Origin of the sequence: Bacillus sp. RK1064, assembly GCF_051488405.1 — a bacterium.
Taxonomy (GTDB): domain Bacteria; phylum Bacillota; class Bacilli; order Bacillales; family Bacillaceae; genus Bacillus.
This window is the reverse complement of the sequence record NZ_JBPSCZ010000001.1, coordinates 3330564-3388234: the sequence shown is the minus strand read 5'-3', so window position 1 is coordinate 3388234 and position 57671 is coordinate 3330564. Positions and strand designations below refer to the sequence as shown.

General features: G+C 41.8%; 54 protein-coding genes. 20 read left to right on the top strand and 34 right to left on the bottom strand.

Annotation, left to right across the window (positions count from 1 at the left end; all coding sequences use genetic code 11):
• Positions 1 to 33: 33 nt before the first annotated feature.
• The 6 genes from pyk to dnaE form a co-directional block, all read right to left on the bottom strand.
• The gene (gene pyk, locus ACSSTM_RS17420; RefSeq protein ID WP_034661851.1) at positions 34 to 1794 is read right to left on the bottom strand and encodes a pyruvate kinase; all 1761 of its coding nucleotides are present in this window, start codon (positions 1792 to 1794) and stop codon (positions 34 to 36) included.
• Between the two features lie 27 nt (positions 1795 to 1821).
• The gene (pfkA, locus tag ACSSTM_RS17415) at positions 1822 to 2781 is read right to left on the bottom strand and encodes a 6-phosphofructokinase (protein WP_012010865.1); all 960 of its coding nucleotides are present in this window, start codon (positions 2779 to 2781) and stop codon (positions 1822 to 1824) included.
• Positions 2782 to 3122: 341 nt separating this feature from the next.
• A complete protein-coding gene (gene accA / locus ACSSTM_RS17410) occupies positions 3123 to 4100 on the bottom strand; it encodes an acetyl-CoA carboxylase carboxyl transferase subunit alpha (protein ID WP_034661852.1) in 978 nt (325 codons plus the stop codon).
• Positions 4085 to 4960, bottom strand: coding sequence for an acetyl-CoA carboxylase, carboxyltransferase subunit beta (gene accD / locus ACSSTM_RS17405; RefSeq protein WP_034661853.1), 876 nt, complete (start codon positions 4958 to 4960; stop codon positions 4085 to 4087). The genes accA and accD overlap by 16 nt, the downstream gene beginning before the upstream one ends.
• 304 nt (positions 4961 to 5264) lie before the next feature.
• Entirely contained in the window at positions 5265 to 6497 is a 1233-nt protein-coding gene (locus tag ACSSTM_RS17400) for an NAD(P)-dependent malic enzyme (RefSeq protein WP_034661854.1), read from the bottom strand.
• Positions 6498 to 6638: 141 nt separating this feature from the next.
• Positions 6639 to 9974 carry a DNA polymerase III subunit alpha gene (dnaE, locus tag ACSSTM_RS17395; RefSeq protein ID WP_437404264.1) on the bottom strand — a complete coding sequence of 1112 codons (3336 nt, stop codon included), beginning with the start codon at positions 9972 to 9974 and terminating at the stop codon, positions 6639 to 6641.
• A 137-nt stretch (positions 9975 to 10111) separates the two neighbouring features.
• Between dnaE and ACSSTM_RS17390 the strand changes: the two genes are divergently transcribed.
• The 3 genes from ACSSTM_RS17390 to ACSSTM_RS17380 all read left to right on the top strand — a co-directional run bounded on the left by ACSSTM_RS17390 (position 10112) and on the right by ACSSTM_RS17380 (position 11248).
• Positions 10112 to 10453, top strand: a complete 342-nt coding sequence (locus ACSSTM_RS17390) for a YtrH family sporulation protein (protein WP_034661856.1) — start codon at positions 10112 to 10114, stop codon at positions 10451 to 10453.
• Positions 10450 to 10953 carry a sporulation membrane protein YtrI gene (gene ytrI / locus ACSSTM_RS17385; RefSeq protein WP_034661857.1) on the top strand — a complete coding sequence of 168 codons (504 nt, stop codon included), beginning with the start codon at positions 10450 to 10452 and terminating at the stop codon, positions 10951 to 10953. Before ACSSTM_RS17390 ends, ytrI begins: the two co-directional genes overlap by 4 nt.
• Positions 10954 to 11062: 109 nt before the next feature.
• Entirely contained in the window at positions 11063 to 11248 is a 186-nt protein-coding gene (locus ACSSTM_RS17380) for a hypothetical protein (protein WP_003216400.1), read from the top strand.
• Between the two features lie 51 nt (positions 11249 to 11299).
• On the opposite strand, the gene ACSSTM_RS17375 is transcribed toward ACSSTM_RS17380, so the two are convergent.
• Positions 11300 to 12241, bottom strand: coding sequence for a DHH family phosphoesterase (locus ACSSTM_RS17375; protein WP_034661858.1), 942 nt, complete (start codon positions 12239 to 12241; stop codon positions 11300 to 11302).
• 147 nt (positions 12242 to 12388) lie between these two features.
• Between ACSSTM_RS17375 and ACSSTM_RS17370 the strand changes: the two genes are divergently transcribed.
• Entirely contained in the window at positions 12389 to 12691 is a 303-nt protein-coding gene (locus ACSSTM_RS17370) for a YtpI family protein (protein WP_003216665.1), read from the top strand.
• A 67-nt stretch (positions 12692 to 12758) separates the two neighbouring features.
• On the opposite strand, the gene ACSSTM_RS17365 is transcribed toward ACSSTM_RS17370, so the two are convergent.
• From ACSSTM_RS17365 to sppA, 13 genes are all read right to left on the bottom strand, one after another.
• Positions 12759 to 14081, bottom strand: coding sequence for a CBS domain-containing protein (locus ACSSTM_RS17365; RefSeq protein WP_034661859.1), 1323 nt, complete (start codon positions 14079 to 14081; stop codon positions 12759 to 12761).
• Positions 14082 to 14226: 145 nt separating this feature from the next.
• On the bottom strand, positions 14227 to 14910 hold the full coding sequence (locus ACSSTM_RS17360) for a metal-dependent hydrolase (protein ID WP_106042636.1): 684 nt from the start codon (positions 14908 to 14910) through the stop codon (positions 14227 to 14229).
• Positions 14911 to 14976: 66 nt separating this feature from the next.
• Entirely contained in the window at positions 14977 to 15732 is a 756-nt protein-coding gene (locus ACSSTM_RS17355) for an SDR family oxidoreductase (protein ID WP_008343153.1), read from the bottom strand.
• A gap of 177 nt (positions 15733 to 15909) precedes the next feature.
• Entirely contained in the window at positions 15910 to 17283 is a 1374-nt protein-coding gene (gene argH, locus ACSSTM_RS17350; protein ID WP_437404263.1) for an argininosuccinate lyase, read from the bottom strand.
• Positions 17280 to 18491 carry an argininosuccinate synthase gene (locus tag ACSSTM_RS17345; RefSeq protein ID WP_437404262.1) on the bottom strand — a complete coding sequence of 404 codons (1212 nt, stop codon included), beginning with the start codon at positions 18489 to 18491 and terminating at the stop codon, positions 17280 to 17282. The genes argH and ACSSTM_RS17345 overlap by 4 nt, the downstream gene beginning before the upstream one ends.
• Before the next feature lie 173 nt (positions 18492 to 18664).
• Positions 18665 to 19180: a MogA/MoaB family molybdenum cofactor biosynthesis protein gene (locus ACSSTM_RS17340; RefSeq protein ID WP_034661870.1), complete on the bottom strand. Its 516-nt coding sequence runs from the start codon at positions 19178 to 19180 to the stop codon at positions 18665 to 18667.
• A 106-nt stretch (positions 19181 to 19286) separates the two neighbouring features.
• A complete protein-coding gene (locus ACSSTM_RS17335; RefSeq protein WP_034661872.1) occupies positions 19287 to 20471 on the bottom strand; it encodes an acetate kinase in 1185 nt (394 codons plus the stop codon).
• 229 nt (positions 20472 to 20700) lie between these two features.
• The gene (locus ACSSTM_RS17330) at positions 20701 to 21675 is read right to left on the bottom strand and encodes a class I SAM-dependent methyltransferase (protein ID WP_437404261.1); all 975 of its coding nucleotides are present in this window, start codon (positions 21673 to 21675) and stop codon (positions 20701 to 20703) included.
• A gap of 88 nt (positions 21676 to 21763) precedes the next feature.
• Positions 21764 to 22264, bottom strand: a complete 501-nt coding sequence (gene tpx, locus ACSSTM_RS17325) for a thiol peroxidase (RefSeq protein WP_034321005.1) — start codon at positions 22262 to 22264, stop codon at positions 21764 to 21766.
• A gap of 112 nt (positions 22265 to 22376) precedes the next feature.
• A complete protein-coding gene (gene ytfJ, locus ACSSTM_RS17320) occupies positions 22377 to 22829 on the bottom strand; it encodes a GerW family sporulation protein (protein WP_003216488.1) in 453 nt (150 codons plus the stop codon).
• Positions 22830 to 22843: 14 nt separating this feature from the next.
• Positions 22844 to 23533, bottom strand: coding sequence for a DUF2953 domain-containing protein (locus ACSSTM_RS17315; protein WP_223249898.1), 690 nt, complete (start codon positions 23531 to 23533; stop codon positions 22844 to 22846).
• A gap of 115 nt (positions 23534 to 23648) precedes the next feature.
• On the bottom strand, positions 23649 to 24170 hold the full coding sequence (locus tag ACSSTM_RS17310) for an RDD family protein (RefSeq protein ID WP_034661878.1): 522 nt from the start codon (positions 24168 to 24170) through the stop codon (positions 23649 to 23651).
• Positions 24171 to 24184: 14 nt separating this feature from the next.
• A complete protein-coding gene (gene sppA, locus ACSSTM_RS17305; protein ID WP_060596993.1) occupies positions 24185 to 25186 on the bottom strand; it encodes a signal peptide peptidase SppA in 1002 nt (333 codons plus the stop codon).
• A gap of 445 nt (positions 25187 to 25631) precedes the next feature.
• Here sppA and ACSSTM_RS17300 point away from each other — a divergent pair, with 445 nt between their 5' ends.
• The 10 genes from ACSSTM_RS17300 (at position 25632) to ACSSTM_RS17255 (ending at position 36784) form a co-directional block, all read left to right on the top strand.
• Positions 25632 to 26435, top strand: a complete 804-nt coding sequence (locus ACSSTM_RS17300) for an NAD kinase (RefSeq protein WP_003216672.1) — start codon at positions 25632 to 25634, stop codon at positions 26433 to 26435.
• 99 nt (positions 26436 to 26534) lie between these two features.
• Entirely contained in the window at positions 26535 to 27977 is a 1443-nt protein-coding gene (locus tag ACSSTM_RS17295; protein ID WP_034661884.1) for a DEAD/DEAH box helicase, read from the top strand.
• Between the two features lie 189 nt (positions 27978 to 28166).
• Positions 28167 to 29216 (top strand): fatty acid desaturase, encoded by a 1050-nt coding sequence (locus ACSSTM_RS17290; protein WP_034661887.1) that lies wholly within the window; start codon positions 28167 to 28169, stop codon positions 29214 to 29216.
• Between the two features lie 118 nt (positions 29217 to 29334).
• Positions 29335 to 30471 (top strand): sensor histidine kinase, encoded by a 1137-nt coding sequence (locus ACSSTM_RS17285; RefSeq protein WP_060762666.1) that lies wholly within the window; start codon positions 29335 to 29337, stop codon positions 30469 to 30471.
• The gene (locus tag ACSSTM_RS17280; protein WP_034661892.1) at positions 30468 to 31067 is read left to right on the top strand and encodes a response regulator transcription factor; all 600 of its coding nucleotides are present in this window, start codon (positions 30468 to 30470) and stop codon (positions 31065 to 31067) included. Before ACSSTM_RS17285 ends, ACSSTM_RS17280 begins: the two co-directional genes overlap by 4 nt.
• A gap of 197 nt (positions 31068 to 31264) precedes the next feature.
• Positions 31265 to 32185 (top strand): iron-hydroxamate ABC transporter substrate-binding protein, encoded by a 921-nt coding sequence (locus ACSSTM_RS17275; RefSeq protein WP_034661895.1) that lies wholly within the window; start codon positions 31265 to 31267, stop codon positions 32183 to 32185.
• A 110-nt stretch (positions 32186 to 32295) separates the two neighbouring features.
• On the top strand, positions 32296 to 32985 hold the full coding sequence (locus ACSSTM_RS17270) for a response regulator transcription factor (protein WP_148666395.1): 690 nt from the start codon (positions 32296 to 32298) through the stop codon (positions 32983 to 32985).
• Positions 32985 to 33989, top strand: coding sequence for a sensor histidine kinase (locus ACSSTM_RS17265; protein WP_095285573.1), 1005 nt, complete (start codon positions 32985 to 32987; stop codon positions 33987 to 33989). Before ACSSTM_RS17270 ends, ACSSTM_RS17265 begins: the two co-directional genes overlap by 1 nt.
• A gap of 106 nt (positions 33990 to 34095) precedes the next feature.
• Positions 34096 to 34857: an ABC transporter ATP-binding protein gene (locus ACSSTM_RS17260; RefSeq protein WP_012010889.1), complete on the top strand. Its 762-nt coding sequence runs from the start codon at positions 34096 to 34098 to the stop codon at positions 34855 to 34857.
• On the top strand, positions 34847 to 36784 hold the full coding sequence (locus ACSSTM_RS17255) for an ABC transporter permease (protein WP_034661903.1): 1938 nt from the start codon (positions 34847 to 34849) through the stop codon (positions 36782 to 36784). Before ACSSTM_RS17260 ends, ACSSTM_RS17255 begins: the two co-directional genes overlap by 11 nt.
• A 40-nt stretch (positions 36785 to 36824) precedes the next feature.
• Here the strand turns inward: ACSSTM_RS17255 and ACSSTM_RS17250 are convergent, their stop codons facing one another.
• Entirely contained in the window at positions 36825 to 38177 is a 1353-nt protein-coding gene (locus ACSSTM_RS17250) for an amidohydrolase family protein (protein WP_187704014.1), read from the bottom strand.
• Between the two features lie 104 nt (positions 38178 to 38281).
• Complete coding sequence (locus tag ACSSTM_RS17245) at positions 38282 to 38869, bottom strand: NAD(P)H-dependent oxidoreductase (protein ID WP_268495828.1); 588 nt, start codon at positions 38867 to 38869, stop codon at positions 38282 to 38284.
• A gap of 117 nt (positions 38870 to 38986) precedes the next feature.
• Here ACSSTM_RS17245 and ACSSTM_RS17240 point away from each other — a divergent pair, with 117 nt between their 5' ends.
• Positions 38987 to 39433 (top strand): MarR family winged helix-turn-helix transcriptional regulator, encoded by a 447-nt coding sequence (locus ACSSTM_RS17240; RefSeq protein ID WP_106036962.1) that lies wholly within the window; start codon positions 38987 to 38989, stop codon positions 39431 to 39433.
• A gap of 348 nt (positions 39434 to 39781) precedes the next feature.
• Here the strand turns inward: ACSSTM_RS17240 and ACSSTM_RS17235 are convergent, their stop codons facing one another.
• The 6 genes from ACSSTM_RS17235 to ACSSTM_RS17210 form a co-directional block, all read right to left on the bottom strand.
• Complete coding sequence (locus ACSSTM_RS17235; protein ID WP_106072881.1) at positions 39782 to 40411, bottom strand: hypothetical protein; 630 nt, start codon at positions 40409 to 40411, stop codon at positions 39782 to 39784.
• Between the two features lie 252 nt (positions 40412 to 40663).
• Entirely contained in the window at positions 40664 to 41278 is a 615-nt protein-coding gene (locus ACSSTM_RS17230) for a LysE/ArgO family amino acid transporter (protein WP_437404260.1), read from the bottom strand.
• Between the two features lie 131 nt (positions 41279 to 41409).
• Positions 41410 to 42990 (bottom strand): acyl-CoA synthetase MbcS, encoded by a 1581-nt coding sequence (gene mbcS / locus ACSSTM_RS17225; protein WP_034661915.1) that lies wholly within the window; start codon positions 42988 to 42990, stop codon positions 41410 to 41412.
• A gap of 225 nt (positions 42991 to 43215) precedes the next feature.
• Positions 43216 to 43428: an alpha/beta-type small acid-soluble spore protein gene (locus tag ACSSTM_RS17220; RefSeq protein ID WP_024424829.1), complete on the bottom strand. Its 213-nt coding sequence runs from the start codon at positions 43426 to 43428 to the stop codon at positions 43216 to 43218.
• An 89-nt stretch (positions 43429 to 43517) separates the two neighbouring features.
• The gene (gene thiI, locus ACSSTM_RS17215) at positions 43518 to 44723 is read right to left on the bottom strand and encodes a tRNA uracil 4-sulfurtransferase ThiI (RefSeq protein ID WP_066030552.1); all 1206 of its coding nucleotides are present in this window, start codon (positions 44721 to 44723) and stop codon (positions 43518 to 43520) included.
• Between the two features lie 4 nt (positions 44724 to 44727).
• Positions 44728 to 45870, bottom strand: coding sequence for a cysteine desulfurase family protein (locus ACSSTM_RS17210; protein ID WP_060597009.1), 1143 nt, complete (start codon positions 45868 to 45870; stop codon positions 44728 to 44730).
• Positions 45871 to 46070: 200 nt separating this feature from the next.
• Between ACSSTM_RS17210 and brnQ (ACSSTM_RS17205) the strand changes: the two genes are divergently transcribed.
• A complete protein-coding gene (gene brnQ, locus ACSSTM_RS17205; RefSeq protein WP_060597010.1) occupies positions 46071 to 47414 on the top strand; it encodes a branched-chain amino acid transport system II carrier protein in 1344 nt (447 codons plus the stop codon).
• A 210-nt stretch (positions 47415 to 47624) separates the two neighbouring features.
• Complete coding sequence (gene brnQ / locus ACSSTM_RS17200) at positions 47625 to 48968, top strand: branched-chain amino acid transport system II carrier protein (protein ID WP_106038067.1); 1344 nt, start codon at positions 47625 to 47627, stop codon at positions 48966 to 48968.
• Positions 48969 to 49008: 40 nt separating this feature from the next.
• Here brnQ (ACSSTM_RS17200) and ezrA read toward each other — a convergent pair whose 3' ends face one another.
• Complete coding sequence (ezrA, locus tag ACSSTM_RS17195) at positions 49009 to 50712, bottom strand: septation ring formation regulator EzrA (protein ID WP_034661928.1); 1704 nt, start codon at positions 50710 to 50712, stop codon at positions 49009 to 49011.
• A gap of 340 nt (positions 50713 to 51052) precedes the next feature.
• On the opposite strand from ezrA, the gene hisJ reads away from it, so the two are divergent.
• Positions 51053 to 51868, top strand: coding sequence for a histidinol-phosphatase HisJ (gene hisJ / locus ACSSTM_RS17190; RefSeq protein WP_437404259.1), 816 nt, complete (start codon positions 51053 to 51055; stop codon positions 51866 to 51868).
• Here the strand turns inward: hisJ and refZ are convergent.
• A complete protein-coding gene (gene refZ / locus ACSSTM_RS17185) occupies positions 51838 to 52503 on the bottom strand; it encodes a forespore capture DNA-binding protein RefZ (RefSeq protein WP_034661934.1) in 666 nt (221 codons plus the stop codon). The two genes, hisJ and refZ, sit on opposite strands and share 31 nt — an antisense overlap.
• Before the next feature lie 126 nt (positions 52504 to 52629).
• Here refZ and ACSSTM_RS17180 point away from each other — a divergent pair, with 126 nt between their 5' ends.
• Positions 52630 to 53127, top strand: a complete 498-nt coding sequence (locus tag ACSSTM_RS17180) for a GAF domain-containing protein (protein WP_095285580.1) — start codon at positions 52630 to 52632, stop codon at positions 53125 to 53127.
• A gap of 299 nt (positions 53128 to 53426) precedes the next feature.
• Positions 53427 to 54029, top strand: coding sequence for a 30S ribosomal protein S4 (gene rpsD / locus ACSSTM_RS17175; RefSeq protein WP_034661940.1), 603 nt, complete (start codon positions 53427 to 53429; stop codon positions 54027 to 54029).
• Between the two features lie 234 nt (positions 54030 to 54263).
• Here the strand turns inward: rpsD and ACSSTM_RS17170 are convergent, their stop codons facing one another.
• The 4 genes from ACSSTM_RS17170 to ACSSTM_RS17155 all read right to left on the bottom strand — a co-directional run bounded on the left by ACSSTM_RS17170 (position 54264) and on the right by ACSSTM_RS17155 (position 57665).
• Positions 54264 to 55835, bottom strand: coding sequence for a BclA C-terminal domain-containing protein (locus ACSSTM_RS17170; RefSeq protein WP_437404258.1), 1572 nt, complete (start codon positions 55833 to 55835; stop codon positions 54264 to 54266).
• A gap of 298 nt (positions 55836 to 56133) precedes the next feature.
• Positions 56134 to 56697 carry a cysteine hydrolase family protein gene (locus ACSSTM_RS17165; protein ID WP_187704020.1) on the bottom strand — a complete coding sequence of 188 codons (564 nt, stop codon included), beginning with the start codon at positions 56695 to 56697 and terminating at the stop codon, positions 56134 to 56136.
• 97 nt (positions 56698 to 56794) lie between these two features.
• Entirely contained in the window at positions 56795 to 56977 is a 183-nt protein-coding gene (locus ACSSTM_RS17160) for a hypothetical protein (RefSeq protein WP_437404257.1), read from the bottom strand.
• 100 nt (positions 56978 to 57077) lie between these two features.
• Positions 57078 to 57665, bottom strand: coding sequence for an esterase/lipase family protein (locus ACSSTM_RS17155; RefSeq protein WP_370876317.1), 588 nt, complete (start codon positions 57663 to 57665; stop codon positions 57078 to 57080).
• Positions 57666 to 57671: the final 6 nt, after the last annotated feature.

The window sequence follows — 57671 nt, the reverse complement described above, 5'->3', positions numbered from 1 at the left end:
GAGGAGTCAGATAACTCCCCTCGTGTGTATGATTTAAAGGACGCTTGCACGGCCTTTGTAGATCGCTCCGCGTGCCGGATCTACTGTGATCTCTTCGCCTTCTTTTAGCAGTGTTGTTGCGCTGTCAAGACCCACAATCACTGGAATACCAAGGCTGAGTCCAACGACTGCTGCATGGCTTGTTAAGCCGCCTTCTTCAGTGATCAAGGCAGATGCTTTTTCTAAAGCACCCATCATATCACGGTCTGTACAGTTTGCGACAAGAATCGCCCCATCGTACATTTTTTCGTCTGCTTCTTTTCCGCTTTGTGCAATGACAACCGGTCCAAATGCAGATTTACGGCCAATTCCTTGACCTTTCGCAATGATGTCACCAACAACATATACTTTCATTAAGTTCGTTGTACCTGTTTCACCAACTGGCACACCAGCTGTAATGACGATTAAATCGCCATGTCTCACATAGCCCGTTTCGATCGACTTCTCGACTGCATTCTCAAGCATTTCATCAGTAGACGTCGTTTTTGATCCGCTCTTTGCAAATACACCGAATACGAGAGACAGCTTTCTTGCTACTGATTCGTTTGCTGTGACCGCTACGATTGGTGCTTTTGGTCTATATTTTGAAATCATTCTCGCTGTATGACCGCTTTCCGTAGGTGTCACAATCGCTGCCACGTCAAGCTTCATCGCTGTATGTGCAACAGATTGACCGATGGCATCTGTAATGCTGACTTCTACTTCTTCGCTTCTGCGAGAAAGAATTGCTTTATAGTTGAGTGCATCTTCTGAACGTGATGCAATGTTATGCATCGTTTGTACAGCTTCCACTGGATATGTTCCTGCTGCTGTTTCACCAGAAAGCATAATCGCATCTGTGCCATCAAAAATGGCATTTGCCACGTCACTTGCTTCCGCACGAGTTGGACGAGGATTACGCTGCATGCTATCAAGCATTTGGGTAGCTGTGATGACAGGTTTGCCTAAACGATTGCATTTTTTGATCAGCATTTTTTGAACAAGCGGTACTTCTTCTGCCGGGATCTCTACACCAAGATCTCCACGCGCAACCATCAAACCATCTGATACCTCAAGGATTTCATCGATGTTATCAACACCCTCTTGGTTTTCAATCTTAGGAATGATTTGAATGTCAGCCGCATTATTCTTTTCAAGAAGCTCACGAATTTCAAGCACATCAGAAGCTCGTCTAACAAAAGAAGCAGCGATAAAATCGACGCCTTGTTCAATTCCGAACAGAATATCATTGGCATCCTTTTCTGTAATACCTGGCAGGTTCACACTTACACCTGGTACGTTTACACCTTTTTTGTTTTTGAGCGTGCCTGTATTCATGACCTTTGTGACGATTTCTTTGCGGTCCATGTTAATTTCTTTCACTTCTAAACCAATAAGACCATCATCTAATAGAATCGTTGAGCCCACTTCTACATCATCAATTAAATCTTCATACGTCACACTAATTTTTTCCGTATTTCCAACAATGTCTTCCATACTCACGATAAGATCTGCACCAGCGACTAGCTCAATTGAGCCGTTTTCAACTGTACGTGTACGGATCTCTGGACCTTTTGTATCAAGAAGGATCGCAATGTCCTTGCCTAATGTTTTACCTGCTTTACGAATGTTTTCAATGCGTGCACCATGCTCTTCAAAATCTCCATGAGAGAAGTTTAGTCTGGCTACATTCATTCCTGCTTCAATCAATTCAGTCAGCTTTTCAATGGTTTCACTTGCTGGACCGATTGTACAAACGATTTTTGTCTTTCTCATTACTGTTCCTCCTAAGGTCTTCTCGTTTTATATAGAGAGCTCTTGTGAAAGTCGGTACATATTTTGATCGACTGTATGTTTTTTATCTAAGATATCTAAAATATCGTGATGAACGAGTTCGTTGCTTTGAATGCCCACACAGCGACCGCCTTTTCCTTCAAGAAGAAGTTCTACTGCGTATGCTCCTAAACGGCTTGCCAGTACTCGGTCAAATGCGCTTGGAGAACCTCCGCGCTGAATATGTCCTAAGACAGATACACGGGTTTCAAGGCTTGTCTCCTCTTCAATCCGCTTACCAAATTCAACACCGCTGCCTACGCCTTCTGCGACGATAATGATACTGTGCTTCTTGCCGCGCTCGTGCCCTCTTCTTAACCTCGCAATAATTTCATCCATGTCATAGTCTGCTTCAGGAATCAAAATAGATTCAGCTCCGCCTGCAAGACCTGACCAAAGAGCAATATCACCAGCATGTCTTCCCATTACTTCCACTACGTATGTACGTTCATGAGATGTGGCTGTATCACGAATTTTATCAATGGCGTCAATGACTGTATTCAGTGCTGTATCAAAGCCAATAGTGAAATCAGTACCTGGGATATCGTTGTCGATTGTACCCGGGACACCTACACATGGAAAACCGAGCTCAGTTAATTTCTTCGCTCCCATGAATGAACCGTCTCCGCCGATCACAACAAGTCCTTCAATACCGAATTTTTTTAAGTTCTCAATGCCTTTTTCACGACCTTCAACTGTCTTGAATTCAGGGCATCTTGCCGTGTAAAGTTTTGTTCCTCCACGATGAATGATATCGCCAACTGAACCTATTTCAAGTTTCTCAATTTTACCGTTAATTAGACCTGAATATCCATTATAAATACCGTAAACTTCAACATTATGGTAAATCGCTTTCCTTACAACTGCGCGCACAGCTGCATTCATTCCTGGGGAATCCCCACCGCTCGTTAAAACTCCTATACGCTTCATCTTTTTCACCTCAGAGACCATATATGAATTAAACATACCATTTCCACTGCTTGAAAACAATCATGAGCAAAACCGGATGTTTTCAATACGTATTTCTAAAACCGTACTTATTATACAATTAAATAAACCGTTTTTAAACAAAAGTTAAGAAAGTCATGAAAGCAATTCTTTCAAAAACGAGGAAGATCGATCCTTCTAAAGCTTATCATATCAAGGTTTTCAGACGTTTCAAATTTTATGAAAACAAAAGAAAATTATTTTCAAATAGCGCTTACATGAGGACGGTTTTCATGAAAAAGGATGAAAAAAATAAACGCCAGCCAAAAAGGCTGTACGTTTATTTAGTTTACCCCAATATATTGATTTTCAACCGATACTTTCCCGATTGCTTTGTATTTTTGATATCTTTGTTCGACTAGTTCTTCAGGTGTTAGTTTGAGCAAAGATGTAAGTGACTGTTTTAATGTTTTTTTAATGTAGGCTGCTTGTTGTTTCACGTCTCGATGTGCTCCACCTTGCACTTCTTTAATAACATCATCTATAATATCTAATTCTTTTAGGTCTGGAGCGGTAATTTTCATTGTCTCTGCAGCTTTTTTCGCAAGTGATGAGTCCTTCCAGAGCAGTGCTGCTGCACCTTCAGGTGAAATCACTGAATACGTTGAATTCTCTAGCATGTATAGGTGGTTTCCTACGCCTAAGCCTAGTGCGCCGCCACTTCCGCCTTCTCCGATGACAATACAGACAACCGGTACACGAAGTCCTGCCATTTCGAATAGGTTTTTCGCAATTGCTTCACTTTGTCCGCGTTCTTCAGCTGCTTTCCCAGGATAAGCTCCTTTTGTATCAATAAAGCAAATGATCGGGCGATTAAATTTATCTGCTTGTTTCATCAAGCGCAGCGCTTTACGGTAGCCTTCTGGATGAGGCATTCCGAAATTACGGCGCAAGTTTTCTTTTGTGTCTTTTCCGCGCTGATGGCCAATGACTGTGACAGGAAGCCCTTTAAACGTGGCAATTCCTCCAACAATGGCTTCATCATCACCATAGAAACGGTCACCATGACATTCGAAAAAGTTGTCAAACAGCTCTTGAATGTAATCGAGAGTTGTTGGACGCATCGCATGACGAGCAATTTGCACTCTGTCCCACGGCTTTAAATTTGTATAAATGTCTGCTTCAAGCTTGCTCAGACGTGTTTCAAGGCGCTCAATTTCTGCACTTAAATCCATTTCTGAGTTTTGAGTGAACTTTTTCAGTTCATCAATTTTCGCTCGAAGTTCAATGACAGGTTTTTCAAATTCTAGTTCTCCAGCCACTCTCGTTCACCTCCTGTGCTGTGTAATGCTAAGATTCGGCCTAGTGTTTCTTTCATCTCTGCACGATGAATGACAGCATCCAGCTGTCCATGCTTCATTAAAAATTCAGCCGTTTGGAAGTCCTCTGGCAGGTCTTCACGGATTGTTTGTTCAATGATTCTACGGCCTGCAAACCCAATTAAAGCACCAGGTTCTGCAAAGTTGTAATCACCAAGAGACGCGAAACTAGCTGATACACCGCCAGTTGTCGGGTTGGTCATCACAGAGATAATCAAACCTTGGTCCTCGCTGAACAGTTTTAATGCTGAGCTTGTTTTTGCCATCTGCATGAGACTGAGGATCCCCTCTTGCATTCTCGCTCCGCCCGATGCAGTAAAGATGATAAATGGCACCTTGTCCGCTTTTGCTTTCTCAATCGCCAGTGTGATCTTCTCACCAACAACCGAGCCCATGCTGCCCATACGGAACGTGGCATCCATGACAGCGATCACAGCACGCTGGCCTTCAATTTCACCTTGACCTGTGACAATGGCTTCATTCAAAGACGTTTTTTCTCTGTCTTTCTCAAGCTTTTCTTCGTAGCCTGGGAATCCGAGCGGGTTTTCTGAGATCAGATGCCCGTTAAATTCTTCAAATGTGCCTTCGTCTACAAGGCTATCAATACGCTGCTTTGCATTCATTTGCAAATGTCTGCCGCAATTCATGCAAACACGTAAATTTTTATCTAATTCTTTGGTGAGCATTATTTTTTTACATTGCGGACATTTGGTCATGATGCCTTCAGGCACATCTTGGCTTGCCTGTTCAGAGGGTACAGATGCATATTTTTTCTTTTTACTGAAAATATTTTTGATTGACAAATGACTACCTCCCTTTTTGAAGGGTTTTTTCTTTACACGCACATCCACTATTATAGGACATGTCATAACTGTACCGAAACTATTGTACTTTTTTTGTCAAACGCTGTCATCCTTCATTCAATTTTTTCAATGGGGAATTGATGAGAAATGAGTATGTGTTTGGGGCGCTGAGCAGTTGATATATGTGAATTGTGAACGTCTACAAAAAAATATCATTCCGGATGAAAAAATTTTCGCGTAAGAGAGGAAATGGTGCACGTCTTTCCTCCAATTTCAGAAAGAACGTGCACACTTTTCCAATTGATTATTCGCCGATAATCGTTAATTTTCTTGTTTTTTCAGCGACTGCTTCTGGATCGACTTTGATTCTTGCAACGCCAGTTTCCATTGCTGCTTTTGCTACCGCTTTTGCTACCGCTGGTGCTACACGTGCATCAAATGGTTCAGGGATGACGTATTCAGCTGACAATTTCTCATCTGAAACAAGAGAAGCAATCGCTTCAACGGCTGCAATTTTCATTTCTTCGTTAATGTGAGTTGCACGTACATCTAATGCTCCGCGGAAAATTCCTGGGAATGCCAGTACGTTGTTCACTTGGTTCGGGAAGTCAGAACGGCCAGTTCCTACAACACTCGCACCTGCTGCATGTGCATCTTCTGGCATGATCTCTGGATTTGGATTCGCCATAGCGAAGATGACAGGATCTTTTGCCATTTTTCCAACCATTTCTTTTGTTAAAGCGCCTGCTACTGAAACCCCGATAAAGACGTCTGCGCCTTCAATGACTTCTTCTAATGAACCTTCTTTACGGTCTTGGTTCGTGAATTTAGCGACTTCATTTTTCACTGTATTCATACCGTTCGGGCGGCCTTCGTAAATTGCGCCTTTTGTATCGCACATGATGATATCACGTACACCGAAATGATATAGAAGCTTGATAATCGCAATTCCCGCTGCTCCAGCGCCGTTTGCCACCACTTTGATGGAGGACATTGATTTTCCAGACAGTTTCAGGGCATTTACAAGTCCTGCTACTGTGACAATCGCTGTTCCGTGCTGATCATCGTGGAACACTGGAATGTTTGTCTCTTTTTTCAAGCGCTCTTCGATAATGAAGCAGTTTGGAGCTGCAATATCTTCAAGGTTGACACCGCCAAACGTTGGCTCAAGAAGCTTTACTGTTTCAACGATTTTGTCTACATCGTTTGTCGCAAGCGCGATTGGGAAGGCATCAACGCCCGCGAAGCTTTTGAATAATACAGCTTTTCCTTCCATTACTGGTAGAGATGCTTCTGCCCCAATATTACCAAGCCCTAAAACAGCGCTTCCGTCTGTGACAACAGCGACCATATTGCCTTTCATTGTATAATCATACACTTTGCTTGTGTCGTCATAAATATCTTTACATGGTTCTGCAACACCAGGTGAGTAAGCCAAGCTCAAGTCTTTTGCATTTTTCACTTGTACTTTTGATTTTGATTCGAGTTTGCCTTGATTCTCTTTGTGCATATGTAATGCTTCTTCTCTTAATGACATGTGATGAACACTCCTTCAAGTGGAAAATGATTTAATGAATTGCTAAGTTGATAAGCACATACTGGCAGTTTTAAATACACAGAATCTTTAAAATGATAACACAATAGGTGAATTTGTAAAACATATTCAGGTGATTTGTCATCATTTAATCACAACGTTTTGTTCACCAAGCAGCTCTTTTAACTGGAAAATCACAGCATGATCTGCATGAACCTTGTATGTATCTGGAAGTCTCACTGTCTTTTTTTGCTTCTCATAATACAAATAGACATCTGCTTCTCCGCTGTGCATCGAGATCACCCGCTTTACTTGCTCTAGCAGTTCCTGCGTATGGTTTTCTTCTTTCACCCGAATGTAGACAGACTCTTTTCTTTGTGTGCCCATCTCTTCAAGCAGAACGGCTTCTTGCACGATGATTTGGCTGCTGTCATTTCTGACATCTATTCTGCCTTCAACATAAAGCATGGCGCCCTCCTCAAGTAAGGGGGACAGCTTTCTAAATTGCTCTGGAAAGACGACGCCTTCCATTTCTCCCGTTTCATCCCCAAATGTGACAAATGCCATCGATTGTCCATTTTTTGTTCGAATCGATTTCACTTTTGTCAAAAGACCACCCATTGAGACCTTTCGCTTTATATAGGAAGAAAGTCTGATGATTTCCACTGCACCATTCTCTCTTAAGCGATCTCGGTACGTTTGTACAGGATGATTTGATAAATATAACCCAAGTGCCTCTTTTTCAAATTGCAGGAGATCGACAAGCGGCAGTTCTTCTATCTCCGCATATTTTGGCTTAATGGAGAAGGTTGTATCCCCCAGAAAGTCCAGTTGATCATCTGGATTTAAAAATGACACGTGGTCTAATGCAATATCTATTGATGCCAATAACGAAGCACGATTTGGATAAAGCTCATCCATCGCCCCTGAAAAAATGAGCGCTTCAATCGTTTTTCGGTTGACATTCTTTGCTGATACTCTTGCGCAAAAATCAAATAAATCTTCAAACGGCTTTTCCTGTCTTGCCCTGTATATATCCTTTACAGCTGACACTCCGACATTTTTGATCGCTCTTAAGCTGTAGCGGATCTCCCCTTTTTCAACCGTAAATGGAAATTCACTCTTATTAATAGAAGGCTTCAACACAGATATCCCTTTTTCCTTTGCCTCATAGAAATATTGAGCGACTTTGTCTTCATTTCCAATCACACTCGTTAAAAGTCCGCACATAAAATATAACGGATAATGCGCTTTTAAGTAAGCAAGCTGAAAGCCAATCATGCTATATGCAACAGCATGGCTTCTATTAAAACCATAGTTTGCAAATTTGACGATTAAGTCATAAACGTCATTTGCAATGTTAACAGGATACTCCTTTTTTAGGCATCCTTCAACAAAATGGCTTCGCTCTTCATCAAGGACCTTTTTATCCTTCTTCGAAACTGCTCTTCTTAATAGATCTGCCTCGCCCAGCTGAAAGCCTGCCATCTTCGCTGCAATCAGCATGATTTGCTCCTGATAGACGATGACCCCATATGTGTCCTTTAAAATGTCATACAAATCAGGATGCGGATAAGAGACCTTGACTCTGCCGTGCTTTCGGTCGATAAAGAGCGGGATATTCTCCATGGGACCTGGGCGGTAGAGGGCATTGACCGCCACGATGTCTTCTAAACTAGAGGGCTTCAGGCGTCTCAGCACCTGACGCATTCCTTGTGATTCAAGCTGGAAAATCCCAGTTGTATCTCCCGCTGATAACAATTCAAATGTTTTCTGATCTTCATATGAAATGTCACTAAAGTTAATGTGGACGTTTTCCTGTCTTTCAATCTGGTTTTTAATGGATTCAATTAAGGTTAAGTTTCTTAGTCCTAAGAAATCCATCTTTAAAAGTCCGAGATCTTCTAAATAATTCATCGCATACTGCGTTAAATACACACCATCATGGCCGTCTTGAATTGGAACGACCTCTGTCAGCGGCTCCTCGCTCAGCACAACGCCGGCTGCATGTGTCGAGGTATGTCTTGGCAAGCCTTCAACCTTTAAAGCGGTTTGAAAGACCTTTCGAAGCTCCTCGGATTGCTGGAGCATCGTTTTTAATTCAGGGGATGCAGTCACCGCTTCTTTCAGCGTCGTTCCTGGCTTTGACGGAATCAGCTTTGCAAGACGGTCCGCTGCCTTTGAATCAATCCCCATCACACGTCCAACATCTCTTAAGGCCGCCTTTGCTGCAAGTGTTCCAAACGTGACAATTTGTGCCACATGCATGTCTCCGTATTTGTCTTTTACATAAGAAATGATTTCATCTCTTCTCGTATCGGGGAAATCAATATCAATATCTGGCATACTGATTCGCTCAGGATTTAAGAAACGCTCAAACAACAGACCGTGACGGAGCGGATCAACATCTGTAATAAACAATACATACGCAACAAGTGACCCTGCTGCCGATCCACGTCCTGGCCCTGTGACAATGCCTTGATCATGGGCATACTTCATAAAATCCCACACGATGAGAAAATAATCACTGAAATTCATTTTTTGGATAATGCTCAGTTCGTACTCAAGTCTTTTCACATACGTATCATTTGAAGCAATCTTTCTTTTCTTCATCCCTTCTGCGCACACTCTGCGTAAAAACTGATCTGCTGTTGATTGATCAGGAGTCGGATAGGAAGGGAGTTTTGTCTGCCCAAGATTTAAATCGACTTCACAGCGGTCTGCGATCTCCACCGTTCTTGTCAGCAGCTCCTCATCTTGCGCATACCATTCCTTCATTTCTTCAAGGGTTCTGAAATGCTTTTCTCCTCGGTCTTCCTCAATCTCTGACAGCTGCTGCCCTGCTTTAATGGCTTTTAAACACGTATAGGCGGTTTTGTCTTCTCGATTGATATAGTGGACATCTCCCGTCGCAACAAGAGGAATCTCCGCACTTTTTGAGACGTCCCTGAGTTTACCGGCAAGCGATTCGTCTTGCTGAAATGGCTGAAGTGCGATGTACACATGTCCCTCACCGAAAATATCTTTCAATTGTTTCGCCGCATCATGCGCTTCTTCTATCTGATCATGCTGAAGCAGCGTTTCAATGTAGCCGGAAGCGCCTGGCGTAATGGCAATGAGCCCGCGGTGATAGCTTTTCAGCCATTTTTCTTTCAGTCCAGCTTTTGATTTTGATTTCAGCACACTGCTGATTTTGATCAAGTTTTGATAGCCTTCATTGTTTTTGGCAAGGAGTACCAAGGGATAAGCCTCTGTCTCTTGTTCATCTATGAAGACAGAAGCTGTTAAACCGATGACCGGCTTGATGCCATGTTTTTTACATTCCTTATAAAATTCAACCGTTCCATACATCACATGGTCATCGGTAAGAGCGAGCGCCTTGCAGCCAAGTTCTTTCGCTTTCAGCACGAGCTCCTTTACTTTTGCCGCACTGCTTAATAAGCTGTATCCACTGTGGACCTGAAGATGAACATAAGACATGCTTAATCCACTCCTTTCGTCTAAAGTCATTCTTTCATTATAAAACGCGATGCGGTGAGAAACAAACGTTCTTTCTTTTCTGTCCGTTCATACTTGTCCCGCACACACCATATATTGAATAGAGTGAGGTGGACACAATGGATGTGAAGGAAGCTTTTATTCCGAATTTTATTAGCTGTTATTTTATTGCTCTTGGGGTCATTTTGGGCGGTGCCATCATAGGTGGTGTTGGTGCTTATTTATCTGGTCAGCCGCCTTTATCCATTATTACGAGTCTTGCCAACCGTTTAAAGATTTGGGCGCTTGTCGCAGCTATCGGTGGAACTTTTGATGCCGTTTATAGCTTTGAAAGAGGCATTTTCGAAGGGAACACGCGTGATATTTTCAAGCAGATTTTATTAATTGTCTCTGCCATGGGCGGTGCGCAAACAGGTTATCTCATTATTACGTGGCTCACACAGGAGCATGTGTCATCATGAGGGTGCCGGAGCTGTACAAACGTCCAGGCTGGCAGCGTTTTTTTGCAGGGATGATGTTTGGCGCGATTGTGAGCTGGCTCATTTTCCTCTTTACATACGGAACCTTTCAGGAAAAGCAGGTGACACAGCTTAGAAGCCAGCAGCACCATATGGACAGTCTGAAAGAACAAATCACACTCTATCGGGAAGATTTGCATAAGTTAAATGAGGATAATAAACAGCGGCTGCTGATCCAAAGCGTAGATGTCCATCTCGTCAATCGTGAGCAATATAAAATCCCAGAGCCAGATACGCTGAAATTTGAAGATCAGGTCAAAGAGGATATCTCAGAGGTCATTACAAAGGATATTGAAAGTGTCTATAAAACAAAGGAATTATTAAAACGGACGGTGGAAAACAAAGAATATACCATTCGGGAAAAGGCATACCGCGCCAAAGTGACAGAGCTGACGATTTATACGAAGCTTTCACTTGAAGTGCGCATTTCATTTGCTGAATAAATGATCATGTGGAATTTTTATGAATTTCTGCCCTCAATGATCGCTTTTCCCTCATTATTTTTATACACTAAAAGTAGAACGAGATCTAAAACAGAAAGAGGTGAGGACAATGGAGGTTTACAGCTATCGTCAAATGGCACGAGACAAAGCAAGCCGGATCAAGGACGGTATGTGCGCTTATGCTGAGACAGAAATGATGGCTCATTTAATTAAAAAAGAATTAAAGCATCAAAATCTCCAAGCCTATGAAGATTCAACTGACATCGGCTGCTGGTTTATCCCTGTATGCAAGTAACCCTTTTCTCCCTGACAAAAAAAGAGAGAGGGGACTTGAAGCCCCCCTCTCTCATGATGATGATTTACATACTTCTTCTAAATCACGCAAAATCTCATCTGCCACGGCCCAATCATAAATAGACGCACCAGCTGCAAGCGGGTGGCCGCCACCATGATATTTTTTCGCAATGGTATTAATGACGACCCCTTTAGAACGGAATCTGACACGAATCTGATCGTTTTCTTCCACAAAAAAGACCCATGCCTTAATCCCTGCAATATTGCCTAGTGTCCCAACAAGCTGTGAGGCTTGCTGCGCTGTTGTTTGGAACGATTCCAAAATATCGCGCTTAATGAAAACAGAGGCGACCCCATTCTCTGACAAAGAAATATGTTGAAAAATATAGCCATTTAATTTCACGACATTCAAGTCCGTCTCATACAATTGATTGAAAAGGTCTGAAGATGAAAATGGATATTCAATAAGCTCTCCAGCATATTTGAGCGTCTTTTTCGTCGTGTTTGGGAAAAGGAAGCGGCCTGTGTCTCCTACAATGCCGGCATAAATGAGTTCAGCCGCCTTTGTATTCAGCTGATATCCTTCTTCTTTCCCCTCTAAATACAATTCATAAATCATTTCGCTCACAGAGCTTGCCTCTGTATCCACCCAAAGCAAATCACCATACGGATCTTCATTTGGATGATGGTCAATTTTCATCAGCTTATCGCCCATTGAATAGCGCTGATCGTCAATTCTTGCTTGATTGGCTGTATCACAGACAATGACAAGGGCATCTTTGTACACGTCATCCGGAACCTCATCAAGTTCATACAAAAATGAAAGGGATGGCTCCGGGGTTCCTGTCGCATAAATATTTTTTTCTGGATAGGTGGCACGCAAGATTTCCGTAAGGCCGCACTGCGATCCATACGCATCAGGATCTGGTCTTACATGTCTATGAATGATGATGGTGTCATATAATGATATGGTTCTAATCAGTTCTTTTTTCATAAAAACTCCTTCTTATCCGATACTCTTTTTATTATTAAATCATAATCTATCCTGACGGAAAAGTGAGGAATAGACAATTTATTCTAGTAAGCAAGCCTATTTACGTTTAAAATAGGGTTGTAACCACTTACAATGGAGGCTTGGCACATGCTTGTTTTGATTGTGTTTATTATTTGTTCTGCCATGTTTTATTTATACTACAAAGCAAAGAATGTCCGTACGAACCGCCCAGTCGAAAAGAAATTCTGGTCGGCTAAATCCAGTATGGCACTTGGCTGCTTTGTCCTGCTCTTCGGTGTGAATCAATTATTTTTAAACCGCTCGTCACTCGCATTTGTCATTGGATTTATTTTTGTTGCTGTCGGTATCGGCAGTACGTGGGCTGGATATAAAGCCTACAAGCATTACCTTCCGCTCTTTTTAAAGGAAGGCGAAAAAGATCACGCATAATAAGAGAGAAGGGCTAAAATGATGTTTATTTTAGCCCTTTGTCATTTTCGTCATCGCCCTTTTACGATTATCCTCTCTCCATCAGCTGTACCATCAGCATCGCTTTCCCTACGATATTCGATTGATGATATACCTCCACTTCCAGCTTTCCAAACTTGCGGCCTACTTCTAAAATATTCGGCTTGATCTGTATCGTGGATTCCATTTGAACCGGTTTTAAGAAGTAGACAGAGAGACTTTCGACAATCAGCTCCCCTTTTTTATGAGACTTTAAGAAGCGGTTGGCGGATTCAATTAAAATTTGCGTGAACACTCCATATGAAATGTTTCCGAGCTGGTTTGTCATTTGGGGTGTGACCTCATATTGATACACCGCATTTGCCTTTGGCTTATCTGTATCGGTATCTTTAAACCCTCTTGAGACAACATCATCCAGTTTTTCGCCGACCTGCGGCTGCTTTTGAATCATTTGAAGCGCCTTCAGCACATCCTGACGACTGATCATCCCAATTAGTTTCGCATAATCATCTACGACTGGCAGCACCTCAATGCCTTCCCATACCATCATTTGAGCAGCAGAGGCGACAGAGGTTTTTCCAATGACTGTCAGTGGATTTTTCGTCATCACCTTTTCAATCGGTGTAGAGCGGTCATGCCCCGCGATATCCTTTGAGGTGAGGATTCCGTGAATTTTCATTTGGTCGTCTGCGACCGGAAAACGGCCATGGCCAGTTTCATAATTCTTTTCATACCATTTTTCAAGCTTATCCTCTGGTGATAAATACACCGTTCGTTCGATCGGCGTTAAAATATCTTCCACAAGCACAATCTCTTTTTTTATTAGTTGGTCATAAATGGCTCGGTTTATGAGAGCTGCTACGGTAAATGTATCGTAGCTTGTCGATAAGATCGGCAGCTCAAGCTCATCTGCGAGCTGAATGATTTCATCATCTGTTGAGAAGCCGCCCGTGACCAGCACAGCTGCTCCTGCCTCTAATGCTTGTCTGTGTGCATTGATCCGGTTTCCGACAATCAGCAGGTTTCCAGCTGCCGTGTAGCGCATCATCGCATCAAGCTCCATCGCACCGATGACAAATTTGTTTAATGTTTTATGTAAGCCCGTTCGTCCTCCAAGCACCTGTCCGTCAATGACATTGACCACTTCCGCATATGTCAGTTTTTCAATATTTTCTTTTTTCTTCTGTTCAATCCGAATGGTACCAACTCGTTCAATGGTACTGACGAATCCTTTATTTTCAGCATCCTTGATGGCCCGGTAAGCGGTCCCTTCACTCACTTTCATTTCTTTCGCAATACGCCGGACAGAAATTTTCTCTCCAACATCTAATGAATCAATATACGATAAAATTTGTTCATGCTTTGTCGCCAATCCCGTTCACCCTTTTTGTTTTCAGCGTTTTCATCTATGTTTCATTATAAGGGCAGGAGGCTTTTAATAGCAATTTGTCTTTTTCAGCACGATACACGTAAACAAAAAAAGCCGGCATTGGAATGCTGGCTTTTTGATATGATGCTTAAATCTCAATTGATTCTCCGCTGTTTAACACATGACCAACGCCGCCATGCAGGCTGTCTGCAAATGCATGCGGGTCCTGTTCAATCGGCGGGAATGTTCTGTAGTGAATCGGCACGACCTGCTTCGCCCGAAGCCATTCGGCTGCGATTCTTGCATCGTCCGGCCCCATCGTGAAGTTATCACCGATCGGAAGGAATGCAAGCTCAATATGATTCAGCTCACCGATCAGCTTCATATCTGAAAAGAGCGCAGTGTCTCCAGCATGATAAATCGTTTTGCCCTCTGCGGTAAATAAAATACCTGATGGCATGCCTGTATACGTAATCGTTTTTGCATCTTCATCAATGACAGCTGAACCATGGAACGCTTGCGTGAGCTTGACTTTACCAAATTCAAACTCACGTCCGCCGCCGATATGAAGCGGGTGCGTTTTCACCCCTTGCCAGCTTAAATAAACGGCAAGTTCGTTTGGCGCGACAACGAGCGCGTCATTGTTTTTAGCGATTTCAATGGTATCACCGAGGTGATCTCCATGCCCATGTGTCAGTAAAATAACATCCGCTTTGACATCTTGCGGCTTGATATCTGTGTGCTTATTTCCATTTAAAAATGGATCAATCCAAATATGGTATCCGTTTGTTTCAATGTGTACGACTGAATGTCCGTGATATGTAGCTTTCATGTGAGTATATCCACCTTTCGAATTTGATCTCATTTCATCTATTCCCTGTATAAAAAGCTGAAAAACTTAATGTCTGTGAATGACGTTAAGACCACCTGTTGCTTCAATAACGGTCCCTGTAATCAGGTCTGAGCGGTCATCGCATAAAAATGAAATGATGCGCCCTATATCCTCTCCAGTACCAGACCTGCCAATAGGCGTTTCATCGTCTTTGATCTGGCGTGCTTCTTCTATTGTGGATTCTTTCATGTCTCCAACGATTTTGCCTGGGCAAACCATATTGGCTGTGATGCCGTTTTCGGCTTCTTCAATCGCAATGGTTTTCGTCAATGACGCAAGCCCCACTTTTGCCGCTCCGAAGGCTGATCTGTGCATCCAGCCTGGTGCATGGTCTGCTCCTTGGAAGCCATACGTGATAATGCGGCCAAAGCCTTGTTTTCTCATCATGGGGATGACCATTCGGAACAAATGGAACACTGCGGATAGGTTGCCTTCCATCATTTGATACCATTCATCTTCAGAGTAATCCGCTAGTTTCTTACGTTCAAAAATATAAGGTCCAGCATTGTTAATCAAGGCATCGATCCGCCCAAATCGCTCTGCTGCCAGCTCTACCATGTTTTTTAAATCTTCTTTGTTTGTCACATCTCCTTGGACAAATTGAAGCTTTTCTTCGTATTCCTGCAATTCTTCTTTCATCTGCCGGACAGCTTCATCATCACTTCGATAATTCACTGTCACAGAATACCCCATATTCAGTAAAGACTCGGTTACTTTCCTGCCAAGTCCTTTAGAACCCGCTGTTATTAATGCGTGTCGCACACAATCTCCTCCTAAAGCAAAGGTTGCAAGTTCACATGTTTCTTATCTTTACTTTACTACAAACCAGCATCTGGCGCACTTATGAACCCTTTCTGCTATCAGGTTCTCCAAGGAAGAGGATTCTCCTTTCTGACAGCAAAAAAACCATCCGCATCATACGAATGGTTTTTTGACTTGTTACGCTAGGCAGGCTTTTGCTTTTTCTAAAGCGAGCTGAATTTGTTTAAATCCAGTTCCACCTGCACTTGTTCTTTTTTCAACAGCAACATACGGATCAAGAACGGTGTAAATGTCTTCTTCAAAAAGGTCGCTCGCTTCTGTGAATGTTTCAAACGGAAGATCACTTAAGTAGATGCCTTTTTGAATGCACGTATACACAAGCTTGCCAACGATTTCGTGTGCTTCACGGAATGGCATGCCTTTTTTCGCTAGGTAGTCTGCCACTTCGGTCGCATTTGAGAAATCTTCTTTTGTTGCCTTTTTCATGACATCCTCGTTCACCGTCATGGTTTGAATCATGCCTGTGAAGATTTGCAGGCTGCCAGCAATGGTTTTTACTGTATCAAACATGCCTTCTTTATCTTCTTGCAGGTCTTTGTTATACGTAAGCGGCAAACCTTTCATAATGGTGAGAAGTCCCATCAGATTGCCATACACACGGCCTGTTTTCCCGCGGATCAATTCTGCCATATCCGGGTTTTTCTTTTGCGGCATCATGCTGCTGCCTGTTGCATATGTGTCATCAAGTTCAATGAATTTGAATTCTTGAGAGCACCATAAAATGATTTCCTCACAAAGACGTGAGAGATGCATCATCACAAGGCTGCTGTTTGACAAAAACTCTAAAATGAAATCCCGATCACTCACGCCATCAAGGCTGTTTTCGTAAATATGATCAAAGCCAAGCAGCTCTGCTGTATATTCACGATCAATCGGAAATGTCGTTCCTGCTAGCGCTCCGCATCCAAGTGGAGACACGTTAATTCGCTTCAACGAATCTTGAAAACGCGCTTTGTCACGCTCAAGCATCCAGAAATAGGCGAGCATATGATGAGCAAAGGAAATAGGCTGTGCACGCTGCAAGTGCGTATATCCTGGAAAAATCGTTTCAACGTGCTGTTCTGCTTTTTCCACAAGCACTGTTTGAAAGGAAGAGATCAGTTCAATGATATGCTCTACTTGGTTATTCAAATATAAATGCATATCGGTTGCGACCTGATCATTCCGGCTTCTCGCTGTGTGCAATTTGCCGCCAAGCGGACCAATCTCATCAATGAGCATTTTTTCAAGGTTTAAATGGATGTCCTCATAATCCACTGAGAATTCCAATTCATCTGCCTCTGCCTTTTTCATGAGCGTATTCAGTCCATCTTTGATGGCAGCGGACTCCTCATCGTCTAGGATACCGCATGTATTCAGCATACTTGCATGAGCAAGGGAGCCGGTCAGATCTTCTTTGACTAATTGTTTGTCGAAATGAATGGACGCGCCAAACTCATCGACCCATTTTTCTGGTGTTTTTTGAAATCGGCCTCCCCAAAGCTTTTTCATGCTTTAACCTGCTCCTTTTTATTCACGATGCTGTTTACTTTTGTTGGTAAGCCCCAAAGATTAATAAATCCTACCGCAGCATCATGATCGAATTCATCTGCTTTTGTGTATGTCGCTAGATTTTCATCATAAAGTGAATATGGTGATTTACGTCCTTCTACAATGGCATGGCCTTTAAATAGTTTCACACGTACAACACCTGTTACGTTCTGTTGTGTTTCTTGTAAGAAAGCATCTAATGCTTCTTTAAGCGGTGAGAACCATAATCCGTTGTATATTAATTCAGCCATTTTTTGTTCAACGATTGGCTTAAAGTGTGCGACTTCTTTCACTAGTGTTAAATCTTCAAGCTCTTTATGCGCTTTTAGAAGTGTGACAGCACCTGGGCACTCGTACACTTCACGAGATTTGATGCCCACAAGACGGTTTTCAACGTGATCGATTCTGCCAACCCCATGCTGACCAGCGACTTCATTTAAATGAAGGATGAGATCAGATAATGAATACTGAATACCATCAATAGCTGTTGGTTTTCCTTTTTCAAACGTGATTTCGATGGTCTTAGGTGTGTCAGGTGTTTTTTCAAGTGGAGTCGTTAGATCATATGCTCCTTCTGGCGGTGCAGCCCAAGGATCTTCTAAAATGCCGCACTCGTTACTTCTGCCCCAAAGGTTTTGGTCGATTGAATATGGACTGTCTAAGTTAATCGGAATTGGAATACCGTGCTTTTGTGCATAATCGATTTCTTCATCACGGGACCATTTCCACTCACGCACTGGTGCAAGAACTTCTAGGTCTGGATTCAACGCTTTAATGGATACTTCAAAACGGACTTGGTCGTTTCCTTTTCCAGTACATCCGTGAGCAACCGCTACTGCATTTTCTTTCTCTGCGACTTCCACCAATTTTTTTGCAATAAGTGGACGAGATAGTGCAGATACAAGCGGATATTTTCCCTCATACATGGTGTGTGCTTGTAATGCAGTCAGTGCAAATTCCTCTGCGAATTCTTCTTTTGCGTCAATCATGTAAGATTGAACCGCTCCGACTTGAAGTGCTTTTTGTTGAACGAATACTAAGTCTTTTCCTTCACCTACATCCAGGCAGCAAGCAACGACTTCGTACCCTTGCTCTTGTAACCATTTAACTGCAACAGAGGTATCAAGACCTCCGGAATATGCTAATACGACTTTTTTATTTTGTGACATGATTGAAAAGCTCCTCTCGCTTGTTTTGATTCTGTGAATGTTTTTTGCATAAAAATAAGTTTTTATTTATAAACATGCATTTAGTATGTATACACTGTAACAAGGAAAAATTGTTTTTTCAACCCCTTTATGAAAAAAACTCCGCCAAATTTTCTTGGCCGAGTCATTTTGGGCTATTTTTGATCCTTTTCAAGCTCTCGTAAGACGTGAGGAAGCTCTGGAATCATGAGTTTTGTCATGGCTAAACGAACAGCTCCAGTAGAGCCTGGTGTGGCAAAGACGGCTTTCTGGTTGACGACCCCTGCCGTTGCCCGGGACAAGATAGCGGCTGAACCGATGTCTTCTGTATAGCTCAGCATGCGGAAGATTTCGCCAAAGCCAGGCAGCTCCTTGGAGAAAAGTGGGGTGATCGCTTCAATGGTGACATCCCTTGCGGCAATCCCTGTCCCCCCGTTTAATAAGACGGCATCTATTTTCGGTTCGCTTGTTCCCTCTAGCACAGCGTCTTGGATCGCTCCAATGTCATCTTTTACAATATCGTATGCAAGAATGAGATGTCCCTGTTCTCTAAGCAAATCAATCATCAGGCGGCCGCTTTTATCTGTTTCTTTCGTTCTTGTATCACTGACTGTAATGACTTTTACATAAAGCCTCTCTTTCGCCTCACGTTTATGTTCTGTCACGCTCATTTTTCACACCGCTCCCTTTTGCTTCGTATTGGACAACATTATAGCATGCTGCTTTTAACAGAAAAAAGCTCTTTTCCTTATTGGAAAAGAGCTTCTTCATTTTTGATTACGCTAAGCGCATAACGTCTCTTGCAATCATTACTTCTTCGTTCGTTGGGATGACGATCACTTTTACAGGAGAGTGCGGGTAGCTGATGAATGCTTCTTCGCCTCTCATGTTGTTAAGAGAAGGATCCCAGTAAACGCCCATGAATTCTAGACCACGAAGTACACGTGCTCTTACTTCTGAACTGTTTTCACCGATTCCAGCTGTGAAGATGATCGCATCTACACCATTCATTCTCGCTGCATAAGAACCGATGTATTTATGAATACGGCTTGCAAAAATATCAAGAGCTACTTCTGCACGGTCGTTTCCTTCTTCTGTTGCTTCTTCGATATCACGAAGGTCACTTGATAGACCAGACACACCTAAAAGACCACTCTTCTTATTCAAAGTAGAAAGTACTTCTTCAGCTGTATGTCCTGTTTTCTCCATAATAAATGGAATAAGGGCAGGGTCAATGTTACCTGAACGTGTACCCATTGCAACACCTGCAAGCGGTGTGAAGCCCATTGAAGTATCGATTGATTTTCCGCCTTCAACTGCTGCGATACTTGCACCATTTCCAAGGTGGCAAGAGATCAAACGAAGCTCTTCAAGAGGACGGCCTAATAGCTCTGCTGCACGCTCTGTTACGAACTTATGGCTTGTCCCGTGGAATCCGTATTTACGAATACCAAAGTTTTTGTAGTAGTCGTACGGAAGGCTGTATAGGTAAGACTGCTCTGGCATTGTTTGGTGGAAGGCTGTATCGAACACAGCAATCGCTGGTACGTCAGGCAGAATTTGTTTGAATGCTTTGATTCCTACAACGTTTGCAGGGTTGTGCAGTGGTGCTAGCTCTGAAAGCTGATCAATGTCATTGATGACTTCATCAGTTAAAAGAACAGAGTCGCTGAATTTCTCTCCGCCGTGAACAACGCGGTGTCCTACGCCATCAATTTCATTAAAGTCTTTGATGATGTTAAATTCAATTAGTTTTTCAAGCAGCATTTTGACCGCTACTGCATGATCTGGAATATCTGTGATTTCTGTTTTCTTTTCTCCATCTACAGAAATCGTGAAGATACTGTTGTCCATTCCGATTCTTTCAACAAGGCCTTTTGTTAAAACGGTTTCTTCTGGCATGTCGAACAATTGGAATTTAAGAGATGAGCTTCCTGCGTTGATTGCAATAATTTTAGACATTCCTGTCGCTCCTTTTACTCAGTTGTTATATAAGGTTTCACGTTTTTTCCGGTGCTATATTCAACCTGTTTGACGGGTCTTTTATAGTTTAACGATAAGTCCGAAAAATATCTGACTTTTTCATTTAAACATTGAAAACTTTGCATTTCAAGTGCACCTTCAAACTGTTACCGCTTACATCGATAAGTCGTTATTTTCTGAATAATAAAATAGCCAGACATCACTCTGGCTATTCTTTCGTTTCTTTTTCTTCAATAAACCATTGATCTAATTTTCTCATCACACCCACCATGGCTTCCTTCTGTGAAAAAGACGGCAGATTGGCAAAGAGCATCCGTTTTGGTGCTTCCAAGCCTTCCTTTTTCTTTTGCATCACAAACAAGCTTTTGGCGTGCTTTTTGTCCTTGAACATGGAGACCGGGAGCTGAATTAACGCATTCATATATGCATGATCTTTGATAAAATCCTTTAATTGCACGCTTTCTTTTCCTTCAAACAAATCGTTTGGAATGATGAAGAATAAGAAGCCGCCTTCTTTCGTATAACGAAGGCTTTGTTCAATGAATAAATAATGGGCAAAGGCATGTCTTTCTTTTGCCTTCAAATCATAGTCTGCTGCACGCTCATCATTTGGGTAATAACCGACTGGCAGACTGCATACAGTGACATCTACTGGTGAGATCAAAAGCGGCTCAAGGCTGTCTTGATGGAAAAGCTCGACTTCCTTCTCTTCCAAGTTTGCCTGTGCCCATGCAATTTTAATGAGTACATCATCAATTTCAGACGCAAAGCCGCGCTTTGTTTCTGCAGTGAGATTGTTTAAGACAGCAAGCAGTAAGTTCCCTGTTCCCGCTGCTGGATCAAAGACAACAAGCTCTTTTTGTCCTTCTAAAAATTTATTCACCAAATAGCTGACAAACAGCCCGATCGTATCTGGGGTCATCTGACGATTTGGATGGGAAATATCCTTTTGTCCTTTCAATACGGCGAGCTGAAACGCTTTACGAATCTGCTCATGATCATAAGAAGCAAAATCTGCTTTCTCTATTAAATCCTTTAGTAAACCGTCTCGATCATTTGCTTGGAAAAAGGCTTCTCCTGCTTCAGCCAATGCTTCAATATAGGAAATGCTTTGGTCCTTTTTTAATCGAATAGAAGCTGTATCGAGCAGCTCGAAAATCGTACTTACTTGATCTTTCTGCAATGCTTTTCTCTCCTCGCTTTGTTAAAAGCTATATCTTCTCATTGAAAAGAGCCCCAGGATGAAGCCGGAGCTCTTGTCGATGCTGCTTTTATAACAGTGATTTTGCAGCTTCAATGGCTTTTTCATAATTTGGGTGATTCGTTGCTTCACTTACGTATTCAGTGTAAACCACTTTTCCGCTCGGGTCTAATACGAAGACTGCGCGCGCCAATAAACGCAATTCTTTCATATATACTCCGAATGCTTCACCAAATGACATATCTCTATGATCAGATAATGTTTCGACATTTTCAATTCCGTTTGCTCCGCACCAGCGTGCTTGTGCAAATGGAAGGTCTGCACTAATTGTATAGATATTGACCGGACCTAAACCGGCTGCCTCTTCATTGAAACGTCTTGTTTGTGCGTCACACACACCTGTATCAATAGAAGGAATCACTGAGATGATCGTCACTTTTCCTGTTAAATCTGAAAGTGAAACTTCCCCTAGTGAGTTCGTTAATACCGTGAAATCTGGAGCCTGCTCGCCTACTTTCACTTCATTTCCTACAAGCGTGACAGAACTCCCTTTAAATGTGATCGATGCCAAAACAATTCCTCCCTTATCAAATGTATGGTTCTATCATAGTAGAGAAAGCAAAAAACTGCAAAGCCTAATCGTCACTTTTGAAAAAAAAGTTAACTGCAGCGCAGCTAACTTTTTAAAGGTCTATGTCATCTAGTTTTCGTTCTTTATGACGGTTCTCCCGTTCATCCTTCTTAAACATGTGCTGAAGACGTTCAATTGCTTGAGGAGCAGAATCCAATATTTTATCAAGCAGATGTGTATGTTCATCCAAATGAAGCATTCGAACGCCGTTTGTTCCGACAATTAAGAAGGCGATTGGTGTAATAGACACACCTCCGCCGCTTCCTCCGCCAAATGGGAGTCTCGGTTCTTTTCGTTCTTGATCATCAGAACGTTTTTCTTTCTTTTGGTTCCCGTTAAATTCACTGCCGCCGGCTGCAAATCCAAAACCAACCTTCGACACAGTAAGAATGACACTGCCGTCAGGGGTTTCGACTGGATCGCCGATGATCGTATTCACGTCTATCATTTCTTTTAAGTTTTCCATCGCTGTCTTCATAAGACCTTGGATTGGATGATCTGCCATTTTCGGGTTCCTCCTTAAACAGATGATTCATTCTTCGTTGCTTGAAGAGAGGCATTTTTTCTCGCCTTTCTTCCTTTTAACCAATGGACAAGTAAACGAATGGCTGCAAGCATAGCATGTCCAATACGAAAATAAGCTATACATGTAAACTGGGTTTGTGACACATTATGCTGAAAGGCAGGAATGACTTCATATACCGGTTTATGCTTAAAGGTGAGATGCTCCTGCATAAAGGCAAGCAGTGCTCCTTTGACTGACCACACACCGCCGGCTGCTACACCTGTTAAAGCGGCGTCATGAAAGCCGATCCATGTTGACCAGTGAAACGATACAATTCTGATGTGAATGAAGAATTTACGCATGATCCGGTTTAAATCGACGATCTCTTTTGTGATGCGCTCCATTTGATGAAGGATTTGCTTCATATCACGTTTTCCCACTTTTTGATGTATGGATTCTTTTTCGTGACTAGGGGTTTTGGCGCTCGCCATCTTCTTTTCACGTATATCAATCGTTTGATCTTCTGGATTGACCCTCACCATCGGAATGTCTTTTTTGAGTCTGATGATTCCATATAAGGTGATGATCTTCAGTGCAAGGTGGTCATTGTCATTTGCATGTGAATAATCCAGTGAAATGGTCACTTTCATGAAGATCAATAAGATCCCAAGGAACAAAAAAGCTGCGATCCAAACGTAAAGCACTGTGCTCACTTCCTCCATAACAAATGATGCTTCTCTACGATTATGGCTCTCAATCTGGATTTTATACCCAATCATGAAAAAAGAGTTTGACCGGTACCCGGCCAAACTCCTCTGATTATACGTTTGCTTCTGTTTTTTCATATAAATGTTCATGGACGACCACCGTATCGGCAAAGTAATCATGAACCCCTTGCTTTTTCGGTGAGAACCCAACGACAGCATAGAGAACAAAGAGCGTATTAATGTAGCGACCTACAATCTCTCTAAAGAAAATGACATCCCATGCCAGCTTCTTCTCAGGCTGAAGCGAGACCACTTTGATCCCAAACACCATTTTGCCGAGTGTTTGTTGAAAGATTTTCGTCATGATGGCGAAATAAAGCAGGAATACAATCGTCGTTGTGACGGAGAATGGAGAAAACCATCCTCCTCCTTTGGACCAGCCAAACAGACTAAAGATTGGAGAAACCGTCAAATGGTTGACACCCCAGACGACGAGCCAATCAAGAATAAACGCCCAAAACCTAATCCAAAAGCCTGCAAACGCCTGTGCTTCAATCACTGCACGTTTCGCAAGAGCCGGATTCGATTCTTCTTGGCTGCGGCTTTCGGTTACTTCATCGAATGTAGAATCCATCTATGATCCCTCCTTTATTTTGAATAGAGATACATCGGTTTAGACCCGTTTGAGCCAGCCAGTGTTTCTTTTAGATTGAGAAAATCAATTTCACTTTTAAAGAGTTTGCTTGCGCTCATATTGAAGAGAGAGTTCCAGCCAAAGCTTTGAGAATAGCTGATCACTGTCGCTCCTTTTAACCCTTTTTCATTTTTCTTCATTGCTTTGATTGCATCTTCATAATATCCTAGCTCATCGACTAATCCGTTCGATTTCGCCTGTGTTCCGTCATAGACTCGGCCGTCAGCAATTTTCTTGACGTCCTGTTTTGACATGCCGCGTCCTTCAGAGATGACTTTGACAAACCCTTCATATGAGTTATCAACCATGCTTTGCATGATGTCGCGCTCATCTTTTGTCATATCACGATTTGGTGACATGATGTCTTTAAATTTTCCGCTCTTAATTGTTTCGTATTTAATACCTAAATTATCCGCCAGCTTTGAATAGTTCAAGCTTTGCATGATCACACCTAACGATCCTGTTAATGTTTCAGGTGAAGCAAAGATTTTCTTGGCTGGAGTTGATACGTAGTAACCGCCAGAAGCTGCCATTGAGCCCATGGAGACGTAAATCGGCTTCTTCGCTTTTTTCACTTCTTCTAATTTTTTATGTATTTCCGCACTTTCATAGACACCGCCGCCAGGAGAGTTGACGCGCAGCAGTACACCTTTTACTGAAGCATCATCTTTCGCTTTTTCTAGTTCCTTGAGGAATGCACGATGATCATAACCTTCTCCGCCTAACAGACTTGATGCGCCGCCATTATCTTGAATGGTTCCATTAATCTCAAGAACCGCAATTTTTCCAGCACCGCTTCCATCCTCTAGTACCTTTTCTTCTATTTCATCCCCAAATTGATAGCTCATTTTATTGTCATTGAAGTTTTCGAACAAGGCCATCGTGACACTTATCACAATTGAAAATCCGAAAACACCTAGTGCAATGATTAACGCTACCCATCTTTTCGCATTCATCTTTTTCTCCTCCTTTTTGTCTCTCTTCATTGATACGAATATTCATATGAAATGTTTCACAGGAATTGTGGTTTTTTTACATTTCATTTCATCATATGATAGCACCTCTTTTCATTCACGATCAACTTTACATCGTCTCCTTTGAGATGCGCATGACGAAAAATTGGCTTTTTTATCCTCCCTCTGCACCTAATAGGCTAGTTCTACACCACAACGAAACACCTAAACCACTCTTTCATGAGAAAGAAGCTATTCAATTATGCTCAAATCCTGCCCTTTTCGAATCCCTTACATTGGCTCATTTCTAAAAACGAATGCCATCATCATGCAGGTTTTTCTAATGTTTTTACTTTCATATGAAAAAAGTGTAAAATGTGAGCAAGGGTTCACATGTAAGCCCTTTATTATTGGAAAACTATTTTTGACAACAAAGGGGAGAACGTCAATGACAGACAATCGTCGCAATGTATTTTTCTTTTACAAAAAAGATCATGAATTGGATGGACACATTTCTTCTCTGGAGAAGCTCGCTACCGATCAAGGCTTTCAAGTCGTCAAGCGTGCAGAAGATGCCCATATTATTGCTTCAATTGGCGGGGATGGCACATTTCTTCAAGCAGTCCGCAAAACGAATTTCCGGGATGACTGCTTGTATGTAGGGGTATCAAAAACAGAGAATTCGCATCTATACTGCGATTTTTCATTAGAGCATTTTGATAAAATGATTGATGCCATGAACACTGAACAGATTGAAGTGAGAAAATATCCGATCATCGATGTAAGCGTTGACAGTACCAATCAGTTCCATTGCTTAAATGAACTGTCGATCCGCTCAAGCATTATTAAAACATTTGTGATCGATGTGTATATAGATGATTTCCACTTTGAAACATTTAGAGGAGACGGAATGATTATTTCTACTCCGACCGGCTCAACAGCCTACAATAAATCGGTAAACGGCGCCGTGGTTGATCCGATGCTCCCTTGTATGCAAGTCACAGAGCTTGCATCGCTAAACAACAACTCGTACCGTACACTGGGTGCTCCTTTCATCTTAAGCAGTGACCGCAAGCTAACGCTGAAGGTTGTGCAGGACGGAAACGACCATCCAATTATCGGGCTTGATAACGAAGCGCTTGGCACGAAACACGTCAAACAAATTGACATCGGCCTTTCAGGAAAAGTCATTAAAACAGTGAAATTAAAAGACAACTCCTACTGGGAAAAAGTAAAACGCAGATTCCTTTAATCAAAAGCTCCTTTATGGGGCTTTTTTTCATGTCTTTTCATTCACGGTCATGGTTATGGTATGATGTCACAAGTATGAATGTACGAAAAGGAGAACACGATGACATTACAACAATTTGATCAATATCCATTAAGCAATGAATTAAAACAAGCGCTAAAAGCACTTCACTTCCATACACCTACACCTGTTCAGCACGAGACATTATCCGTTGCTTTTTCAAAGCAGGATCTGATCGTCAAATCTCAAACTGGCAGCGGCAAGACCGCAGCCTATGGTTTGCCGATTTGTGAAATGGTCGATTGGGCTGAAAATAAACCTCAAGCCCTCATCCTCGTTCCAACACGAGAACTCGCCATGCAGGTCAAACAGGATCTCACAAGCCTTGGACGATTGAAACGAATCAAAGCCGCAGCCATTTATGGAAAAGCCCCTTTTCAAGCCCAAAAAGTAGAGCTTGCACAAAAAAACCATATTGTGTGCGGAACACCAGGACGAGTCTTGGATCACCTTGAGAAAGGTACTCTTTCATTAGAAAACCTCAAATTTTTCGTGTTAGATGAAGCGGATGAAATGCTGAACATGGGATTTATTGATCAAGTCTCTTCTATTATTCAGTATCTGCCGCCAAAGCGCATGTCAATGCTGTTTTCAGCGACCATGTCTGATGAGATGAAGAAATTGAGCGATCAGTTTTTACAATCACCAAAAGTGATTGAAATCGCACGTGCGGAAACATCTGTACAACAAATCACCCACACCGTGATTGAAACGGAAGAAGAAGCAAAATTCTCCCTTCTTCAGCGTACGATCGTCATTGAAAATCCAGATAGCTGCATTATTTTCTGTAATACACAGGACCGAGTGAATGAACTCACAATGAAGCTGGACGAATGGGATGTGCCTTGTGACAAAATTCATGGAGGCATGAGACAGGAAGACCGCTTCGCTGTCATGGATGAATTCAAAAACGGTGAGTTCCGTTATTTGATCGCAACCGATATAGCAGCCCGGGGCATTGATGTCAGTGATATGACACATGTGATTCATTACGATCTGCCCTATGAAAAAGAGCGCTATATTCACCGAACAGGAAGAACTGGCAGAGCGGGGAAAAGCGGGAAAACCATTGCGTTTATGACCAAAAACGCAAAGCCTCTGATTGATGAATTAAAGCAGGAAGCAGGTATTGATTTCCAGACGCAGCCTTATCCAACAAAGGAAGACGCAGAGCAGCATGTAGAAAGCTTTGAAGAAAAGATTGAAACACCGATTCAAAAGGAAAATAAACAGGCAGGCGTTGAGAAGGATATTATGAAGCTTTATTTTAACGGCGGGAAGAAAAAGAAACTGCGGGCTGTTGATTTCGTTGGGACCATTGCCAAAATAGAAGGCGTTGCCTTCGATGACATTGGGATTATTACCATTCAAGACACGAAAACATATGTCGATATTTTAAACGGCAAAGGCCCTCTTGTGCTGAATGCCATGCGCCATACAACCATTAAAGGCAAGCAGTTAAAAGTTCATGAAGCACGTTCATAAAAAGTGAAGGCTAAGCGCCTTTACTTTTTTATTTAAAATAAAATAAGCTTACAAACCCTGATACCGTCAGCCTTTCCGGCGTCCAACATGACAAATGTCATATCGAATACATGATGGGTGCTACTATGAGCATGACACCTTTCCTTCTATACTTTGAAGTAGAAAGAAACGGAAAGGACTTGAACGTTCATGACGACTTCAACAAACACACAGCAGCAAGCCACTTTAAGAAAACAAGTTGGCCAATTCTCTGGTGCTAATTCTAAAAAAAGTATCATGCAGCTCTTTAATACATTTATTCCATTTTTGGGGCTTTGGTTTCTTGCCTATTATAGCCTGAACATCTCCTACCTTTTAACCCTCTTCTTTGCGGTTATTGCAGCTGGTTTTTTAGTACGTGTCTTTATTATTTTTCACGACTGCTGCCACCAATCCTTTTTCAAACAGAAGCAGATGAATCACTTGTTCGGTTTCTTAACAGGTGTACTCACCCTTTTCCCTTATCTTCAATGGCAAAGAGATCATTCGATTCACCATGCCACAAGCAGTAATTTAGACAAACGAGGTACTGGTGATATTTGGCTCCTGACAGTCAAAGAATATCAAGAAGCATCAGTATGGACGAAATTTCGCTACAGATTTTATCGTAATCCTTTTGTGATGTTTATTTTGGGACCGATCTTTGTTTTCCTGTTTAAAAACCGTTTCAACGTCAAAAATGCTCGTAAAAAAGAGCGCTGGAATACGTATTTCACAAACATATCAATTGTTTTATTGGCAGGAGCGACCTATCTCCTTTTTGGCTGGCAAGGTTTGTTACTTGTCCAAGGTCCAATCTTCCTGATTTCTGGATCAATCGGTGTATGGCTGTTTTATGTGCAGCATACGTTTGAGGATTCTTACTTTGAAGCAGATGAACATTGGAATTATGTGCAGGCAGCAGTAGAAGGCAGTTCTTTTTACAAATTGCCAAAACTCCTTCAGTGGTTAACAGGCAATATCGGTTATCACCATGTCCATCATTTAAGCCCGAGGGTACCGAATTATCATTTGGAGCATGCACATGAGCATAGTGAGCCGCTTCAAAATGTTCCAACCATCACTTTAAAAACAAGTATCGAGTCAATGAAATTTAGACTTTGGGATGAAGAAACCAAAGCATTTGTTACCTTTAAAGAAGCACGTCAGACTAGAAGCACACCTGTCATCAAAGGAGACATTCTCAAGAAGAATGCGTAAACGACGCAAGCTCTTTCTTACAATAGAAGGAGCTTGTTGGTATTTGCAGGATGCGATAACGTGTTCAATTTGATAAAGTAGTGAAAAAGAATGAAAAAATGGAAAAGGTGATTCACGGATGAAAAAACAACTTAAAATTCAAAAATTGCATGGGATTTCTCCCTATATATGGGCCATTTTTTTCATCCTTCCCTTTTATTTTATCATTAAGGCTCCTTCGACTTTAGGCATTGTGATAGGCATTATTTTGAACGTTGTCTTTTTCGCTGTCTATCGTTTTGCCTTTATCGCAAAAGGCTGGTCTTTATATGTATTAGGCCTTCTCTTGATTGCGATTTCTACTGGCTATGTCATGCTCTACAGCTACATTTATTTCGCTTTTTGCATTGCCTATTTCAATGGGCATATTAAAAGAAAAGTACCTTTCTATATCTTATACTATATTCATGTCGGAAGCGCCGCCATTGCGGTGAATTTCAGTCTGATCTTAAAAAAGGGCTGGTTTCTCACGCAAATTCCCTTGGTTCTCATTACACTCATTAGTGCCATTCTCCTCCCCCTTAGCATTCGAAGCAGGAAGGAACGTGAACGGCTCGAAGAGAAATTAGAAGATGCCAATGAACGTATCGCTGACCTTGTAAAAATTGAAGAAAGGCAGCGAATTGCACGTGATCTGCATGATACCCTTGGACAAAAGCTTTCCCTCATCGGTTTAAAGAGTGATCTTGCCCGAAAACTGGTTTATAAAGACCCAGAGCAGGCACGTGCCGAACTGAAAAGTGTCCAGCAAACAGCCAGAACGTCTCTCAATGAAGTTCGGAAAATTGTTTCCTCCATGAAAGGTATTCGGATCAAGGATGAAATGGTGAACATAGAGCAAATTCTCGAAGCGGCCGGGATAGAATTGATCTATGATGAAAAGGAAGCACCGAAACACATCTCTCTTCTCAACGAAAACATTGTGAGCATGTGTATAAAAGAAGCGGTCACCAATATCGTCAAACATAGTGATGCCACAGTCTGTAAAATAACCATTCATCAAAAGTCAAAAGAAGCGGTCATCACGGTTGAAGATGATGGGACATTTAAAGGAGATCATCCCTCCTCTCAAACGAAGGGACATGGCCTTTTAGGGATTAGAGAACGATTGGAATTTGCAAATGGACGCCTTCACCTTGAGACAAAAGATGGGACGAAGCTGATCATGAGCATTCCAAATGATTCAGCAGCAAAAGAAAAGGAGGGAATGAAATGATCAATATCTTTATCGCAGAGGATCAGCAAATGCTGCTTGGTGCGCTCGGTTCACTTCTTGATTTAGAAGACGATATGAAGGTAGTTGGGAAAGGAACGAATGGCCAGGATGCCATCGATTTTGCCCAAAAGCACCCTGTTGATATTTGCTTAATGGATATTGAAATGCCAGGGAAATCCGGACTTGATGCAGCAGAAGAGCTCAAAGGGACAGATGTGAAAATCATCATTTTAACGACCTTTGCCCGCTCTGGTTATTTCCAAAGAGCGCTCAAAGCTGGCGTCAGCGGCTATATGCTTAAAGACAGCCCAAGCGAAGATCTGGCAAGTGCCATTCGGAGCGTGATGAAAGGGAAAAAGGTGTACGCCCCTGAATTAATGGAAGACTTATATAGTGACGAAAATCCTTTAACAGAACGAGAGAAATCGGTCCTAGAACTCGTCGCAGACGGCAAAAACACAAAAGAAATTGCTAAGGAACTCAGCATTAAAAGCGGCACTGTCCGGAACTACATTTCCATTATTTTAGATAAGCTAGAAGTGAAAAACCGCATTGAAGCCATTACACGCTCAAAAGAAAAAGGCTGGTTTAAATAAGAAAAAAGATCAGGACACATGTGCCTTGATCTTTTTTTCTACCAAAAATCCCCCTCTATTTTTATCACCAACTATCAAAATGCAATTGACAACAGACCGCACTCCTATGATATGATATCCGAGTGATAATAATTATCATTATCACTCGTACAATCAAATACCCGGCTTATGTGCCGATTTCAAAGGAGTCTACATTCATGAAGAAAATATTGTTCCCTCTGATGCTCATCTTTGTACTTGCGTTGAGCGCATGTGGCAATAGCAGCAGCTCTTCCTCAAATAAAGGAAATCAATCAACATCATCAGACAAGATTACATATCAATCTGAAAATGGCCCTGTGAAACTGCCAGCGCATCCAAAACGTGTCGTTGTACTCGGTTCTTACACGGGTAATGTCATGTCACTAGGTGTGAACCTAGTCGGCGTCGACTCTTGGTCAAAAAAGAACCCTCGCTTCCAAAAGGAATTGAAAGATGTGGAAGAAGTGTCGGATGCCAATGTCGAAAAAATCATGAAGCTAAAGCCCGATGTCATCATTGGCTTAAGCAATACAAAAAATGTAGAAAAACTAAAAAAAATCGCGCCAACAGTCTTGTTTACGTATAACAAAGTCGATTACCTTCAGCAGCATATTGAAATTGGAAAAGTATTAAACAAAGAAAAAGAAGCCAAAGCATGGGTAAAAGATTTTAAAGAACGCGCAGCTGAAGCTGGGAAAGAAATCAAAGCGAAAATCGGTGAGGATGCGACGGTTTCTGTGTTTGAAAGCGGCACAAAAGATCTTTACGTGTTTGGAGATGCATGGGGCCGCGGCACAGAAATCCTCTACCAAGAAATGAAACTAAAAATGCCTGAAAAAGTGAAAGAAAAAGCATTAAAAGCTGGCTACTATGCGGTTTCACAAGAAGTGATTCCTGAATTTGCTGGAGACTATATGATCATAAGTAAAAACAGCGAAATGGACAATTCCTATCAAAACAGTGAAATCTACAAGTCCATCCCTGCTGTGAAAAAACATCGTGTGTATGAGGCAAATGCAGAAGAATTCTATTTTAATGATCCGCTCACGCTCGACTATCAACTATCATTCTTTAAAAAGCACTTTTTAGGTAAATAAACTGAAGCAAGGGAACCCTTCCCTTGCTTTTTTCTTGTCTGCTTCTAGCGGCAGCGCTTTTTTTCCGCTACAATTACATACAAGCGAATACAAAAAGTGTGGTGCTGGTTTTGTTTAAAATTTTACTGATTGAGGACGATACAACCCTCTTCCAAGAAATCAAAGAACGTCTAGTTAACTGGTCCTATGATGTTTATGGGATTCACGATTTTCAACAGGTCATGCAGGAATTCACTTCTGTTCAGCCTGATCTCGTCATTATTGATATACAGCTCCCAAAATACGATGGCTTTCATTGGTGCCGGATGATTCGGCATCATTCAAATGTACCTATTATCTTCCTCTCCTCTCGTGACCACCCTGCTGATATGGTCATGTCGATGCAGCTCGGTGCCGATGATTTTGTACAAAAGCCCTTTCACTTTGACGTGCTCATTGCCAAAGTCAGTGCCGTTCTTCGCAGAGTGCATGATTATAATGCAGAACCTGCCAGCCTAAAGGTATGGTGTGGCGCTACGATTGATCTAGAAAAAAACACCGTCACAAATGACCATGGTGAAGTGGAATTAACGAAAAATGAACTATTTATTCTTAAGGAATTGATTCAGCATAAAAATCATATTGTCAGCCGTGAATCACTCATTCAAGCATTGTGGGAGGATGAACGGTTTGTCAGTGACAACACACTGACCGTAAACGTCAATCGCCTAAGAAAAAAACTAGATGAGATCTCCCTTGGCACCTACATTGAGACAAAAGTGGGTCAAGGCTATCTTGCAAAGGAAAAGGATGATCACTGATGCTGCAAGCATTTTTAAAAGAACGAAGAAGCTGGATCCTGTTCTTTCTTAGTTTGCAGCTCCTCATTCTGTTTGTTGCTTATTTGGATACGACCATTCCAATGGCGTCTCTTTTTTATATTGTGTTATTATCTACGTTTTTCATGATCGTCTTTCTCTTTTTCCGATATCGTAAAGAAACGGCGTATTATGAGCGGCTGAAAGAATGGGATGATCATATTGATCATCAAATGCGGCTCACTCCATCTTCCCCATTTGAACAGCTTGTACATGATGCGACGTCAGAGCAAATTGCCCGCTATCGGCAAATGGCAGCAGAACAGCAAATCGCCCTTGAAGAAGAGAAGGATGAATTGCTCTCATGGATACATGAAGTGAAAACACCTCTCACAGCGATGCACTTAATGATTGACCGCTTAACAGAGCAGCCGCTGAAATCGAATATGACGTATGAATGGCTCAGAATTCATTTATTACTCGATGCCCAGCTGCACCAAAGCAGAATACGTCATATCGAAAATGATTTATTTATTGAACAGCTTGACCTGCAAAGCATCTTAGCGAAGGAAATCAAAGCGCTCCAATCATGGTGCATGCAAAAAGGAATCGGCTTTGAACTCACGCTAGAAGAACGTCACGTATTAAGTGATACAAAATGGTTATCCTTTATGATCAGACAGGTGCTCACAAATGCAGTTAAGTACAGTCATTCGTCCGATATTGCCATTGAAAGCAAGCGAATGAATGACCAAGTGATGCTGACGATCTCAGATCAAGGCAGAGGGATAGACCCAAGAGACCTGCCGCGTATTTTTGAAAAGGGTTTTACCTCAACAAGACATCACAATGACACCGCCTCAACAGGAATGGGGCTTTATTTAACGAAAAAAGGAGCAGACGCTCTTCATATCAAGATCGAGGTCAACTCCACGATAGATCAAGGCACAACCTTCACCTTTATTTTTCCGAAAAAGAATGATTTTGTGCATATTGCGAGCATGTGACAACAATGTCACATGCTCGTCTGTTTTGTTCGCCAAATCGAAGGAAATCCGGCGGGCTTCTTTTTATACTAGAGGTATCAATTAAATAGAAAAAGGGGATCGACAAATGAACATTTTAGAAGCTCGCAAAATATATAAAAGCTACGGAAATAAATTCAACAAACAAGAGGTGCTGAGCGGCATTGATTTGACCATTGAAGCCGGAGAATTTGTCAGCATTATGGGGCCATCAGGCTCGGGGAAAACAACCCTTCTAAACGTATTGTCCTCTATCGATCATGTATCCAGCGGATCGATTCGTATCGCAGATGCTGAGATGACACAGATGAAGGATCAGCAGCTCGCAGAATTCAGAAAAAAGCAGCTTGGCTTTGTTTTTCAGGATTATAACTTACTTGATACACTCACGGTCAAAGAGAACATCCTCTTGCCATTATCCATCTCCAAAACGCCGAAAAAAGAAGCTTTTGAACGTTTTCAACAGCTCGCGGAGGACATGGGCATCTATGAACTAAGAGACAAATATCCGAATGAACTCTCTGGTGGGCAAAAGCAGCGGACATCAGCGGTTCGCGCCTTCATTCATGAGCCGAGTCTTATTTTCGCGGATGAACCTACCGGAGCGCTTGATTCCAAATCTGCATCTGATCTACTCAATAAGCTGCAAGATTTCAATCGCAAACGAAAAGCGACCATAGTCATGGTGACACATGATCCTGTCGCAGCCAGCTATTCAAGACGTGTCATTTTTATCAAGGACGGACAGATCTATACTCAGTTGAATAAAGGTGCTTTAGAGAGAAAGATGTTTTTCGAGGATATTATGAAAACGCAAGGTGTCTTAGGCGGTGTGAAGCATGAACATTAATCAGCTCGTCTTCCGTAACCTGAAGAAAAATTTGAAGAATTACTATTTATATGTGTTTGCTCTCGTGTTTAGTGTGGCGCTCTACTTTTCTTTTGTCACCTTGCAGTACTCACCAGCACTTGATGATGTAAAAGGGTCCATTAAAGGCGGTGCGTCGATTAAAGCCGCTTCGGTACTGCTCATTGCCATTGTTGGGATCTTCCTGTTATATGCGAACAGCATTTTTATTAAACGCCGAGGGAAAGAAATAGGTCTCCTGCAGCTCATTGGCATGACGAAACAAAAAATTGCCAAACTGCTCAATGCAGAAAATTTCATCCTATATGTGTTCTCAATGGCTGTTGGTATCATAGCTGGATTTATCGGTTCAAAGCTCATGCTGATGGTGCTATTTAAAGTAACAGGCGTTAATGCCATCGCGCATCTGCATTTTTCAGGCATGGCCCTTCTGCAAACGCTCATTGTCTTTTTCATCATCTATGGATTAATTATGCTAAGAAATAGACGGTTTATTAGTAAACAGACAATTTTATCTTTGTTTAGAACCACGTCTTCTACAGAGCAGCGTGTGAAAAAGATCTCTGTGTTTGAAATCATCGTTGGGGTTTTCGGTATTGTCTTGATCAGCTCAGGCTATTATATTTCTTCTCAGCTTTTTAGCGGCTCATATACGTCCATGCTTGAGTTATTTTCAGCCATGATTTATATTCTAGCCTCTGTCATTATCGGTACCTTTCTCTTTTATAAAGGCTCTGTTTCTTTCATTGCCAATATTGTACGTAAAAGAAAAAATGGCTATCTCGCCATTCATGAAGTCCTGTCTTTGTCATCTATTATGTTTCGATTAAAATCAAATGCACTGCTTTTAACGATTATTACAACCGTATCTGCACTTGCCATCGGGTTGTTATCTTTAAGCTACATTTCCTATTACTCAGCAGAAAAAACGGCTGAACAACAGATTCCCTCACATTTTGTCATGGGCTCAGAGAAAGAAGCCGATACCTTCACTCGTGCACTTTCTGACAAACATATTGCGTATGAAAAAAAGCAGTTCAAGGTCATTCAAGCGGATTTTGATGCACATAAGATCATGGATTCGGAATTAGAAAGTTTGAATAAGAATCCAAGAGTCTTGACACTGCCTGTGATCAGTGAGAAAAATGCACCTAATATTCATGTAGAAAACAACGAAGTCATCTTAAGCGGCTACAGTGATTTATTGAAGAAATTCATGCCGATTCAAAGCTCAGGTGATGTAAAACTTCTCATCAAGAAGCCGCTTGATTTAAAAGTCATTGATATGAAGAAAGATTACATCATCTCTTACAAATTCACTTTTGGCGGTCTGCCTGTTGCCGTCGTCAGTCAAAATGTCTTTGAGAAGCTTGACCAGCAGAAAGATCCTAAACTGCAGCTTGAGAATAATCAATATAACGCGGTCAATATAAAAGATGATAAAAACCTTGAACAAGCCAATGATGTGTTTACATCTTTAAAACTAGGTGACGACAGCATGTCTCAATTAGCTTCAGCTCAGCAGCAAAAGCAAACAATGGGACTGATGATGTTTGTGGTTGGATTTTTAGGTCTAAGCTTCCTTGTGACATCAGGCTGTATTTTATACTTCAAACAGATGAATGAAAGTGAAGAAGAACAAAGCTCGTACACGATCTTACGTAAGCTTGGCTTTACAGAGAAAGATCTATTAAAAGGCATTCGACTCAAACAGCTATTTAACTTTGGGATTCCGCTCATCATCGGATTGCTGCACAGCTACTTTGCAGTTCAGTCTGGCTGGTTTTTATTCGGCGGTGAACTGTGGACACCAATGCTCATCGTCATGTCGATTTATACGGTTTTATATTCTGTCTTCGGATTCCTATCTGTCCAGTATTACAAAAAGGTCATTAAAGAATCCTTGTAATGAATTCCCCATAGGCCGCTGCCTATGGGGATATGTTTGTTTACGATGGAGTTGATTCAAACTTGTGCGATAGAATATGATCTCTTGCCGCATAAGCTTTGCGTTTGACCTCTTCTAGGTTCACACCAACAAGCTTTCCGCTTCGTTTCACTGCTTTTCCAGCCACATAGACAGAATCAACATTTGAAGGATGTGCCGTTTGGACAACCGCTCCAGCCGGATCTGTCATCGGCAGAAGATTCATGCTTGTCCGGTCGATCAGGATGAAATCAGCTTCTTTTCCAGGTGTGAGTGAGCCAATTTTATGATCAAGCTGTAATGCACGAGCCCCATTGATCGTTGCAGCTTCAAGCATTTGATGAGCAGAAATCCCAAGTTCAGGTCCTGGCATGATTCCCTCCATCAGCAATGATTGATTTTGAAGCGCGCGCTCTGCCTGAAGTCCGAATTTCATTTGAGCAAACAAATCTCCGCCTGTCGCTGTTACCACATCTACACCGAGCGTTGGAAGAACACCTTGTTCAATCGCAAGTCCTGTTACAGGATAACCGTGACCCATCATCATCTCAATTTCAGGTGTAATAGATATGGAGCTTCCGCTGTCTGCCAGCATCTTCATTTGATCCGCATCGATTGCATTGATATGCACCATGTTGAGGTCAGGTCCGAGTAACCCTGCTTTGTGAAGCCGCTCAATCGAACGATCCTCCGCTCCCCAATTCCCAAAGCCAATGTGCATACTGCATAAAGCATCTAGAGACCGGGCTGTTTCAATTTCAAATACTGAAGTCTCCCATGAGGAAAACTCTGGTCCACGAATCGCAAGCCCCATCGTCAAGAGCTGATCTGATGATTGAAAATGCGCTTTTTTCACGCGTGCTGCGTCCTCCATATTGGTGAGCGTGCTCTCCCTATCCCAATACTCAGCATCTCCAGAAGAGCCAAAAGCAAAAACAGCTCGAATGCCCGCATCTTTTAATCCTCCGATCAGCTCTTCTGTATGATCCATTGAATTGATCATCGTCCAGTCTAAAAATGTGGTCACTCCTGCATCTAACGCCTCTAATGCCCCTAAATAATTTGCGATTCGATCATCGGATGGGCGTCTCATCGCACCATAGTTACCATAATAGATTTTGCTCAAATATGTCTGCAAAGACCAATCTGTGCCTATGCCTCTGATGACAGACTGCCACACATGACGATGTGTATCCACAAGCCCTGGCATGATCACCATATCGGACGCATCGACAATGTCAGCATCATTTGCTTCAATTAAAGGTCCGACCTCTAAAATGTGTGTCCCTTCAATTAATAAATCTCCCTTTTCTAAAAAACCTAAAGTTGGATCAAGTGTTAAAATCGCTGCATCTTTAAACAATGTTTTCTTCATCCATATCCCCCTTTTCAAATGACGAGGAAGAGTTCCCCCACCCTCACTGTCATTTTAAAACATAAAAGGATCGAATTAGAAGAAAAGTGACTTCACCAACTGTTTTATGAGCTGATTTTTTTGAAATAGTTGTAGATACGTTTTAATTTGGCCTCATGTTTCCCTTTTGGGCTTTCCATCATGCCGAACTCAAAAAACTTCACAGGTTTGATTCCGACATATTGTAAGAGGGCTCTTTTCATTAACATCTTGTGTGCATTTTGCAAAAAGAATAAAGGGTAGTTGGTTGGCCCTTGCATTGTCGATACACAAACAGCACTTTTTCCTTTTAACAGTCCTTCTGGAAGCAGCCCGCCTGTTTGACGGTAAGCAAAAGTCGCAGCAAACATGCGGTCAATAAAGCCAAGCAGCATGGCTGGCGGCCGCCCCCACCAAATGGGATAAACGAACACGATTTTATCTGCCCATTTGATCTTTTCCTGATACACCCGAATGTCAGGGTCCTTATGCATATCACGCCTTTTTTTCTCTTCATTAAAAATCAGCACAGGATCAAATTCTTCTTTGTATAAATCGATGATTTCCACTTCATGAACAAGTGAATTTTCTTCACTGCCTTTCATTATTTCTTTTAAAAAAGCACCATTTAAACTATTGTGATGAGGGTGAGTATAAATAATGAGTAGATTCATGTGTTGTCTCCTTTTGTTATCATTTGATAACTAAATGATATACCCCTCTTAATTAGTTGTCAAATGATAATTGTTTTTTGATAATAATTTTGGTATGTTACATAGGAGGTGATAAACATGAAGCATCCCCATTTCTTCAAGGAATTCGTAGCATTTGCTTCTACTTTTTCAGAGCTAAAACATGCCCTGATGAGCAAAGTCAAACCGGCTGACCTAACGACCTTACAATACTTAATTCTAGAGCAGCTAGCTGTCAGCGAACCGCTTACGCCTAGTGAAATTGCCGACTGTCAGCACATGTCTCTTCCAAATGTCAGCAGAGAACTAAAAAAACTGCACGAGAAACAATTCATTGCTAGAGAAGAAGACCGTGATGACAAACGAAAACATGTCATTAAGCTGTCTGACAAAGGCCGTGCTTGTATGAACGAAGTCTTCCAGCATATCGAAGGGATGCTATTAGACAGCCTATCTTCCTCGGATATAGAACAAATGGATGATATCGTACAAGCTCTCCGCCTATTAAATCAAACGATTTTCAAAAAAGGACCTAAAAAAGCATGAGCGTATCGCTCATGCAAAGGATTTTTTATTTTATTAATCAAGAGATGCTAAAAAATATGTAATGAGACCGACAATGGGAATGATCGGGATCATGAATTTCAATGTGGTACTGGTATTCTTATATAAATTCCATAGCAACACTGGTATACCAAATGTCAACGTATCAAAAACAGCAAGAACTATTCCCTTTCGCTGTTCTTTATGAGCCATTCTAAAAACCCCCATTTACCAAACTTTTTTCACACAATAACCGGCTAATCCTGCAGATATTCCTCCATTAATCACTGCGCATGCTATACAGCTAGCAGGTCCCGTTAAACAAATATAATAACACGCTCCTAAAACCATTTAACGTAGCGGAAGAGATTCATTCGGGCCGCTTTGCTTTTTTAAGCAGTTCCAAAACTTGTTCCAACTAAAACTCGTTTGAATTTCTGAATCATCTGCCTGGAAAATTTTTTTATTTAATTCCATCATATCTTGCTTTGCACCATTTTCACCATAGGTAAAAGATCCTTTTAAAAACTCCCCTTTTTGGTTGATATGGAACTTATTTTTCAATTTTCCATTTTGGAAGAAATATGAGTGCAAATTTCCTTTCTCATCGTATTCTGCAAGTTGAATATAGTAAGCTTTTATTTGGCTCAATGAAACTGAAATGAAGGAAACATTGTCTAACAGCTGATTATCTGACTTCTTCTTTTTAAGATAAAAGTAAACAACATCCGTTTCAGCAGCGTTCAGATGAACCGCTGCACTTTCTCCATTTAATAGATAACCTTTCTTTTGGGCTAATTCTTTTGCCTTTAAAAATTGAGAGCTTTTTTTTGCCTTTTTTATGAGTTTTTCTTCTGTTTTAACATTTTGTATCTTTTTAAAAGGCTCCTCCTCCTTTATGGTAATAGCTTTTCCTACAGGAAATTGTCCGAATAAAAGTGCTATAAACAATAGCACACAAAACATTTTTCTTAACTTCATCATATATCCTCCTTTAGCAAATTTCATAAAATTATAACCTCTAAAGGAAAATAATGTAATAGACCTTTTTGCCAATAAAACCCACTAGTGGTAATGTATCATATATCCTATTTCTTATCATTTCCTATAGGCAATTGAATGTGATCTTCCTCTTGCGATGATAGTGACACTGGCTGAGGAGCCTTTCCAATACACAAAAAAAGCGCCGGACCTTACCTTCCAAGCGCTTCTTTGCTTTATCCTCTATGTATTTTATAAAATCAATTGATACGCAATGTATAACGCGACAAGCCAGATCATGACCGCTGAAGCTTTATTGATACGGTTCATCCACTTGCCGTTTGTATCTAACTTCCCTAGCATCTTCCCTAAAAGCGCAAGCCCAATAAACCATAACCAGGACACGATGATACAAGCGAGTGTAAATGCCAGTTTTTCTGCCCCGCTATATTGAAGCGAATTTGTTCCAATCACACCAATTGTATCGAGAATGGCGTGGGGATTTAAAAGTGAAACTGAACAGGCAAAGACAATTTGCTTTCTCGCAGGCATAAATTCCTGCTTCTCTTTATCACCTGATGATGAGCTTGTGTTCCACACGGACCATCCCATATAAACTAAAAAACAAAATCCAATGATATAAAGACCGATTTGCAGTACAGGAATGGTGAACACCACAACAGAAACCCCAATGACAGCTAATGCAATTAATAGTGTGTCACAAAGAGCAGCAGTGATAACGACAGGTAAGGCCTGATATAATCGCGGCTGAAGCGCTCCTTGCTGAAACACAAATACATTTTGTGCGCCCAATGGTAAAATGAGACCAAAGGCAAGCACAATTCCATGAATGATGGCAATGAACATCTTCTAACATTCTCCTTTTCCAGCAATTCTTACACATTTTATCATAGAACATCATGACCGCTTCCAGCGGATTTGATTTTCCGTAAAAAAAAGCGCTGGATGCTTCCATCCAAACGCTTTTCGTTTATTCATCATGATCCTTTTCGTGCAAGCTCTCTTTCTCTCAGCTCGACACGGCGGATTTTCGCTGACGGTGTTTTTGGCAGTTCGTCAATGAATTCAATTTCTCTTGGGTATTTGTAAGGTGCTGTTGTGTTTTTCACATGTGTCTGCAGCTCTTTGATCAGCTCATCACTTTGTGCTGATCCATCACGCAGGACGACATATGCCTTCACAATTGATCCTCTGATTTCATCTGGACTAGCCACAACCGCACATTCTTTGACTGCTGGGTGTTTGATCAGTGCATCTTCTACTTCAAACGGCCCAATGGTATAGCCTGAGCTGACGATGATATCATCTCTGCGGCTTTCAAACCAGAAGTACCCATCTTCGTCTTTTTTCGCGCGGTCACCGGTAATAAAGTAATTTCCGCGGCGCTGCGCTTTTGTACGCTCTTCATCTTTGTAGTATTCCTTAAATAGCGCCGGCGTTTCGAGATGGACCGCAATGTCACCAACTTCTCCAGGAGCGCATACGCTGCCGTCCTCATCAATGATCTCGACTTCGTTGCCAGGTGTTGGTTTTCCCATACTGCCTGGCTTGATGTCCATTCCTTTTAGCACCCCTACGAGCAGTGTGCTTTCTGTTTGGCCATAGCCATCTCGTACTTCTATATCGAAATGCTTTTTGAATGTATCAATGACTTCACGGTTCAACGGCTCTCCCGCAGAAACGGCACTATGCAGCTTTGGCAGCTCGTACTGACTCAAGTCATCTACTTTCGCCATAAAACGATATTCTGTCGGGGTACAGCATAGGACATTGATTTCATTTTTTTGAAGCAGCTCTAAGTACGTATTTGGATTGAATTTCCCTCCGTATACAAAGCCTTCTGCTCCACTTCCTAACACTGATAAGAGAGGGCTCCACACCCATTTTTGCCAGCCTGGTCCTGCTGTCGCCCATACTTTATCTCCCTCATTAATAGAGAGCCATGCTTTGGCAGCTGTGCGTAAATGTGCATACGCCCATCCGTGTGTATGAACAACCCCTTTTGGATGACCTGTCGTACCAGATGTATAGGATAAGAACGCCATGTCTGTACGTGTTGTTGGAGCCATTTGCAGCTCACTTGATTGTTGATCCTTTTGCGCTAGAATATTTGTCCAGCCATAATCGTTTTCACCGATTGAGAATGTTTTAAATTCGTTTGGCTGATTGGTTCCGTCGAACGATTGAATGAATGAAGAGTAAACAATCGCTCCCTTTGCTTCTGCATGTTCAATTCGGTAATCTAAATCTTTTGCACGCAGCATTTCTGAACAAGGAATGACGACCATTCCTGTTTTCAAAATTGCTAAATAAATGCTGTATGCCTCTAGCATGCGCGGCACCATCACAATGATTTTATCGCCTTTTTTAAAGCCTGCATTTAATAATACATGACCAATTTTATTTGCTTCTTCCACTAAAGCTGCATACGTCACATGCGCTTCGTGGCCATTTCCATCCTGCCAGTGCAGGGCCATTTTCTCCTTGTCATGACTGAACGCTTCAATCTCACTGACTAAGTTATATTGTTCTGGTGCAATTAAGTCTTCTCTTTTCATGGTACAGCTCCTTTTAGCCTCTTTCTATGAAACGAAACATGTTTCAATTTACCTATTCTAACACTCATAACTGAAAAATGCTTGAATTAGGACCTACTCCTAGTATTATGCCATAATTTTTTTCATTCGTCTTCTTTTTTAGAAATATTCAAACTATTTTTATGTACAAAAAGAAAAGAGCGGGAATGATCCCGCTCCTAAGCCATAACTTTTTAATTGTGTGTCTTAGAAAGATCCGCCACCCATATGTTGTTGAGCGTAAGATACAAGACGCTTAGTGATTTCTCCACCAACTGATCCGTTAGCGCGAGATGTTGTTTCTGCACCAAGGTTTACACCGAATTCAGAAGCGATTTCGTACTTCATTTGGTCGATTGCTTGTGCAGCGCCTGGTACTAGTAATTGGTTAGAACTGCTTTGTCTGTTTTGTTGAGCCATGTGTTCTCACCTCCTTGTGAATATAGAATGTGTAGAAACACATGACTTCATGCGGTTGATTTTATGGTAATTATTATGAAATTTTTGTTTTAGAATAAATCAGCGAATTCGTCTGCCGCTTTCTTCTCATTTGTGACGATGATCGTTTCCATTTGATCCACTGCCTCGTCGAGCATCGGCTCGAAATCAGCAAAGCTTTCGTAGCGTTCTACTTTCTCAAGCTTTGGTTTTGTTTTAGGAGATGGCGGCGTAAAGATCGTGCAGCAATCCTCGAAAGGCTGAATACTTGTCTCGTAAGTGCCAATTCGTCTCGCTTCATCAATAATGTCATTTTTATCAACAGCAATGAGCGGTCGAATGATTGGTGTATTGGTCACATGGTTAATCGCATACATGCTTTCCAGTGTCTGACTTGCGACTTGTCCAAGGCTTTCACCAGTAATAATCGCAAGAGCATCACGCTTCGCTCTTATTTTATCAGCTATTTTCAGCATCATTCTTCTTGTTGATGTCATCGTATAGTTTTCAGGTACTTGTTTGTGAATCAGCTCTTGAATTTTTGTAAAAGGAACGATGTGAAGCTTCACTTCGCCTCCATATGCTGCTAAGCATTCTGTAAGATCAATGACCTTTTGCTTGGCACGTTCACTTGTATATGGGGGGCTAAAGAAATGTACAGCCTCAATTTGAATCCCGCGTTTCATCGCTTGATAGCCGGCAACTGGGCTGTCAAAGCCGCCTGAAAGCATGAGCATCGCTCTTCCGCTTGAACCAACGGGCAGGCCGCCAGCACCCTTGACATCTTTAAATGTAATATACGTCGCATGTTCTCTTATTTCAATGCGCAAATGTACATCCGGCTGTTTGACATTGACCGTTAAGTTTTCCGTATTCTTCAGCACATGTCCGCCAATTTCGCGGTTCATTTCATTTGAATCAAGTTCAAATTGTTTATAAGAGCGTTTCGTTGAGACCTTAAATGTATTTCCTTGTTCATATACTTCCTGTACCGCTGTGAGTGACGCTTCTTTGATGGCATCGAGATTTGTCTCACATTTCACCGCAAGACTAAAGCTTTGTATGCCAAATACACCTTTAAGCTGTTCTGAAATCGGTTCAGGGTCTTCTCCGTTCAGCATGATCGTGATGCGGTCTCTGTCAGATGCATACTTTAATGCTTCAAAGTCTTTCAATACAAACCGGATATGCTGCCTTAGTTTTTCAATAAATTTCTTTCTATTCTTCCCTTTTGTTGAAATCTCACCAAAACGGACTAAAATATGATCATATTTCATGCTGTTATCTCATTCCTTTTAGTTTTTTTACACTTTGTGCGATCGATGTGATGATTTGCGGCGCTAGCTCTGGTCCTTGTCCAAATGTCAAACTGATTCTCATACTGCTTTTGGCCACTTCTTCTGCTTTCCCCATCGCTAGCAGCACACGGCTTGGCTCTTTTTTCTTGGCTGAGCAGGCAGAGGTTGTCGAGACATACATGCCTTCTTTTTCAAGCATATGGAGAAGAACCTCGATTTGAATACCTGGCACTGAAAAATTCACAATGTGCGGCGCACTTTGCGTCAGCGGTGTGTTGATGACAATACCTTCTATTTCTCCAAGCTGTTTTTGCAGCTGCGTTTTTAAGTTAAGCATTTCATCATGATAATTTTTCAGCCGTTCGAATGATTGTTTCATGGCTTTTGCTAAGCTGACAGCACCAGCAGGGTTTTCAGTACCTGACCGTAGTCCTAATTCCTGCTCCCCTCCTGTGATGAAAGGGGCAAGCACAACATCTTTTTTTAAAAAGAGCGCTCCTGTCCCTTTTAAGCCATGAATTTTGTGGCCAGATATCGTCAAAAGATCCACATCCAGCTGTTTATTAAGTGCTACTCTGCACATTCCCTGGACCCCGTCGACATGAAAAAGGGCATTTTCGGCATGCTCACGAATGATGCCAGCAGCTTCTTCAATCGGCTGGATGGCACCCGTTTCGTTATTGACATGCATCATGCTGACCAGTACTGTATCAGGGCGTAGCACTTCTTTTAAATGATTCATATCAGCATGGCCATGCTCATTTACTTGAATATAGGAGATATCAAAACCAAATAAAGCCTTCAGCTGTTCAAACGATTCGATGACAGAGGGGTGTTCAATTGCTGTTGTCACAATATGTTTCCCCCGGTTCATTTTGGCTAGAGCTGCTCCTTTAATGGCAATGTTATTTGCTTCTGTTGCGCCAGAAGTGAAAATAATCTCATATTGTTTCAATCCTGTATAGTGAAGCATTTGTTTTCTCGTTTCACTTAGCAGCCGGCTGGCATCAATTCCGAGCTGATGAAGCGAAGACGGATTACCAAAAAAACGCTCACTCACTTGCTGATATACTTGTAAAACCTCTGGATAAGGCTTGGTTGTTGCACTATTATCAAGATAGATCATATTGTAACTCCTTACAAAAAGCTTAAAAAATAAATGCATTTATATGTTACCATAATGAAGTCAGACAGAGAATTTTCTGAAAATGGCAGTTGACAACTTTTCATTTTCACTATATCATCCATAGTGCAATTGTCACACGATCATCCAAATTGTCAGAATATTTTAATTTGACACACTACACTGATTAAGGAGGAACTATTTTGAAAAATAGTTTAAGTATAAAAGAGACGCTAGCCATTGGTCTAATGCTTTTTGCATTATTCTTTGGCGCAGGAAATATGATTTTCCCACCTGTTCTTGGACAATATGCGGGTGAGAATGTATGGCTTGCCATCGGTGGATTTTTACTCACAGGAGTAGGTCTTCCGCTTCTAGGGGTGATTGCAGTCGCCCTTACAGGTACCGGTGCAAAAGGCCTTGCGGATAAAGCGCACCCAAAATTCGGGACCATCTTCACCGTTATTCTGTATTTATCCATCGGACCATTTTTCGCTATTCCGCGAACTGGTACGGTTTCATACGAGATAGGATTAGCTCCATTTCTGTCAGGGGCACAGTCCACTTCATGGGTACCACTATTCATCTTTACCGTTGTGTTTTTCACTATTTCATACCTGCTTGCTTTAAATCCTTCAAAGCTGGTTGATCGAATTGGTAAAATTTTGACACCGATCTTATTAACTGTTATTGCCATTATTGTCATTAAAGCCATTGCTACGCCAATGGGAATGATCGGTGCTCCTGATGCAACATATGAAGCAAACCCGCTCTTCACTGGATTTTTAGAAGGCTATAAAACAATGGATGCTCTTGCTTCTATCGTATTTGGGATCGTCGTGGTGACGGCTGTTAAGGAAAGAGGCATCACGGAGCGTAAATCTCTTGCAGCGGCTTGTATTAAAGCAGGACTCGTGGCAGCTGTTGGGCTGGCATTGGTGTACATTTCACTTGCTTATGTGGGTGCTTCAAGTCCCGATGCGACGGGAATGGTTGGAGCAAATGACGGCGGCAAACTGCTTTCACTTTCTGCCAACTTTTTATTCGGTTCTGCTGGAAACATTGTACTTGGCGCAGCCATTTTATTCGCTTGTTTAACGACTAGTGTTGGACTTATTTCATCCTGTGGAGAATATTTTTCAAAGCTCATCCCTAGCCTTTCTTATCGCACAGTCGTTCTAATTGTTTCTTTATTTAGTACACTGGTTGCAAACCTTGGTTTGGCACAAATTATCTCTCTATCTGTTCCAGTTCTTGTGACAATCTATCCACTGGCAATTGTCATTATTTTATTGTCATTCCTTGATCGCTGGATTAACGGAAGAAGACTCATTTATATCGTATCTCTTATCTTTACTGGTTTCTTTGCCATCATTGATGGATTATTAGCTGCCAAAGTGAACCTCGGTGACTTGCCTGACATCTTAGATTCAATCGTACCGTTTTACGATTTAGGCATTGGCTGGATCTTACCAGCTATTATCGGTGCTGTGGTTGGTTTACTTATTTCGATGTTTACCAGCCCGCCCAAACAGCTCGCCTCATAGTCATAAACCGAAACATCCCCTTCTTCATTGGAAGGGGATGTTTTTTATTGTTCTCCATATACTAAAATAGAAAAATTCATGACTTTTGTACGAAAACACATGTTGACATCAGGCGTACATCCTTTATAATTAGTGAATGTTAATGATGAACGGTTACTTAGCAACTAATTAACAGAATATTTCAACATAATAATGGAGGCTTTAAATGCAATGAAGGCAACTTTGTCGACGAAAGATACAGTTATTATCGGTTTTATGTTATTTGCTCTATTCTTCGGCGCCGGAAATATGATTTATCCACCAGAGCTTGGGCAATATGCTGGGCAAAATGTGTGGAAAGCAATGGGCGGATTTTTATTAACAGGTGTCGGTTTACCTCTTCTAGGGATTATTGCGATCGCTTTAACAGGTCGAGATGCGAAAGGATTAGCTGATAAAGCTCACCCAGCTTTTGGAACAGCGTTTACCGTCATTTTATATTTATCTATTGGGCCGCTTTTCGCTATTCCTCGTACAGGAACGGTTTCATATGAAATTGGTGCATTACCCTTTTTAGCAGGTGTACCAGCTTGGCTCTCACTTCTTTTATTCACACTTGTCTTTTTTGGTATTACATATTATCTTGCTCTAAATCCAACGAAGATTGTGGATCGTGTAGGGAAAGTGTTAACACCAATTAAATTTACGATTATTTTTATTATTATTGTCAAAGCCATTTTAACGCCGATGGGCGCCGTTGGCACACCTGATGTATCCTATAGCAGCGGATCATTTTTCAAAGGATTTCTAGAGGGCTATAAAACAATGGATGCTCTTGCTTCTATTGTGTTTGGGGTTGTTGTCATCAACGCCATTAAAGGACGCGGTGTGACAAGTAAAAAGGCACTGACTTCTGCTTGTATCAAAGCGGGTCTGATTGCAGCTTGCGGATTAACATTTGTTTATCTATCTCTTGCTTATTTAGGCGCTTCAAGTACACACGCCATTGGTTTTGTTGGAGATGGCAGTAAAATCTTGGCTCAGTCTTCTCAATTCCTATTTGGCAGTTTAGGAAATATTGTGTTGGGTGCCGCGATTACGGTTGCTTGTTTAACAACAAGTATCGGTCTCGTTACATCATGCGGAGAGTATTTCTCAAATTTATTACCTAAACTTTCTTATAAAATGGTCGTAACACTAGTGACATTATTTAGTTTTATCATTTCAAATTTTGGACTTGCTCATATTATCGCTTTCTCTGTACCAGTTTTAACTGCCATTTACCCGCTAGCGATTGTCATCATTGTGTTATCGCTGGCAGATAAATGGCTTGGTCAAAGAAGACCTGTTTATGTCCTTACTCTGATTTTAACTGGCTGCGTCAGTTTGTTTGACGGCTTAGTAGCAGCGAAACTCCCGATTGGACCAGTGGAGGAACTCTTTCAAACGATATTACCTTTATATGACCTTGGTATTGGCTGGGTTGTTCCTGCTATTTTCGGAGTGGTCATTGGGTTCGTTCTTTCTCTTTTCACTTCTTCTGCTTCCCAAAAGCGGGAGAAACAAGCATCTTAACAGAAAAAAGCTGAAGTCCTGTAAATGGACTTCAGCTTTTTTATTGGTGCTGATACTCTTTTTCTTGCTGAGCTAACAGCTTTTGGACAGCTCCGGGTGATGTTTTTTCAACAGCCGCAGCTGCTATATCAAATGATCCGTTGTAATCGTAAGCGTAAAATCTTCGTTCCGCCTCTTTTAGTTGTTCTGAAAGAATGTGGTTTTGGCTTCTAAAACGATTGCCGTATTGAATGATTCGTTCAATTTGATCCACTTTACTGAGCATTTCTTCTGTCTCATCCACAACATTTCTGACTGTGTCAGAGGCTTCTTTTAATTGTTGATTCACTGCCGGCATGTTGAGCGGCAGGTTTTCCAGCTGCTCATGCACTTGCTGGATCATCTCCTGCGCTTTTTCAGCCCGCTCTTTCATCTCAGCAGGTACACCTGGGATATTGCTTTTATGCAGCTGGCGGACTGTATCTGTCAGCATGGTTTTGAGCTCAGCCAGTGTTTCTCTCGCTTGTAATTCTTCTTTTCTTAATGATTGTAGATGACCTTTAAATGTGTCATGCAATGCTTTTGCATCATCGATAAACGTCTCCAGCTGATTGATTTCATCCATTAATAATGAATATGCCACGTGGTCACGATCAAGCTTCTCGCGGATTTGTTTCATCAGCTTTTCAATTTCTTCTAAACGTTTTTCGAATGCTTTCTGTTGATCGAGCTCTCCTGCTGTCAGCTTGTAGCTTTCTTTCACAAGAGCCGTTTCTGCCTTTGTTTGTGTGTGATCTTGTTCGATCTTCTCGAATGCTTCTGTGAGCTCAGGCATTTTGCTTTTGATTTCCTGACCTGCTTCTACTTCCGCCTCCAGCTGATCATACAGCGTCTCAATCGCATCATTGATCATTTGCAGAATGCTTGATGCCTCTTCTAAATTGAGTTCATCAATGAGCAATTTTTCCGCTCTCGCAAGCTGTTTGTTTAAAGTCTCCAGCTCTTTCGTGATCTGGATATGCTCCAGCTTGTAGCCTTTTTCTGTCATTTCTTGATATCCGTCTTTCAGCTTCGTCAGCTGACCTGGTACGGTCTGTTTGCAGTCTGCAATAAGCTTTGGTACATCATTGATATATAGCTGAAGCTGGTCGAGTCTGCGGTCTTGCTCAAGCAAAATCTTTCTTGCTTTCATGTAGTTTCCGTTTTCTGTTTCTTCCTCGTACTGCTTGATCCCTTCCCAGGCCTCATCTAAGTCCTGCTCCATTTTGTCATATAGGGTGCCATATAAATGGCTGTACGCAAGCAGATTTTTTCGAACCGTTTGATATTGCTCTTTGACCTTTTCAATATCCTTGCGATTTTGCTCCTCGCTTGTGACAAGGTCTGCAATTTCTTTTAAAATGTCTTCAATGTTCGAATCAGCAGCACTCAGCAAGTCCTCAATATGCGTAAGAACCTGCTTGGCTTTGGAGAATCGATATTTATCAGAATACTCTTCTGCATCATATAATAGCTCCTCTACCTTTGGAAGATGGGCTGTGACGATATCGTCCCACTCTGCACGCCATCTTTCAAAAAATTGCTCTGTTTCTCCGGTCATTTTTAAATGTTTGATTTTTGAAATTTCTTCTACAATTGATCTGTTTAAAATTTCAATTTTCCATGCTTCCAATCGGTCAATCTCTTTATATATATTTTTTCGCAGGAAATAACCGACTGAAAACAAAGCAAGCAAAATGACAATTAAACCGATGATAAACTCCATAATGAGCCCCCTTGTTGTGATCTAAGTGATGTCAGGGTAAAAGTGTCCCGAGTAGACCTGAGAACCCTTTCGTGTCCGCTTTGCATTTGTCTTTTTATAAACAGGATCGTATGTTTTCCAATACCATCCATTCACGGTTTTATGTATGTTTTTCAAGAAAGTATTTGAGCGCTTTCTATCATTTGATCACACGTATCCATGTGACCTGCTTTTATGTATGCGGAAGCTGTCGTTTTCATTGTTATTATGATACCATGTAACCAGCATTTTTGGTCATGATTTTTCATTATTTTCGCTGATAAACATCACGTTTTTCAAAATATCGACAAGAGGTGACGACATGCTGAAGCAGGATGCACATCTACATACACCGTTTTGCCCGCACGGCTCGCTTGATTCATTTCATTCTTATATTGAAAAAGCCATCAAAAAGGGATTTGATTCCATAACCTTTACCGAGCATGCCCCTCTGCCTCCATCGTTTCGAGATCCAACACCAGAGCAGGATAGTGCCATGAAGCTCCAAGAACTTGACTCGTATATAACGAAATTGGATCAGCTGAAACAGGAATACAAAGGCCAATTAATAGTAAAAACTGGGCTTGAGGTTGACTATATCAAAGAGTATGAAGAGGAAACAAGTGCCTTTTTAGACTGCTACGGTCCAGAACTAGACGATAGCATTTTATCTGTTCACTTTCTTCCTGCTGGCGATGATTATATTTGCCTTGATTTTGACGAGCATGCCTTCAAGCAGCTAATAAGCGCCTATGGCAGCATCGAACAGGTCTATCAAAGCTACTATGACCAAATTCATTCTTCTATTCTATCATCTTTAAGTCGCTATAAGCCAAAGAGAATCGGTCATATCACCCTTGTGCAGAAATTCAAACAGCTTTTCCCATTTGAGATGACACCTGAACTTTGTCAAAAGGTCACCCTTTGTCTTGAAGAAACGGCAAAAAAAGGCATGTCCTTAGATTTTAATACATCAGGTCTTCGTAAAACATATGCCAGAAGTATCTATTTAGATCAATGGATGATTGATCTTGCAAAACAGAAAAAAATTCCGCTCATATTCGGGTCTGATGCCCATCAAGCGGAAGATCTCGGATATGCTTATGATCAATTCGAAGACATCATGAGTTTTAAGTGAGAATCTAATGCCGGCTTTTTTGGTTCTAGTAAATGATGAAGCGAGCGGCTTAGTTCCTTAAAATACATTTGATAGAAATATGGCTCATTTGGATTCAAATAAAGCACCTCTGTTAAATATTGCGGCTGTAAATAGGGCATCATGAGTAGTGATTTCAGTTGAATCATAAACGATGAGAGTGAGAGCTGCTCACAAATCACATGGGTGTTTTTCCCTTTTTCAATGATGAGCTGAAACAAATATTTTTCTTTTGTTAAATAGGTCGACATAATTTCTCTAATGAGCGTCGAATCAATCGTCACCTCTCGATAAACAAAACGGGTTAATTGACGGTGTTCGTGCTGATAAGATAAAATATCAAAAACCACATGAAGTAAACATTCTTTTGCGTGACGAGTTTCCATGTGATGGATATGTGATTCAATCATGTGAATATAGCCTTCATAAAAATCGGATACAAGCTGCTCAAGCAGCCCTCCTTTTCCTTGAAAGTAATAAGATATGTGGGCAACGTTGACGTTTGCTTCCTTCGCAATCTCACGGACAGAGGTTCCAGAAAATCCTTTTTGGTTAAAAAGTCTGATGGAAGCTTCAATAATACGGTCTTTTGTTTGCACGGTTGTTGATGTTTTCATCCGCTCACCCCTCTTCATGTGTACATACTTCAAGATGAAGGCGGAAGTTCCTTTTACAATTGCTCGACAAATCCCACATGCGAGACGCAAGTTATGTATTTTTGAGATAGAAAGTAGGAGATTTTCATGTTTCATGTCGAAAAACAGTCTGGCGATCCATCAAAAGACTATCAATTGCTTGTTAAACAGGTTGAAGCCATTACAGATGGTGAGCCTGATCTGATTGCCAATTTGGCAAATGCTGCGGCGCTATTGTACCATTCACTCCCAGAGGTCAATTGGGCTGGATTTTATTTGGCTAAAGGGGGCGAGCTTGTGCTCGGACCGTTTAACGGACTGCCTGCATGTGTGCGAATCCCGTCTGGAAAAGGCGTTTGCGGTACTGCGTTTGCAACAGGTGAAGTCCAGCGTATCGCTGATGTGCATGCATTCCCTGGACATATCGCATGTGATGCAGCATCGCAATCTGAAATTGTCGTTCCGCTCAAGGTAAATGGACAGATCATTGGGGTACTCGACATTGACAGCCCCGTGAAAGACCGTTTCAGTGAAATAGATGAAACCTACTTAATTCAATTTACCGAGGTGCTCCAAAAGGCGTTATCCATCTCTACAGATGCGTAATCTTGCAAAAAAGCAGGCACATTGTCTGCTTTTTTATTTTCTTCGCATGACGTGAAGCGTCACGTCTGCCTCTAAATAGGTTGACTTCTCCTATCCAGCGTCATATAATAGAATTTGTGTGAAATATGGCAGCCTTTTTGTTCGGCTTTTTTGTATCATTTTGTTCCTTCTATTTGAAGGTGCATCTTGTAACTCCCTGCTGCTGGAGCGAGGATGCATGAAAACATAATGACGGAAAAGACAAAGAACAGACGGTTTTTATTTTTCACAAATAAAAACAAATAAGGAGGAGTCACATTATGGCTCGCTATACAGGTCCAAGTTGGAAGATTTCCCGCCGTTTAGGCATTTCATTAAGCGGAACAGGTAAGGAACTTGAAAAACGCCCTTACGCTCCAGGCCCACATGGTCCAGGACAACGCAAAAAACTATCTGAATACGGTTTACAATTACAAGAGAAGCAAAAGCTTCGTCACATGTACGGTGTCAACGAACGTCAATTCCGTACACTATTTGACAAAGCTGCTAAACTTCCTGGTAAACAAGGTGAAAACTTCATGATTCTTCTTGAAACTCGCCTTGACAACCTAGTATACCGTCTTGGCCTTGCTCGTACTCGCCGCCAAGCTCGTCAGCTAGTCAACCATGGTCACATCCTTGTTGATGGAAGCCGTGTAGACATCCCATCTTTCTCTGTGAAACCAGGTCAAACGATTGCTCTTCGTGAGAAATCTCAAAACCTTGCAGTTGTGAAAGAATCAGTTGAAGTAAACAACTTCGTTCCTGAATATCTTTCTTTCGATGCTGAAAAGCTTGAAGGAACTTTCACTCGTCTTCCAGAGCGTTCTGAATTAGCGCCTGAAATCAGCGAACAACTAATCGTTGAGTTCTACTCTCGTTAATTTCATTACTCTCTTAAAGAGAAATCAAACAAACCCTAGAGACCTTGATTGTTCAAGGTGGTCTAGGGTTTTTTGTTTGTATTCTCGTATGAACAAATGAATTTAAAACATATAATGGGAAACAGACTATGCACAAGACGAGCACCGGGCAAGACTTCCAAGAAACGGCTGAAAAAGATATTCAAATGAAAAGGTCCTTTTGAGTGCTTCTATAAGCATCTCTAAACATTTAAGTTAGTCTAATTTTTTAATAACAATAGAAGCGTTCACGTTTGTTTGAGTCCCTCCTGCTAGGGTTTGAAGAGTAACTGCTGCTGCGGAAGTATGGTTTACAAGAGTAAGCGTGTCACCCGCTGCTAGAGCGAGGATTGCCTGGCCGTTATTCTGTTGAGTACCAGCTCCTGACCCATAAACTGTGTTCGTCACAGGAGCACCATTTACAAATAGGGTGAATTGATTTGGCTCTACGCCAGAAACTGAAAAAGTAACCTCATAGTTTCCTGGATTGGTCACTATAATTTGAGAAGTTCCAGGGGCATGTGTAATACCAGGAGTAGTAATTCCAGTTGAGTCAAAAATCACCGGGGCTTCTAAAGCTACTGTTTGAGCACTTAGATTGTATACATATGCAAATTCAGCTAGCCCTGCACCTGTGACTCCCGTGGCTCCTGTTGGACCGGTCGCTCCGGTATCTCCTGTAGCCCCTGTCGGACCAGTGGCTCCGATATCTCCCGTGGCTCCCGTTGGACCAGTGGCTCCGATATCTCCCGTGGCTCCCGTTGGACCAGTGGCTCCGATATCTCCCGTGGCTCCCGTTGCTCCTGTTGGACCGATTGCTCCCGTATCTCCTGTAGCACCTGTTGGACCGATTGCTCCCGTCGCTCCCGTATCTCCTGTAGCCCCTGTCGGACCAGTGGCTCCGATATCTCCCGTGGCTCCCGTTGGACCAGTGGCTCCGATATCTCCCGTGGCTCCCGTTGCTCCTGTTGGACCGATTGCTCCCGTATCTCCTGTAGCACCTGTTGGACCGATTGCTCCCGTCGCTCCCGTATCTCCTGTAGCCCCTGTCGGACCAGTGGCTCCGATATCTCCCGTGGCTCCCGTTGGACCAGTGGCTCCGATATCTCCCGTGGCTCCCGTTGCTCCTGTTGGACCGATTGCTCCCGTATCTCCTGTAGCACCTGTTGGACCGATTGCTCCCGTCGCTCCCGTATCTCCTGTAGCCCCTGTCGGACCAGTGGCTCCGATATCTCCCGTGGCTCCCGTTGCTCCTGTTGGACCGATCGCTCCCGTCGCTCCGGTATCTCCCGTGGCACCCGTTGGACCGATCGCTCCCGTCGCTCCGATATCTCCTGTAGCCCCTGTTGGACCGATTGCTCCGGTATTTCCTGTAGCTCCTGTTGGACCAGTGGCTCCGATATCTCCCGTGGCACCCGTTGCTCCCGTGGCTCCGATATCTCCCGTGGCACCCGTTGCTCCCGTGGCTCCGATATCTCCCGTGGCTCCTGTTGGACCAATCGCTCCGGTATCTCCTGTAGCACCTGTTGGACCGATTGCTCCGGTATCTCCTGTGGCTCCTGTTGGACCAGTGGCTCCAGTGGCTCCTGTAGCTCCGGTGGCTTCTGCGGCCCCTGTAGGTCCAGTGGCTCCTGTAACTCCTGTAGCTCCTGTAGCTCCTCGAATCCCTCGTAATCCCCGTAATCCTCGTCGCCCTACAATTACTTTTGTTTCACAAATGATGCAACAGTTTGATTTTGATAGTTTCTGTTTACAATAAGGGCATTTTTTATACTTATCACAACCCATCAGTTGTTCATCTCCTTTATCATTATTCATATGTTACATCTGTAAATAGGTGCAGATAAGTAAAACGTACAAAGAATAAAGATAAGCGTAGAATAAATAAATTTCTATAGTATTCCAAAAGTCTTTTGGTTGTGAAAATTTGATTGTATTTTGCGCTAAACTTTTTCATGATGACTAGCCTGTCTCAAGAAGCTATCCAAAACTATATAATCTATCATGAAAAAAATCCCCTAGAATTCCAGAGGATTTTTTTGTTCCATGGTTCACTCAAGTATTATTAAGCGTATAGCGATATCTTTTATTTTACCATCCAATTACTAATCAATTGATCTGTTGTCATGACAGTAGCAAATTCATCATGCAATGTAGCAAGTGATAGCCGATGAATCATTTCGGGATCATAATATGTACCGTTTTGATCTGTTAGTCCAAAGGCAGCAGATGCATCAGAAATGAGATATGTATCAAAGCCTAGATTGCCGCTCATTCTTGTTGTTGTAGATACGCAGTGCGGTGTTGTTAATCCTGCGATTACAACAGTGTCGATCTCGTTTGATCTTAGTTGTTCCTCCAAGTTTGTGCCAATAAAGCTGCTGTTGACTTTCTTTCGTATCACCGTTTCTTCCTCTAGCGGTTTGGCGATATCTTTGAAAAGATGCCCTTCATTTGCCGGATGAAATAAGGAGTCCGGCTTGTCAGATGTATGCTGAATATGAATCACTGTCCAGCCTTTCTCTCTCCAAAACGTCAATAAACGACTGATATTTTTCTCTGCATCTAGATTATTTCGTTCTCCCCATTTTTCATGCTCGAACGCCTTCTGTACATCCACAATGAGCAAAGCCTTTTGATTCTTTTGCACAAACGCCCACCTCCGTAGATTCTCATTTACTACATGTAGTGTAAGGAATGGTGATCCATTTGTACATGCTTTTAATGATGTTTTGCCTGTTTTTGCATCAAAAAACAAACCACACACTGGCAACGATGTAATAGATACCAATGATTGATGTACAGTTGGACATCACCTCGCCTATTTGAACTGATTTAACAAACTTCATCCAGATGAAATAAATGAGGAGAAATGAGCACGGATAATAGAGGAAATATCCTAAAAAATATTGCTTGAGTTTTTGTGTCATCATTTTACCTCCATTATAACCTTCTTTCATCATCTAGCAGCTGTCATATGTCCGATGACATCAAAAAAAGACAGCACAAGTCGCTGTCTTTTTTCATTTTTTAATTCGTATTCTGTCCCCCGCCATTCAGTCCTTCTTTGATATAGCCTTTGACTTGGCTTGAAGCTAATAGACCGATGTGACCAACGCCGTGAATGAGGACGTTTCTTGCGCCAATTAAACGCGAGAGGCTGTTGACGACGATAAGATCGGCTGAGCTATAGACAGAGGTGTAAAGGATTTTTTGATTTGGATCGGTGCCTGGTAATGCTCTGAGTGAAACGAGTCCGTTCGCTCCACCAAGTGTAACGACGTTTTCTATTTTATCGCCGCCGTCTAGATTCTTAATATAGTATAACGTGTTCGCTCCGCCCATACTATGAGCCACAATATCAACTTTTTTGGCACCTGTTTTGGCTAGCACATCTTTGACGAATCTGGATAGACGCGGACCATTGTTGCGGTTATTACCTGTTTTGTCTATGAAATCGATAGCAAATAATTGGTTTCGATCCCATCCTTGTGATACCAAGTAACTTTTAATCGAAGCAAAGTTATAAGACGCACCGCCCATGCCATGTACCATCACAACCGGATTATGCTCAGCCGCTCTGATCTCTTTTGGCTGGATGAAGGCCATTGAACCCATCACCAA

Excerpts from the sequence above, each read along its gene's own strand:
- ACSSTM_RS17335 (WP_034661872.1), bottom strand. The coding sequence starts at position 20,471 with ATGTCTAAAATTATTGCAATCAACGCAGGAAGCTCATCTCTTAAATTC.
- ACSSTM_RS17280 (WP_034661892.1), top strand. The coding sequence starts at position 30,468 with ATGATCAATATCTTTATCGCAGAGGATCAGCAAATGCTGCTTGGTGCG.
- ACSSTM_RS17245 (WP_268495828.1), bottom strand. The coding sequence starts at position 38,869 with ATGAATCTACTCATTATTTATACTCACCCTCATCACAATAGTTTAAAT.
- ACSSTM_RS17360 (WP_106042636.1), bottom strand. The coding sequence starts at position 14,910 with ATGAAAGCTACATATCACGGACATTCAGTCGTACACATTGAAACAAAC.
- ACSSTM_RS17210 (WP_060597009.1), bottom strand. The coding sequence starts at position 45,870 with ATGATCTATCTTGATAATAGTGCAACAACCAAGCCTTATCCAGAGGTT.
- ytrI (WP_034661857.1), top strand. The coding sequence starts at position 10,450 with ATGAGGGTGCCGGAGCTGTACAAACGTCCAGGCTGGCAGCGTTTTTTT.
- ACSSTM_RS17310 (WP_034661878.1), bottom strand. The coding sequence starts at position 24,170 with ATGGATTCTACATTCGATGAAGTAACCGAAAGCCGCAGCCAAGAAGAA.
- ACSSTM_RS17170 (WP_437404258.1), bottom strand. The coding sequence starts at position 55,835 with ATGGGTTGTGATAAGTATAAAAAATGCCCTTATTGTAAACAGAAACTA.
- ACSSTM_RS17390 (WP_034661856.1), top strand. The coding sequence starts at position 10,112 with ATGGATGTGAAGGAAGCTTTTATTCCGAATTTTATTAGCTGTTATTTT.
- refZ (WP_034661934.1), bottom strand. The coding sequence starts at position 52,503 with ATGAAAACATCAACAACCGTGCAAACAAAAGACCGTATTATTGAAGCT.
- sppA (WP_060596993.1), bottom strand. The coding sequence starts at position 25,186 with ATGAATGCGAAAAGATGGGTAGCGTTAATCATTGCACTAGGTGTTTTC.
- pyk (WP_034661851.1), bottom strand. The coding sequence starts at position 1,794 with ATGAGAAAGACAAAAATCGTTTGTACAATCGGTCCAGCAAGTGAAACC.
- ACSSTM_RS17340 (WP_034661870.1), bottom strand. The coding sequence starts at position 19,180 with ATGAGCGTGACAGAACATAAACGTGAGGCGAAAGAGAGGCTTTATGTA.
- thiI (WP_066030552.1), bottom strand. The coding sequence starts at position 44,723 with ATGAAATATGATCATATTTTAGTCCGTTTTGGTGAGATTTCAACAAAA.
- ACSSTM_RS17160 (WP_437404257.1), bottom strand. The coding sequence starts at position 56,977 with ATGACACAAAAACTCAAGCAATATTTTTTAGGATATTTCCTCTATTAT.
- pfkA (WP_012010865.1), bottom strand. The coding sequence starts at position 2,781 with ATGAAGCGTATAGGAGTTTTAACGAGCGGTGGGGATTCCCCAGGAATG.
- ACSSTM_RS17260 (WP_012010889.1), top strand. The coding sequence starts at position 34,096 with ATGAACATTTTAGAAGCTCGCAAAATATATAAAAGCTACGGAAATAAA.
- ACSSTM_RS17345 (WP_437404262.1), bottom strand. The coding sequence starts at position 18,491 with ATGTCACAAAATAAAAAAGTCGTATTAGCATATTCCGGAGGTCTTGAT.
- ACSSTM_RS17295 (WP_034661884.1), top strand. The coding sequence starts at position 26,535 with ATGACATTACAACAATTTGATCAATATCCATTAAGCAATGAATTAAAA.
- mbcS (WP_034661915.1), bottom strand. The coding sequence starts at position 42,990 with ATGAAAAGAGAAGACTTAATTGCACCAGAACAATATAACTTAGTCAGT.
- ACSSTM_RS17265 (WP_095285573.1), top strand. The coding sequence starts at position 32,985 with ATGCTGCAAGCATTTTTAAAAGAACGAAGAAGCTGGATCCTGTTCTTT.
- dnaE (WP_437404264.1), bottom strand. The coding sequence starts at position 9,974 with ATGTCTTATGTTCATCTTCAGGTCCACAGTGGATACAGCTTATTAAGC.
- ACSSTM_RS17255 (WP_034661903.1), top strand. The coding sequence starts at position 34,847 with ATGAACATTAATCAGCTCGTCTTCCGTAACCTGAAGAAAAATTTGAAG.
- ACSSTM_RS17290 (WP_034661887.1), top strand. The coding sequence starts at position 28,167 with ATGACGACTTCAACAAACACACAGCAGCAAGCCACTTTAAGAAAACAA.
- argH (WP_437404263.1), bottom strand. The coding sequence starts at position 17,283 with ATGAAAAAGCTTTGGGGAGGCCGATTTCAAAAAACACCAGAAAAATGG.
- ACSSTM_RS17370 (WP_003216665.1), top strand. The coding sequence starts at position 12,389 with ATGCTTGTTTTGATTGTGTTTATTATTTGTTCTGCCATGTTTTATTTA.
- ezrA (WP_034661928.1), bottom strand. The coding sequence starts at position 50,712 with ATGGAGTTTATCATCGGTTTAATTGTCATTTTGCTTGCTTTGTTTTCA.
- ACSSTM_RS17220 (WP_024424829.1), bottom strand. The coding sequence starts at position 43,428 with ATGGCTCAACAAAACAGACAAAGCAGTTCTAACCAATTACTAGTACCA.
- hisJ (WP_437404259.1), top strand. The coding sequence starts at position 51,053 with ATGCTGAAGCAGGATGCACATCTACATACACCGTTTTGCCCGCACGGC.
- ACSSTM_RS17380 (WP_003216400.1), top strand. The coding sequence starts at position 11,063 with ATGGAGGTTTACAGCTATCGTCAAATGGCACGAGACAAAGCAAGCCGG.
- ACSSTM_RS17235 (WP_106072881.1), bottom strand. The coding sequence starts at position 40,411 with ATGAAGTTAAGAAAAATGTTTTGTGTGCTATTGTTTATAGCACTTTTA.
- ACSSTM_RS17300 (WP_003216672.1), top strand. The coding sequence starts at position 25,632 with ATGACAGACAATCGTCGCAATGTATTTTTCTTTTACAAAAAAGATCAT.
- ACSSTM_RS17400 (WP_034661854.1), bottom strand. The coding sequence starts at position 6,497 with ATGTCATTAAGAGAAGAAGCATTACATATGCACAAAGAGAATCAAGGC.
- rpsD (WP_034661940.1), top strand. The coding sequence starts at position 53,427 with ATGGCTCGCTATACAGGTCCAAGTTGGAAGATTTCCCGCCGTTTAGGC.
- ACSSTM_RS17180 (WP_095285580.1), top strand. The coding sequence starts at position 52,630 with ATGTTTCATGTCGAAAAACAGTCTGGCGATCCATCAAAAGACTATCAA.
- ACSSTM_RS17230 (WP_437404260.1), bottom strand. The coding sequence starts at position 41,278 with ATGTTCATTGCCATCATTCATGGAATTGTGCTTGCCTTTGGTCTCATT.
- ACSSTM_RS17240 (WP_106036962.1), top strand. The coding sequence starts at position 38,987 with ATGAAGCATCCCCATTTCTTCAAGGAATTCGTAGCATTTGCTTCTACT.
- ytfJ (WP_003216488.1), bottom strand. The coding sequence starts at position 22,829 with ATGGCAGATCATCCAATCCAAGGTCTTATGAAGACAGCGATGGAAAAC.
- ACSSTM_RS17155 (WP_370876317.1), bottom strand. The coding sequence starts at position 57,665 with ATGGGTTCAATGGCCTTCATCCAGCCAAAAGAGATCAGAGCGGCTGAG.
- ACSSTM_RS17285 (WP_060762666.1), top strand. The coding sequence starts at position 29,335 with ATGAAAAAACAACTTAAAATTCAAAAATTGCATGGGATTTCTCCCTAT.
- ACSSTM_RS17275 (WP_034661895.1), top strand. The coding sequence starts at position 31,265 with ATGAAGAAAATATTGTTCCCTCTGATGCTCATCTTTGTACTTGCGTTG.
- ACSSTM_RS17375 (WP_034661858.1), bottom strand. The coding sequence starts at position 12,241 with ATGAAAAAAGAACTGATTAGAACCATATCATTATATGACACCATCATC.
- ACSSTM_RS17250 (WP_187704014.1), bottom strand. The coding sequence starts at position 38,177 with ATGAAGAAAACATTGTTTAAAGATGCAGCGATTTTAACACTTGATCCA.
- brnQ (WP_106038067.1), top strand. The coding sequence starts at position 47,625 with ATGAAGGCAACTTTGTCGACGAAAGATACAGTTATTATCGGTTTTATG.